The sequence below is a fragment of the Micromonospora sp. AMSO31t genome (genome assembly GCF_008868175.1).
GTDB lineage: Bacteria > Actinomycetota > Actinomycetes > Mycobacteriales > Micromonosporaceae > Micromonospora.
In genome coordinates, this window is record NZ_WBKT01000037.1 from 1 (window position 1) to 44,027 (window position 44,027).

The window sequence follows — 44,027 nt, forward strand, 5'->3', positions numbered from 1 at the left end:
CATCCCCGTCCTCCCCCGGCCCGACCCCGTCGAGCGGCACTCCGGGGCCGAGCAGCCCGGCGCCCAGCGGCTCCGCGTCCACCGACCCCGGGTCGCCACCGGCAAGCCCCACGGGTACGACGACGCCGGTCCCCTCCTGACGGCCGCCGCCGTGGACCGGCCAACGTGCTGCCGCGGCCCGGGGGGTCAGGATCGGCAGGGGAAGCTACTCTTCGCGCAGGTCACTCCGGTGTTGTACGCGTCGTTGAAGTGCGTGTAGTAGGCGTCGTAGAGCGGGTGCGTGCTGCCGCTCTCGGGGGCCATCTTGACGAAGATCTCGTCGTTCTCGTTCAGCGCGTCCTGCGTCCAGTTCTGCGAGCCGGTGTAGACGCGGTACTGGTACGCGCTGCCGTATCGGCCGTAGGCCGCGAAGAACTTGTCGTGCACCTTGTCCTTGCGGCGAATGGACACTCCGGCGTCGAGCAGTTGGTTGTAGACCGACTGGCTCATCGCGATCCCGCCGTCGGCGTTCGTACCGATGACCATCCAGACCTTGCACCCGGCGGCGCGGAACCGACTGACCAGGCTGACGATCTGCGGGCGTCCGGTGGTGACCGCCGCCATGCCGACGCGCAGCCGGCAGTCGGCGTCCGGGGTCAGGTCGTTGAGCCGGGTGGCGATGGTGTCGGTCTGCCCCGCTCCTTCGGGTGAGGCGTAGGCGTCGGCTGCGGTCGCCTGGTAGTAGCCCCGGCCGGACGCGGAGTCGTAGTAGTCGTTGCCGCTGTAGTGCCGCCGGTTCCACAGGTCGGTGAAGTTCGCGTTCAGGCCGGCGGCGAGCGCCGCGTCGCCGTAGACGGTGATGGCGTTGTTGAACGCGTCGGGGCCGGTGGCGTAGGTGAGGTTGCTCGACCCGAACCAGACGACGTTGCCGCGGGCGACGCCGTTCGGATCGGTGGTGCTGGAGAAGGTGACCAGCTTGGTGTGCATGTCCCCCGCGGCGCTGGTGCTGATGCAGCCGTGACCGCCGCTGCTGTTCAGGCAGAACTGGTGGCTGGCCAGCTGCTTGATCGTGATGATGGCCGGGTCCGTCGAGGTCGCGTTCTTGCCGTCGAGGACCACCAGCACGGTGACGCCGCGGGTCTGGGCCCGCACCAGCGCGTCGGCCACCGAGTCGACGCTGAGGGAGTGGATGGCCGCCCGGATCGTGGCCCCGGCCGGTGTGGCGTCGATGAGCCGTTGCAGCTCGGTGATGATGGTGTAGTCGCGCCCCGCGGTCGGGTTGCTGAAGTGCGCCCACACCGGGTAGCCAGCCAGGGTCGCCGATGCCGCGGACACCTCCGCCGGTGCTGCCGTGGCCGCCGGCACCCCGCCCGGCGACACCGCCAGCGCCCCCGTGAGCAGAGAACACACCAGCGTGCGACGGACCGCGGCACTCACCCGACTGATATTCATGGATAGGCATCGTTGGAGGAAACCTTCCGTAAGTCAATGCCTGTTGGCATGATTCTCCGCAGGCGCCCTTGCGTACGTCCAGATCGTGACGCCACGGAGGTGGATGATGGTCGGATCCAGCCGGCATGCGAGCCGCACCGCGCCCGCCCGGGTGCTCGCGTCGCTGTGTGCGGCCGTGGTCGCTGCGGCGGCCTTCGGATGGACCGCCCCCGCGGCGGAGGCGCGCGCCTCCCAGCGCCAGGACCTCCGGGCCTCCAGCGCATCTCTGTTCGCCGTCAACATCGATCCCAGCAACGAGGCGGCCTGGCCGCAGTCGCCGCCCTCCCGACTCGCGGACGAAGGATTCCGCGGGGTCCGGTTCGTGTCCCGGCAATGGATTCAGCCGCGTATCGACGAGCTGAAACAGGCTGGTCTCCAGGTCATGGCGGTGGTCACCGACGAGTCGGGCGGCTACGTGCCGTGGAACGCCGACTACCTCCAGATCGGCAACGAGCCGGACCTTCCCGGCACCTACCTGTCACCATCGGAGTACGCCGACACGTGGGTGCTGTACCGCAACACGTACCCGCAGTTCGCCGGCCGGTTCGTGATGGCCGGTCTGGCCTCGGGCGGGCAGAACGCCGTCAACTACGCCGCCGCGGTGTTCGCCGCGATCGGCGGCCGCGCTCCCCTGCCCGACCTCGTCGCCGTCCACCCGTACGCGAAGACCAGCGGGCAGGCCGCAGGCGACTTCGACCAGATGTGGAACGCCGTCGGTCGTCCGGTGGTCGCCACCGAGTGGCACAACGAGGACGACACCTGGAACTTCCAGTGCATGCTCGCCGGCCGGTCGAGCGTCTGGAACTCGGTCTTCTCCTACACCGACGCGATGGTCCCCGGTTTCGGGCTCCGCGACGGGGCCGGAAACCCGAAGCCCTTCTACTACTCCCTGCTGTCCGCTCCGGAGTCCTGCCGGTAGTCCTCGTTGAACGCCTTCGCCGTCCGCCGCCCTATTCGGGGCGCTCGGCGGCCAAGCCGGTACACCGCTGTGCGGTGGCGAGCTTGTCGAGGATGCGTTGCCTGCCAGCCCCGGTGGCCGGAACCGGCTGGCCGCTGGCGGAGACCGTCGCCGCAACGAAGCGGCGGTCCACCACCGCCCGGCCGCGCACGACCAGGTTGAGCACCCCGGAGTCCGTGCTGTGCGAATTGGCGTACCAGAGGAAGTTGCCCAGTCCGTAGTGCACGTAGGTCCGGCCCAGCCAGCCGTCGGCCAGCAGCGTGTGTGCGTGTGCACCGACCAGGATGTCGGCGCCGGCCTCGGACAGCCTTCGGGCGAACGTTTTCATCTCGCCGATCGGGCACGAATTGCCCTCGACGCCCCAGTGCATGAAGACGATGACCAGGTCGGCCCGCTCCCGCGCCGAACGCACCGCGGCGGTGGCCCGGGCGGGATCGAACGCCATCGCCACCCCTGATCGGGTGTCCGTCGCCCGCCACGACCCGGCCAGGTCGTGCACCTGTGACATGCCGAGCACCGCGATCCGCAGCCCTCGCACCGTGGTGAGCCAGGGCGCGTAGGCCGCGTCGGCGTCGCGGCCCGCGCCGAACACCGGGTACCGGGTCTCCGCCGCCGCGTCGAGGGTGTCGGTGAGCCCCTGCCGGCCGTAGTCGAGGATGTGATTGTTGGCGATCGACACGGCGTCGACCCCGGCCGCGCGCAGCGCCGCGAAGGCGGCCTTCGGGGCCCGGAAGTGGTACGTCTTCGGCTGCGGGGTGCCCCGGTCGGTCACCGCCGTCTCCAGGTTGACCAGCGTGACGTCGGCGTCGCGCAGCATCGGAGTGATCGGGCCGAAAGCCGTCTCCGGATCGTCGAGCAGGCGCAGGGTGCGGCCGGTGAAGTGGATGTCACCGGCGAAGGCCAACCGCACCTCGACCGGAGCGTTGGGCACCGGCGTCGTGGTGGCGGCCGGCGTCGGACCAAGCGTGGCCCCGCGCCAGACCGGCGCCGGGTCGGTCGATCCGGCGGCGCATCCGGCCAGCCCGACGCCGACCGCGACCGCCGTCAGCGCCGCCAGCCAGGAACGCGCCGTCCTGCGAATCACCGGCCGAGGGTACGCGCTCCGAGCGATGCCCGGTGACCCGGCGGCCACCACCACAGAACTCGACCACGACGCCCTGCTGGACGCCGTCAGGGCACGGAAACCCTCGCCGGATGCACGCTCGCGGTTCGGCAGCCGCTGCGCGCCTATTTGAGGGTCGCTGGCGCCTTGAGGTCGAGACGGGCCCGGGCTCGGGCCATACGAATGGCGGCGGTCAAGGTGGTGATGTCGTAGGCGCCGTAGTGGCGGCGGCCGTTGATGAAGAAGGTCGGGGTCCCGGACACTCCGCTGTTGTCGGCCGAGTCGATGTCGCTTTCGATGCGGCCGGCGTGGGCGTGACTTGTCAGATCGTCGTGGAAGCGTTCCTGATCAAGGCCGAGGTCGCCGGCGTATTTGAGCAGATCAATGATGTTCAGCTTGTCCTGGTGGTCGAGCAGCAGGTCGTGCATCTGCCAGAACCTGCCCTGAGCGGCCGCTGCTTCGGCCGCCTCGGCCGCCAGCCGGGCTTGCGGGTGCACGTCTTGCAGAGGCAGGTGACGCCACACGAAACGCAGGTCGGCGTGGCCCAGCAACTGCCGGACGGCTGGCTCGGCCTTCCCGCAGTACGGGCACTGGAAGTCGCCGTACTGCACCAGCGTCACCGACGCATCGGCTGGGCCGCGGACGTGGTCCTGCTTCTCGTCGACGTCCGGGATGAGGTCGATCAGCTCCGTCATGTCGCCGAAGAGCGCCCGGGTGCGCTTGTCCTTGGGCAACATGTTGGTGACGCGGAACGCGGTCCAGGTCAGCGCTGAGGACACGATCGCGGCGCTGAGCAGCCCGACTTTGGCCTCGGCCAGTTGGTCGCCGGCGAAGGCCAGGCTGGCGATCAGCAGCGACACCGTGAAGCTGACCCCGGCGATCGTGCCGCTGCCGAGCACGCCCGCCCAGCCCACGGCCGGACGGATGCGGCCGTGCGAGATCCAGGTGAGCCCGGCCGACGTGCCGATCACGGCGAGCGGCTTGCCGACGACATACCCGAGCAGTACGCCCCAGGTGACGGGCGACGCGAACGCCTGGGCCAGGAACGGACCGTCGATGCTGATGCCGGCGTTGGCCAGGCCGAACAGCGGCACGATCACGTAGCTGGACCAAGGGTGGTAGATGCGCTGAAGGCGGTCGTTGGGCGACAGCGTGTTCGCGAGGCCGAGCGAAGCCGTACGCGCGAGCTTGGGCGTCGGCTGCTCACGGAACGACCGGAACAGCCCGCTGACCTGCTCGAGCTCAGCGCGGCCGGGAGAGTAGGCGAACGCGGTCAACCCGATGGCCAGTCCGGCCACCACCGGGTCGACTCCGCTCACCAACAGCGCGCCCCACATCACGACGGCGACCGGCGCGTACGCCGAGCCACGTCGGACGCCGGCCGCGCGGATGGCCAGCATGACCGCGAACGCCGCTACGGCCACCACGATGGGCGTCATCTTGATGTCGTCGCTGTAGACGAGGGCGATGACGATGAGTGCGATCACGTCGTCGACCACGAACACGGTGAGCAGGAAGATCCGGACCTGGTCGGGCACGCCGCGGCCGAGCAGTGCCAGCAGGCCCAACGCGAGGGCCGTGTCGGTCGACATAGCCACGCCCCAGCCATGCGCGCCCGGCCCGCCGTGGTTGACCGCCAGGAAGATCAGCACCGGGATCAGCATGCCGATCACGCCGGCCACGGCGGGCAGCAGGAAACGTCGCCGGTCGCGTAGGTCGCCGAGGTCGGACTCGCGCCGCGTCTCAAGGCCGACGACCAGAAAGAACAGCGTCATCAAGCCGCTGTTGATCCAGGTGTGCAGGTCGCGGGAGAGCTCGAGGTGCCCGAGGCGTAGGGACAGTTGGGTACGCCAGACGGCCTCGTAGGAGCCGAGGTCGATGTTGGCCCAGAGCAGCGCGGCGACGATGGCGGCCACGAGCACGCCGGCGCTGCCGGACTCAGTCCGCACGAAGGCTCGCAGCGGTGCCGCCAGGTTCCGCTTCCAGATCGTTCGGCCGCTCATCTTGGTTTCGGTCACACGTCACCTTCCGGCGCGCTGGCCGGGCCAGCGCCTGATCTCAGCGCGGCCCGACGAACTGTGTCCTCACGCTCCATGCGAACTGGATCAGCAGGGTCACCGGGGACTTCTCGGCGATGTCATGCATCACCTTCAAGTCGTCGGGGTCAGGATCCTCGCTCAGCGTGATCGTGCGCTGCAGGTAGCGCTCCGCGCCTTCCTGCTGGGGTTCGTGGTAGTCGATCTCGACGTGATGTCACCGGCGGTGTCGTACTTGTAGTCGACGTACTGCCGCAGCGTCTGAGCAGTGCACGACGCGAGCGCCATCAACAGGTACTCCGTCGGCGTCGGGCCGTCGCCGAGCGCGCCGTTGTGCGGTTCATCGGCGACGAACGTGAAGCCGTGGGTGGTCAGGTCCGTGCGCCGGCGTTCGGTGGCCGGAAGGACAGCTCGGGCGGATGCGACGACACGATCCTGATTGGTTTCCATCAGCCGCGCCTTCCTGTGGATCCTGGTGGTGACGGTCCAGGTACACGGATCGAGCAGCAGCCGAGGCGCCGTCTGGGCGGGGGCTGCGGCCGGGCGTATCACCCCGCGACCGGGTACCTCCGCACGCTATCCTCCCCCGGACCTGATAGTCCAGTTAACGGCTCGCCGCCAGGGACCGCGCAGTCCTCGATAACCATTACCTGTTGGATGTTACGCTGCACCTAGGACCAAGGGCCCCCCGCTGGACCTGGTCAGCGCAAACCCGATGATGGACTCGTTAGTCCGTGAAGGCTAGGATTGCTGTCGTTCACGCATCAGGGCGGCGATCGTCGTCGCCTCCCCCGTCGCAGCGCCCGCGGCCCGGCCGGCGCCTGACCAGTCGACGCTCGTCGGGCGTGCTGAAGGGCCCATTGGCCGCCATCGATCTCCAGGCTGCTCGCACACGCCGTGACCAGCATGATCACGATGAAGAGGGCTCGATTAGCGGGTCGGCTCGCCGGACGGCTCCGAGAGGTACGACTTGATGTGTTCCAGCGCCATGTCCAGCGCAACTTCCATGGGTGCGACGTTGTGCGCGGCGTTCGCCAGCAAGTAGCCGCCCTGCAGAGCCGCCATCAGCCCTGTGGCCAACTTCTCCGGGTCTGCGTCCTGGCGCAGTGCACCGCTGTCCCGCATCCGGTGCAGACCATCACTGATCAGCTTTTCCCATGCCGCGAATGTCTCCAGCAGCATCGATCGAGCCTGCTCATCTTGATCGGACAGCTCGACCGCCATCGACCCGAGGCCGCACCCGTATCTGCCGTTGTTCAGCGAGTTGGCCTGGACCAGCGCGTTGCGCCACCGGACCAGTCCCGAGAACGATCGCAGTCGTTCGAGCCCTCCGCGCTCGCGCTGAAGCACCAGCGCGCCTCGATATTTGACCAACGCTCGCACGAGTTCCTGCTTGTCGGCGAAGTGGTGGTAAAGCTGGGACTTGCTGGTCTGGCTTGCCTCGCGGACGTCGTCAAGGGTCGTCGCGTTAACTCCGCGCACGAACATCAGCCGGTTCGCCGCCTCGAGGATCCGCTCTCGGGTCGCGATGCCCCGTTGACTGATCCTCCGCCGATTCGTCGGCGCAGCCACCTGCTCGTCGCTCATCGGTCAAGTGTATCCAGCGCGCCAGATGATCCCCTGGAAAATGGGACCTTGAAGTCCGTTCGGCACCATGCGGCATTCCCGTCATGGTTTATGGCGATCACGTACGCGGCCAGTTTGGCTGAACGGGCGACATCTCCGCGAGATCATCCACGGGGTGCGTCTTTCCCGGACTCTTCGGTCCTCGCCGTGCCGGCGCTACCGCTCAGGCCGCCGGCCCGGGTCGGCGCGCGGACCTCGGGGTCCGCGCGCCGGAGGTGTCAGGCGGTCGCCCGCTTCGGGAGCTTCCACCCGGGGCGGGGAAAGTGGCAGGTGTAACCGTTGGGGTAGGTCTGCAGGTAGTTCTGGTGCTCGGGCTCAGCCTCCCAGAAGTCGCCTGCCGGGGTGACCTCGGTGACGACCTTGCCGGGCCACAGGCCCGAGGCGTCGACGTCGGCGATCGTGTCCTCGGCGACCCGCTTCTGCTCGTCGCTGGTGTAGAAGATCGCCGAGCGGTAGCTGGTGCCGATGTCGTTGCCCTGGCGGTCCTTCGTCGAGGGGTCGTGGATCTGGAAGAAGAACTCAAGCAGCGCGCGGAAGTCGGTCTTCTCGGTGTCGTAGACGACCTCAATGGACTCGGCGTGGGTTCCGTGGTTGCGGTAGGTGGCGTTCGGGACGTCGCCGCCGCTGTAGCCGACGCGCGTGGAAACGATGCCGGGCTGGCGGCGGAACAGCTCCTCCATCCCCCAGAAGCAGCCGCCGGCGAGGATCGCCTTTTCGGTGGTCACGTCGTCTCCCTACTTGTCGTCGGTGTCGGTGTTGGTGTGTCACTCGTGAACAGGGTGCGGTATTCGCCGTACCCGGCGTTCTCCAGGTCGTCGAGGTGGATGAACCGCACTGACGCCGTGTTGATGCAGTAGCGCAGTCCAGCCCTGTCGCCGGGACCGTCGTCGAAGACGTGTCCGAGGTGGCTGTTCCCGTGCAGCGAGCGGGCCTCAGTCCGGATCATCCCGTGGCTTCCCGGTTCTTGTGGTACTGGGCCTGCTCGTGCACAGCTCTCCGTTCCCGGCCTTTCGGCGCGAAGTTGAGGAATCAGGGGAAACGTGCCCTATGTACCGGTTGCGTCCTCGTGGGGCCCCCGATGTCTGGACCAGATGGTCCGGGGACTGCACCCGGAAGCGGCTGGCCGGGTGCCCTAATCTGGCATATCACCTGGGCTGCATTGCTGCCACTGTAACATTCGCTCGGCCTCGTAACTGGACTTGACGGACCAGTTCGACCGCGACTAGGTTCGTGGCCGCCGGCTGGGAAGACGATCCTCCGCGTTCGTCGTGAGCGACACGCGCCCATCGATGCACCCGACGGGCCGGCGCTGTCCAGACCGGCCCGCTGCGTCCGGCAACCCCTGGCATCAGATGTCGAAACGGGCTCTCCCTGCCTGCAACCTCTGCGCCGAAGAGACAAATGACCGAGGAGACAGTTCCCATGAAAGCGATCGTGGTGACGGACCAGGCTGCGGGGATGGCCGGGATGAGGCTGGTCGAGCGGCCTGAGCCGGAACCGGCGCTGAACGACGTCGTTGTTCAGGTTCATGCGTCGGGGTTCACTCCGGGTGAGCTGACGTGGCCCTCGACCTGGACCGATCGACTTGGCCGGGACCGGACGCCGTCGATCCCTGGGCACGAGTTGGCCGGAGTGGTCAGCGCTCTCGGGTATGGCACGAGGGGACTGTCTGTGGGACAGCGGGTGTTCGGCCTCACCGACTGGAACCGCGACGGCACCCTGGCGGAGTACGCCGCCGTCGAGGCACGCAACCTCGCGCCGCTGCCCGGCGACGTCGACTTCACGGTGGGCGCGAGCCTGCCGATTTCAGGCCTGACCGCGTGGCAGGGACTGTTCGTGCACGGCCGCTTCCAGGCGGGGCAGAGCGTCCTCGTACATGGTGCGGCCGGTGGAGTCGGCTCGATGGTGACCCAGCTCGCCAAGGAGGCCGGCGCCTACGTCATCGGCACCGGACGTGCCGCCGACCGCCAGACCGCGCTCGACTTCGGCGCGCAGGAGTTCGTCGACCTCGACAACGACACCCTGGAAGACATCGCCGGCGTCGATCTGGTTTTTGACGTGATCGGTGGTGACATCCAGAAGCGTTCTGCGGGTCTGGTCCGGGCCGGCGGAACGCTGGTGACCATTGCTGGCCCGCCCGAAGCGCAGCCGGCGGACGGCCTGACGGTTGATTTCGTTGTCGAGGCCGATCGCGCGCAACTGGGTGAGGTCGTCCAGCGGATCAGGGATGGGCGGCTGCGGACGAACATCGGCACGGTCGCGGCCCTCGACGACGCCGTCGCCGCCTTCAACCCGACGGAGCGGGTCAAGGGAAAGACGATCGTCCGCGTTCGCTCGTAAGGAACCCAGGGCGAGGAGTACGTCGATGGCCTTCACCCGTCGACGACATGCGGCTGGGCGAGACGACTACTTCCACGACCCGGGAGCGATCTGATGACCATCAACGAAGGCGCACCCTCCATGACCGACGCTGCCGAGCCGACCCGCTACGCCTTCGCGTACCCGGCCGAGGCCGGATACCCCGATGAGAAGGGCACCCTCGACCAGGACCAGGCTGTCCTCGTCGACGAGGTGATCGGCGAGCCCCACGCCCGCGCGTTTGACCTGCACGTCGTCAACGACGAGAAACTCGGCATCTACGACGCCATCGTCGGGGACCGAGAGGTGGCCGGACTGACCTACAACGTCGCCGGAAACAACCGACTCGTGCTGCTGGCCACCTCGGTGATCCCCGAGTTCCGCAAACAGGGCATCGCCACCGAGCTGATCCGACGCGTCCTGGACGACGTGCGTGCGCAACGCAAGACGGTCACCACCAGGTGCCCGATCGTGCGCACCTTCATCGAGCACAACCCCGAGTACGCCGACCTCATCGACCGCGAGCACCCGGGAGCAACCCGGGGTCGCACCCACCTGCCCTGAGCCCCACCTGCCAACGACCTGGGTTGACCCCGCCTACCGGCGCAACCGGATGGCCACGATCATTCGGGTCCATCCGTGCGGGCGCGGACAGACGGGGACTGGTACTGAGAGAGGTAGTCAGATGAAAGCGATCGTGGGGACGGACCGGGCCGCCGGAACGGCGGGGATGTCGCTGGTGGAACGGCCCGAGCCGGACGCGGCGAGGCTCGCCAGCCTTGAGGGCGCGAACTACGGCGATGTCGTCGTTGCCGTTCATGCGTCGGGATTCACCGGGAATGAGCTGGAGTGGCCGTCGACCTGGATCGACCGCCTCGGCCGTGACCGGACGCCGTCGATCCCGGGCCACGAGGTGGCCGGGGTAGTCACCGCTCTCAGCTATGGAACAACGGGGTTGTCGGTGGGACAGCGGGTGTTCGGCCTGACGGACTGGACTCGCGACGGCACGCTGGCGGAATATGTCGTGGTCGAGGCGCGCAACCTTGCGCCGCTGCCGGGCGACGTTGACTTCACGGTGGGCGCCGGCGTCGCGATGGCGGGCCTGACCGCGTGGCAGGGGCTGTTCGATCACGGCCGCCTCCGGGAGGGGCAGAGCGTCCTGGTGCACGGCGCGGCCGGTGCAGTCGGTTCGATGGCGACGCAGCTCGCCCGTCAGGCCGGCGCCCACGTCATCGGCACCGGACGTGCCAGCGGCCGGCGGACCGCGGTCGACTTCGGCGCGCACGAGTTCGTCGACCTCGATGACGACACCCTGGAAGACGTCGGCGGAGTCGATCTGGTCTTCGATGTCATCGGCGGCGACATCCAGAAGCGGTCCGCGGGTCTGGTTCGAGACGGAGGAACACTGGTGACCGTCACCGGGCCGCCGGAGGCGCGGTCCGGTGACGGCCTGGCGATCGACTTCGTTGTCGTGTCCGACCGCGCCCAGCTGGGTGAGATCGCCCGGCGGGTCCGGGACGGACGCGTGCGAACGAACATCGGCACCGTGGCGGCCCTCGACGACGCCGTCGCCGCCCTCAACCCGACCGAGCGGACCAAGGGGAAGACGGTCATCCGCGTTCGTCCATGAGGACCCGGGGGCAGCGATCGAGCGCCTCCTGGATCAACGTCAGCTACGTGGTCGGGGTCGGACGACTCGTAGGGCACATCTCAGCGGACCGGTCGAGTGTCTGCGCGCACCCACCCGAAGCCTCCAGAGACTCTGGGGCCGGTTCAGACCAAGGACAAGGCACGTATCGATGCAACACACGGCACCAGTGATCAACCAAACTCGCCAGGGCGGGACGTTCCGGCTGGCCTTCTTATCCGCGGTGGTCGCCCTGGTGGCCACGTTTGCCGCGTCGGCCGCGCCGATCCCCCCGTTCAACGTCTACCGGGCTGAGGACGGGTTCACCAACGCCGGCATCTCGATGGCCGTCGTCACCACCGCCGTTGGCACGATCGCCGCACTGTTGGTGCTGGGGCGACTGTCCAATCATCTGGGCCGACGGCGCACCGCGATCGCCAGTCTCGGCCTGCTCCTGCTGGGCTGTCTGCTGCTGCTGAACGTGCACGACATCGACACCCTGCTGGCCGGCCGGCTACTGATGGGGGTCGGTACCGGCTTGGCCAGCAGCAGCCTCACCTCCTACATCGTCGACGCCGCACCCACCAGGCCGGAGTGGTTGGCCGCCGTCGCCTCCAGCCAGGGACCCATGCTCGGCCTCACCCTCGGTGCCATCGCCTCCGGCGCCCTGGTCCAGTTCGGTCCCTGGCCTCGCGACCTCATCTACCTGGTTTGCGCCGGTCTCCTCGTACTGTCCGCCGCACTCATCGTCATCAGCCCGGAAACCGCAACGCCGACGCCGGGCGCTTGGCGATCACTGTTACCGCGGGTCCGCGTATCGGCCCGGGTCAGGCATCTGCTCCCCGTCGCGGCAGCGGTGTTCCTGGCCACCTGGGCGACCGGGGCCTTCTACCAGGCCTTCGTGCCCGCGCTGGTCGAGGACCAGCTCCACACTCACAGCCCGCTCGTCCTCGGGCTGGTGTTCGCCGCCTACATGGCCCCCAGCGTTCTCGGCGCTCCCCTCGGCGGCCGTTTCACATCGGCGGCGGCCCAACGCCTCGGCATGATCATCTTCTTGGCCGGGTGGATCGGCAACATTACCGCGATCGCCATCGGCACACTGGCGTTGTTCATCGCCGCAACCATGGTCGCCGGCGCCGGTCAAGGCATCGCCATCAGCGCCGCCACCCGCGGCCTGCTGCACGACAGCACTCTGGCCGACCGGGCACCGATCTTCAGCGTTGTCTACGTCCTCTGCTACAGCGGCGCCGCCTTCCCCAGCCTCATCTCCGGGGAACTCTCGAACACCTTCGCGCTACCGCAGATCGTCCTCGGATACGGCGGACTTGCCATCGTCGCCGCCCTGCTCACTCTCCTCGCTGCACGCAACCCGCACATCGGCACGGCCAGGAACAGCCGCCATGGTGAGCTGGTCAAGGTGATCGACAGGAACACCTGATGACCAACTGGACAACCGACGGGCTCGGCTGGATCGGAAGCTCCCCCGTCTGGGCGCCATCGGGCCGACGCCGTCCGTGGCCTCAGCGCCCGCTGGTCGTGTCCCGCGTGGTGCGGGTGGCGATGAGGTCCGGCGCTGGCTCAGCTCTACAAAGGCGTAACCCGCCGTGGCCGAAGCGATGCCCCGATGTCGTTTGGTCTCGTGTGGCCTCGAGCTGCGGCGTAACGACACGTGGAAGGGTGAGCCGATGAGCAGTGAAGGACAGGCACTGGTAGCCGAGGAGCTGATCGACAGCCTCGATCATGGCCGCTTCGAGCTCTACCGCGACAGCAAGCTGGTCGGCTGGCTCTACTACACCCACCTGAAGCCCAACCGGTACGCCCTCCGGCACACCGAAGTCGAGTCCAGTCATCAACACCAGGGCGTGGCGGGCGCGATGGTGCGGCGGGTACTCGACGAGATCCGCTCCCGCGAGGGCACCATCACCGCGATCTGCCCCTTCGTGGTCGACTACCTCTCGCGAACGACCACCTATGCCGATCTGGTCGATGCCCGGCACCCCGGCTACTCGGATCGTGCTGCTGCCGAGTCGGCGCGGAGGAAGGCCGGCGGCTGAGACTACGGGCCCCGTGCCGGAGACCCGCGAGTCGCCGCAGTCAAGCATGGGTCGCTTTACGCTCCGAGCGCGCTGCCGAGAGGCTTACCGGTGGCGGGCGGCGTGCAGCGAATCGGCAGCCGTCAGGAGAGCGGCGCCGAGGAGCACCGTGTCCTTCAACACGAATTGCCCCAGCAGGGAAAGGCTCAAGATCCCCTGTCTTTCCTGCCGAGCCTCGGGCGTCGTGGCCAGGAAGCTGAGCGTGGTGAGGAACATCCCGACCGCCCCGAAGCTACCGATCGCCGACGCTCTGGGCGCAAGCGGCTTGGCGGCGATCAGAGAGCCCACGGTGATCTCCGCGACCCCGATGAGTCGGTTGAGCTTCTGGGCGCCCAACTTCTCGCGGAACCGCGAGAACAGCGGACTCGAGGTGACCAGGGGTTCGTCATTCTCGACCTCGTACTGCTTGAACTTGAGCGCACCGATCCACAAGATGTTCGTCGCCAGTGCGGAGCGCAGGACCGAGAGGCCTACGGATGCGAGGCCATCGGCCGAGGCGTGTCGTGTGCCCATCGCTCGCTCCTAGTCGCTGTGTCGACGGTCGGCGTGCTGGCGACCATTACCCGCTTGGACCCGCCACACGCACCGAGGGCGCGGCGCTTATCACCATGCTGACGTCCCACCGGGCAGGTGGAAGGCCAGATCTGTACAGGTCGGCCGCGACGGGTGATGTCAGGCACGGATGTCAGCTCGCCTCTGTGGCCGGCTTCATGCTCGCCTCGCATGCTCCCCGCCGGGGCAAACGGACCGAACCTATGGCTGCCGCCGGCTGGCGACGAACCCGACATGCTTGGCCTCGGCGGTCTCCGCCGGACGACCGCCGCGCGCTGCTGCCCCGGAGCCCCCGATTCAGCGCGCTTATGAGCCGAAGGGGCAAGGGTTACGGAAGTCCCACGGGCGCGCTGCCGAACCGCCAGATAATGCGGGAGACGGCCTGCGGCTCATCCCCAGGGGCGGCCGGCGGGCTGATCGACATGCGGTCGGGAGGGAGCAGCAGTCGGATGAGCACCATGCACGCCGTGAGAGCCCACACCAGAGGCGGGCCGGAGCAGCTCGTGTACGAGGAGACGCCGCGGCCTGAGCCGGGGCCTGGTGAGGTGTTGGTGGCCGTGAAGGCTGCTTCCATGACACCCACCGAGCTCACCTGGCCGCAGACGTGGACGCACAGCTCGGACGGGTCAGGACCTGAGCGCACTCCGATCATCCCGTCGCATGAGTTCTCCGGCGTCGTCGCGGCGTGCGGGGCGGGGGTGGAGAGCCCCGCCGAGGGGGAGGCCGTCTACGGGTTGATCCCTTTCACCCGCGATGGTGCGGCCGCCGAGTACGTCACCCTGCCCGCGACCGTCCTGGCGGCCAAACCCGCCAGCGTTGACCACGACCACGCCGCAGCGCTCCCACTGGCCGCGTTGAGTGCCTGGCAGGCCCTCGTCGACCACGCCGACCTGCAGGCCGGTCAGCACGTGCTGGTGCAGGGCGGCGCCGGCGGCGTGGGGATCTACGTGGTGCAACTCGCGGCCGGTCTCGGTGCTCGCGTCAGCGCCACGGCGGCGGCGGCCGACCTGGAATTCGTCAAAGGTCTGGGTGCCGAGCAGGTCATCGACTATGCGCACGACCGCTTCGAGGAGCACGTTCGCGACGTCGACGTGGTCGTTGATCTTGTTGGCGGAGCCACGCAGTCACGGTCCTGGTCGGTCCTGAAACCGGGCGGTGTGCTGGTCACCCTCGTCACCCCACCCGATGAGCAGGAAGCCGCCCGGCACGGCGTCCGCGGGGTGTACTTCATCGTCGAGGCCGACCAGAACGCGTTGCGTTCCATCGCCGAGCTCGTCGATAACGGCCGGTTGAGGCCGGTGCTGGACCGCGTGCTGCCCCTCAGTGAGACGCGCTCCGGTTACGAGGCGCTCGAGACGGCCAAACGCCGCGGGAAGATCGTCATCCACGTCGCTGACTAGTCGCTGCCGTCGGTGCCGCTGCGGGCACCTGCTGCCCGCTGTTCGTGGGGGCAGCGACGGGGTGATCGCCCGTTACCCTGCACGCTGCCTGATTCTCACCCCATCGGTACGTTTCCGGGCGCCCTGACCGGGTAGCACGGGCCATGCCTGGTCTGTCACTGGTGACGGTCGGCGCCAGCCTGGTGCCGGCCGATCCGGCACAGCTGCTGCCGGCGCGCGAGCAGATGGCCTTCACCCTCGGCTTCCACATCATCCTGGTGCCGTTCGGGGTGGCCTTCACCTTCCTGATGCTGATCGCGAACGCCCGCGGCATTCGCCGGAAGGACGAGACCGCGCTGCTGCTGGCCCGCCGCTGGTCGCAGGTGGCGGCGGTGCTGTTCGCCGTCGGCGCGGTGTCCGGGACGGTGCTGTCGTTCGAGCTCGGGCTGCTCTGGCCGCGACTGATGGGCACCTACGGCGCGGCGTTCGGCATCCCGTTCGCGATCGAGGGTCTCTTCTTCTTCCTGGAGGCGATCTTCGTCGCCATCTACGTCTTCGGGTGGCAGCGGATGCGGCCATGGCCGCACTTCTGGACCGGTGTGCCGGTGGTGCTGTCCGGGATCGGCGGCACGCTGTCGGTGGTCGCCGCGAACGCGTGGATGAACCAGCCGGGCGGATTCACCATGCGAGACGGCAAGATCGTGGAGGTCCGTCCGCTGGAGGTGATCTTCAACGGGGCGTTCGGGTTCGAGGCCATCCACATGTTGCTGGCCGCGTACATGGTCGCCGGGTTCGTCGTCGCCGGCGTGTACGCCGCCGGGATGCTGCGCGGCCGCCGCGACCGGTACCACCGGCTCGGCCTGGCGATACCGCTGACCGTCGCGGCTCTGGTCACCCCGCTGCAGATCGTCGTCGGCGACATCGCCGCGCGGGAGGTCTACCGGAACGAGCCGGCGAAGTTCGCCGCGATCGAGGCCGTCCCGACCACGGGCACCCACGTGCCGGAGGTGCTGGGCGGCTACTACGCGAACGGGAAGGTGCACGGCGGCATCAAGATTCCCTCGGGGGCGTCGCTGCTGTCCGGCTACTCGCCGTCCACCCGCATCCAGGGCCTGGACGCCATCCCCGCCGAGGTGCGACCACCGGACCGCCTGGTCGCGATCGTCCACCTGAGCTTCGACGTCATGGTCGGCATCGGCACGGCGCTGCTGGGCCTCTCCGCCTGGTACGCCCTGGCCTGGTGGCGCCGCCGCGACCTGCCGCGCAGCAGATGGTTCCTGCGGGCGACCGCGATCAGCGGCGTGCTCGCGGTGGTGGCGTTGGAGGCCGGCTGGGTGGTCACCGAGGTCGGCCGGCAGCCGTGGACGGTCGTCGGTCACCTCCTCACCCGGGACGCGGTCACCACGTCCGGCAATCTGTGGCTGTTCTTCGCCGCCACCGTCGCGCTGTACGTCGCGGTCGGCGCCACCACCGTGTACGTCCTGCGGCTGCTGCGCCGCCGTTGGCGCGACCAGGGCGGGGCGACCGAGACGGACGTGCCCTACGGCCCCTCTCGGTCCTCGCAGTCCGCGCCCGCGGGAGGGCAGGGGTGAGTACCTTCGCCGCCGTCGTGCTGTTCATCGGGGTCACCGCCTATGCCGTGCTCGGGGGCGCGGACTATGGCGCCGGGTTCTGGGATCTCACTGCCGGTGGCGCGCGACGTGGGCGAAACTCACGGCACCTGATCGACCAGACGTTGGCGCCGGTGTGGGAGGCCAACCACGTGTGGCTGATCTTCTGCCTGGTGATGCTCTGGACCGGCTTCCCGTCCGCGTTCGCCGCGATCATGACCACCCTCTACATTCCGCTGGGCCTCGCCGCCCTGGGCATCGTTGTCCGCGGCAGCGGGTTCGCGTTCCGGAAGGTGGTGGTGAAGACCGACCAGCAGCGGGCGACCGGGGCGGCGTTCGCCACCTCGTCGGTGATCACGCCGTTCTTCCTCGGCACGGTCGCCGGTGGCATCGCCTCCGGGCGCGTGCCCGCCGACGGGCACGGCGATCCCGTGACGAGCTGGGTCAACCCGACGTCGCTGCTCGGTGGGGTGCTCGCGGTCGGGGTGTGCGCGTTCGTCGCCGCGGTGTTCCTCACCGCCGAAGCCCGTACGCGCGCTGACGCCCGCCTGGAGGTCTGGTTCCGCCGGCGGGCCCAGGCCAGCGCCGTGGCGACCGGCGCCGTGGCGCTGGCGGGGATCGCCATCCTGCACGCCGACGCAGGACGCCTGTTCGACGGGCTGACCGGCCGCGGCCTGCCGTTGGTGCTGGTCTCCGCGGCATGCGGGCTGGCCAGTCTCGCACTGCTGCATCGGGCGGTGCCGCGGTTGCTGCAGGCGCTCGCCGTCGGCGCGGCCGGCACGGTGGTGGCCGGCTGGGGCGTCGCGCAGTACCCGTACCTGCTGGGCACCCACCTACGCATCGGCGAGGCCGCGGCTCCCGACGCCACCCTGGCATCGCTCACTCTCGTCGCCGCCGCGGCGCTCCTGCTCGTGGTGCCGGCCATGGCACTGCTGTTCGTCCTGCACCAGCGCGGTCGTCTGGACACCACCTGACTCAGTTCACGCCGGCGCCGTACCGGACGGCGGTACGAGACCGGGCGGCCACAGCCGGTGGTCCGGCGCCCAGGAGCGCCTCGACCACCTCAGGGATTGTCCTCGCCGACCATTTTGGGGCGGTGAAGGGGCACGTCGGTCACGTCACCGGCACGGTGGATCCACGCGTCGCAGGCGCAGGCAGGTTCCCAATCGTCTTCGGTTCCATCTGTCACCGCTCTTGGTTGGCCCGTGACGTGGTGCGGCCATCCCGGCCGCGCACCCCCGCGAATGAAGGTTCGGCAAAGGAGTATGGCCGAGACAGCCACCGCACTAGCGTGAGCGCTGACGGTAGTAGCGCGCGGCACACCGGCGACATATCGATGAAGCGCCGGGGTGTCGTGGATCGGGACGGGGTCGACTTCCATGGTAAAGAAGTTCATCAAAGAAGCGGTGTCGCGCAGCGCGGAGTCGGATGACGATCGACGGAAGCTCGCGTCGATGACGGACCCGACGAATTCCGCGGCGCAATCGCCGGACGGCTCGGGGCCGAGTGACGCGACGATCCTGAACTTCGCCCTCAACCTCGAATACCTCGAAGCCGAGTTCTACCTTCGCGCCACCACGGGGCAGGGACTGCCTGACGAGATGACCACCGGTACCGGCACCCGGGGTGAGGTGACCGGTGGGGGCATGGTCGACTTCAGCAACTCGGTAGTGCGCAAGTTCGCGCAGGAGATCGCCTCGGACGAGCGGCAGCATGTCGCTTTCCTGCGGTCCGCCCTCGGGGAGCACGCCGTCTCCCGTCCGGCGATCTCTCTTGACACGAGCTTCACCGCGGCGGCCGCAGCGGCCGGGCTCATCAAGTCGGGCGAGATGTTCGACCCGTACGCCAACGATCTCAACTTCCTCTTCGCGGCGTTCCTGTTCGAGGACGTCGGCGTCTCCGCTTTCAAAGGAGCGGCGCCGCTACTGTCCAACAAGACCTACCTGGACGCGGCCGCGGGCCTGCTCGCCACGGAGGCGTACCACGCCGGGATCGTCCGCTCCGCGCTCTATAACGAAGGCATGATCGACGAGGCCGTCTTCGCGGGCGTGCAGAAGCTCTCCGACGCCCGCAACAGTCTCGACGGACCGGTCGACGACGACCAGGGTATCGGCACCAGCACCGAGGCGAACCTCATTCCCACGGATGCCAACGGCATGGCCTACGGCCGCTCGGCCCAGTCGGTCCTGAATATCGTGTACCTCAACGCAGGCCCGGCGAACTCCGGCGGCTTCTATCCCTCCGGCCTCAACGGCGACATCGCGATGAGCGCCGGGGCCGCCAGCTGATCACCTGGCCATCCGGGTGAACCAGCCTGCGCGGTGCCGCCCTCGGGCCGGACAGCCCCGGTCAGTACACGACCTGCGCTGGTCGCTTGGGCGCACTTCGCCCGCGTGAACGCGGTCCCGGACCGGGCTGGAGCGGATGCTCCCCGGCCGGCTCGTCGGAGTGTCCAGGGACGCCGGTGGCAACGCGGCATCGCATTGAGCGTCGTGAGAGGGAGACAGTTCTGCAACCAACATGGCTCGTGGTGCTCTCGTGGGCCGTGCTCTCTGTGGGCCTTGCCAGCACCGCCATCATCCTTGTCGACCACTTTGTTCTTCGATATCGTCAGCCGGTCAAGGTCATGGAGATTGTCTGGCCGGCAACCGCCCTCTACTTCGGCCCAGCAGCCGTCCTGGCCTACCGGCAGTGGGGTAGACCCCAGTCTCCGCGGTGGCTGGAGCGGCACGGCACCCCGCCCAGGCGGCCGAGACTTGCTGTCACGATAATCGAGACCTTGCACTGTGCGACGCACTGCGTTCTGGGTGCCATCATTGCCACTATTGCCGTCTTCGGCTTCAGCCTCGAAATATTCGACAAAAGATTGTGGCCCGAGTTCATCGGCGACTTCGTCGCCGCAGTGGTGGTAGGCCTCTTGTTCCGCTACTTCACTCAGGCTGATGCGGGTGGCCGAAGAGCGTGGGCCGCGATGCGGAGATTCATCAGGGGAGATCTGCTGAGCGTGTCCGTCTTCGAGTTCGCCCTGTTGGGTTGGCTGGCGCTGATGGAGTTTATGGTTTTCCACGAGACGCTGCAGCCTAGCAGTCCGGTGTTCTGGCTCATTGTCCAGATTGGGTCGATCATCGGCTTCTTCGCCGCCTGGCCGCCGACCCTGTGGCTGATCCGCCGCGGCGCCAAAGCGGAACTGCTGGGCAAGCCGCAGTAGGTGGCGCTGCGCCAGCGCCCGTGGCGGGTGGGCGCCGAGGTATCGGATTCAGCAGGGGTGCTGCGCTGCTACCCGACGCGAGGAGCGGTACCACCAAAGGGGGCTTGAGCTCTGAGCGACGAGTTCGAGGTCGCCAGCAGGCAGACCGAACGGCTGCCAGCCTGCTCCGAAGACAGGGCCGGGTATCAACTCACACGGGAGGCGCCGTCGTGGGCATGGCACCCTCGGCGAGCTTGAGTCGCGTCCAGATGTTCATATTGATCACAACAGCCACGATCTCCAGGATCTCGTTCTCCGTGAAGTGCGTGGCCATCCTGTCGTGTGCCTCCTGGATCCGGTCGTTGACGGTGGTGTCGGCGGCTCGGGTCAACGCCTCGGCGTAGGCCAGCGCGGCTCGCTCCTCCTCGGTGAACAGATGCGTCTCCCACCACGCCGTGAGGGTCTCGACCTTGGACGGCGGGATGTCCGCGGTGCGGGCAGCGGCGTGGTGCACCAGAAGGCAGTAGCTGCAATTGTTGATCTGTGCGACGCGTAGCCGCAGAAGTTGGGCCAGGGCCTGTTCCACCTGGAGTGTGGCGGTATGGCCGAAAGCTGCGGCCCCGGCGTTTGCCAGAGCCATGAGTTGCTCGTTTGACGTGGCGTCCAGTCGGACGTTCTGGATCCTGGTATCCAAGAGATGACCTCCTGGAGGTCACAACGACAACACCGGTGGTCGGGACGTCGTGTGCCGCAGCCAGTGCATCTGCTGCACGTCCACCACGGCGAGTGTTCTCCGATGCGCACCCAGGTCGCTCGGCCGCAGGGCCAGCGCGCCGCCCCGGCGGCCGTCCGTGGCCTGGTCCCGGGTTCCGCCAGCCTCTCGGTGGTGTTGGTGCAACGATGCATGACGTGAGAACCCCGAAAACCGCTGCACCCGCTGTTGTCTCGCCGCTTGCCGGCGAGCCGATCAAGCGCGCCGATGCCGAACGACTCGCCGGAGTGCTGAAGGCCGTCGCCGACCCGGCCCGGCTGCGACTGCTCAGCCTGATCCAGTCCGCTCCCGAGGGTGAGGCATCCGTCAGTGACCTCACCACGCCGCTCGGTCTCTCCCAGCCGACCGTCAGCCATCACCTGCGGATCCTCACCGAGGCCGGGCTGCTCGAGCGCGAGAAGCGCGGTGTCTGGGCCTATTACCGCCTGGTGCCGTCCGCGATCGCGGCGATCGCCGAGCTGTTGACACCGCCTCGCAAGCAGGCGACCAGGAAGACCCGCTAAGCGCTACGGTGACGGCGCTGGCGCCGGCCCCGCTGGCATGGCGTCCGCTCTGGTCGTGGCCGGTTCGACCGCTGAAAAGATCTGGCAGCACTCACGCTTCGACAACCCACCGGTGAGCGGCGACCTCGGGGGCTGTGAGCGCGCGTACTCCAGGGGCGTCAGGAGCCGCAGGTGTTCAACACGCATTGCAGGGCGGACTCGACCTGGCCGCGGACTAGGCAGGCGCGGCCGGGGCGTACTCGGGCTCGCGGCCCTCGCTCGCAGCCGTGGCGTTGCCGCGGTCCGCCGTGGAACGCCGGACCACCAGCGCCAGCCCGGCGAGGATGGTGGCGCCCGCGGCCAGCTCCGTCGGACCGACGGGCTCGTCGAGCAGCAGCCACGCCGCGCTGAGGCCGAAGATCGGCACCAGGAGGCTGAACGGCGCCACCCGCGCGATCGAGTACCGGGCGATCAGCCGGTTCCAGATCCCGAAGCCGACGAGGGTCGACACGTACGCGACGTACGCCACGGCGAGCAGCCCGCGCCATGACAGGCCGGTGATCGCTTCCAGCACCGCCTGTGGGCCGTCGACCACGCCGGCCAGGCCGAGCAGCGGCAACGGCGGCACCAGGCTCGACCAGACCAGCAGCGAGAGCGGTCGGGTCTCGCCGCTGGCTCGCATGACCAGATTTGCCACGGCCCAGCTGGCCGCCGCGAACAGCGTCAGCACGAAGCCGATCACCGTGGCGTGGCCGCCGCTGTCGATCGCCAGCACGCCGATCCCGACCGATCCGACCAGTACGCCGGCCACCTGCGCCCGCCCCGGCCGCTCGCCCAGCACCGCCGCCGCCAGCAGTACCGACATCAGCGTCTGAGCCTGCAGCACCAGCGAGGCCAGACCGGCCGACATGCCAGCGGCGAGCGCCGTGAACAGCGCGCCGAACTTCAGGACGCCGAGCACCAGCCCGTAGGCGACCACGTAGCGGAGCCGGGCGGTGGGGCGCGGCACCAGGAAGACCAGCGGCAGGGCCGCCGCGACGAAGCGCAGCGCGGTCAGCACGAGCGGCGGCAGGTCGCGCAGGCCCATCTCGATGGCGACGAAGTTGATGCCCCAGATGGCGGCAACGAGCACGGCGAGAAGTCGGTGCGATGCTTTCATGCCGGCTACGCTGCCCGAGCGAACGCTTAAGGACCAGTTCAAAGTTCTTCATCGCTGCTGTAGCATGCCTACATGGACCTTGATGTTCGCCGGCTCCGCGTGCTGCATGAGGTCGCACTGCGCGGCAGCGTCACCGCCGCCGCCGCGGCGCTGCACGTGACCCCGTCGGCGGTCTCCCAGCAGCTCGTCCAGCTGTCCCGAGAGTCCGGGCACGAGTTGGTCGAGCGGGCCGGGCGCGGAATCGTGCTCACACCGGCGGGCGCGGTGCTGGCCAGCCACGCGAGGACCGTGTTGGGGGCGGTGGAACAGGCGGTGGCCGGGCTCGCGGCGATCCGTCACGGGGTCAGCGGCACGGTGCGGGTCGGCGCGTTCGCCTCCGCGGCCGGCGCGCTGGTGGCCCCCGCCGCCGCCCGGGCGCGGACGAAGCACCCGGAGCTGGACGTGCGGGTGGTCGAGGCCGAAGACCAGCAGAGCCGCCTCGACCTACGCTCCGGCACCCTGGACGTGGTGGTGCTGCAGGAGTACGACCACGTGCCCGCGCCGCTGGTCGACGACCTGGACCGGCACCCGGTCACCACCGACCCGATGCATCTGATAACCCCGGTCGGGTGGCGCCGTCACACCGGCCGGCTGAGCGAGCTACGCGATGTGCCATGGATCGCGAGCGCCGAGCACACGCCGTGCCTGCGGTCCACACTGCACGCCTGCCGGCTCGCCGGCTTCGAGCCGGACATCCGGCACCGTTCCGTCGACTTCGCGCTCACGCTGGACCTCGTCGCGGCCGGGCTGGGCGCCGCGCTGGTGCCGGAGCTGGCGCTGCGCCACGTGCCACCCGGGGTGCACGTGGAGCCGCTGGTCGAGCCGGTCACCGAGCGGCGCATCTTCGCGGTCACCCGCGCCCTCGGCGGCACGGCGCAACGGCCCGCCGTGGACGCCTTCCTGGCCGAGCTGAGCGGCCCGGCCGGGGCCCGGACCTGAGCCGAATGGTGTGGTGAGCCCGAATGTCATAACCACGTCCTACCGTGAGCCCATGGACTGGAAGATTGAACTCATCCCCGTTCCGGTGACCGATGTCGACCGGGCCAAGGCGTTCTACCAGAAGGTGGGCTTCAACGCCGACCACGATCACACGGTGCACGAGGGCCTGCGCTTCGTCCAGCTGACCCCACCCGGCTCCGCCTGCTCCATCGTGATCGGCCAGGGCATCACCGACAAGGCCCCCGGCACGCAGGAAATCCAGGTCGTGGTCGCCGACGCCGAGGCGGCGCGCCGGCAACTGCTCGACGCCGGCGTCGAGGCCAGCGAGGTCGACGTGCAGCCATGGGGCAACTTCGTCTACTTCGGCGACCCGGACGGCAACAAATGGTCGCTGCAGGCGATCGAGTCTCGCCCCAACGGCTGACCGACGGCCCTCAACAGTCCCTGGCAGTGCACTGGTTCGCGATGCCCCTGTCGCTTGATCATGACGGTCGGAGGATCGTGGAGTGGACGACCTGGCTCGTGGCGGATCCTTGAGCGCCGGGGGCCGGTCACCGGCTGGGCGCGGCTGTCAGTCAGTCACTGCCAGCACCACGTGTCCACTGTGCCGGGCGCGCTAGGCATGGAGGTCTACATCCTCGGTGACGACCTGCTGCACCCCGATGGGCCGAATCAATTCACCAGCGTGGCGGTTGCTACGTGAGCACCATCTGTCCGAGTTCCTGGGTGCATCGGGTGAGTCCGACGTAGAGGCCGTTCCAGCCGCGCGGTTCAGCGGCGATGCCCTGTGGGTCGATGAGTAGCGTCGCGTCCCATTCCAGTCCCTTGGACTGAGCCGCGGTGAGCACCGGCACATCGCTCAGCACGGCCAGGAGTTCGGCGATGCGGTCGGCGGGGGCGATGACGCCGACCGTACCGCCATGCCACCGTTGCTGCAGCTGTCGCACAGCGTGGGCGGCGGCGCCGGCAAGCTCGGCGGGCGTGATCGTGAGCACCCAGGGGGCGATACCGGAGGAGCGTACCGCCCGTGGTGGCGCGTTGTGGCTGCCAGCCTTTTGCAGGACGGGTTCGGTGAGGGCCATGACCTCACGCGGGGTCCGGTAGCAGATGGTCAGTTCCGCGGCGGCCCAGCGGTCTCCGAAAACAGCCTGCACCGCTTGTGCCCAGTTGGTGTGCCGATGTGCTGCCTCCGCCTGATCGATGTCGCCGACCGCGGTGATGGAGCGACTGGGACAACGCCGTAGGACCATCTGCCGCTGCATCTCGGACAACTCTTGCGCCTCGTCGATGACGACGTGGCCGTACACCCAGTCGCGCTGCCGGCGAGCATGGTCGGCGACGAACTCGCCCTGCGGTTGCGGGGCCCCGACCTCTCCTAGCAGGTCGGCCAGGGCGTCGAGCAGGGGGATGTCGCTCGATGCCCACGGTGCGGGCCCGGCCGAGACGGCGGTGATCTCCTCCGTGGACAACTGCGGGGCAAACCGGGCCAGCAGGGCGCGGTCGCTCAGAAGACCACACAGTAGGGTTTCGGCGTCGAGGGTGGGCCACCATGCCTCGATGAACCGAGCGATGGTGGCGTTCTCCGCAATACGATCGCGAAGGCCCTCTATTTCCTCCTCGGAGAGCAACCCGTCGACGTCACTGCCGGTGGGCCTCCTGCCGACATGGTGGTCATGCTGCATCCCCCGGTCGACGCGGGCGAGGATGTCCTCGAAGCCCTCCTCCATCTCGTTCATCAGCGCCTCGCGCTGCTCGACGACAGCGTCGGCAAGGAGGTGGTGCAGCTGCTCGGCGAACGCCGTACGGGCGCGGTGGTACGGGCGTCCCTGCACCGCCGAGGCGAGCGCCTGTGCCACTGTTTCGGCTGTGATGACGTAGAACTCGCCCTCCCAGCGCAGCTCCAGCTCACGGGGCCGCGGGAGCAGCGACGTGACGTAGTTTTCGAGCGCGGGTTGCCAGAGGGCGCGGCCCTTGATTTCGGCGAGAAGCCGGCTCTCGTCGCGGCCCACGCGGATCTCGGGCAGCAGAGTGTCACAGGTCGCCGAGACGACGGCGGTCTCACCGAGCGCGGGCAGCACCTGGGCGATGTACTGGAGGAACCGCGGCGAGGGGCCGAGGACCAGGACCGCTTGGTCGGCCATCTTCGGCTGGGCGAACAGCAGGTAGGCGACGCGGTGCAGGGCAACCACGGTCTTGCCCGTGCCGGGACCGCCCTGAACGATCAGCGGGCCGGTCGCCTCGGCCCGGATGATGTCATCCTGTTCGCGTTGCAGCGTGGCGATCGCCGTCGCCATACGACCGGTGCGCCGCGCATCCAGGGCGGCCAGTAGGGCGCCTTCACCGACGAGTTCCGCCGTTATGGTCCCGTCCAGTGGCTCGTCGTCCACGCCGACGACGGCCGATCCCGTCGTGCGTATGTGACGGCGCCGTGCCTGACCTTGTGGGTCGACAGCCGTCGCGGTGTAAAACGGCCGAGCTGCGGGAGCTCGCCAGTCCACCAGCAGCGGCTCACTGTCCTCGCCGTCGTTGCGCAGACCGACACGGCCTACGTGTCGCACGGTGCCATCAAGGCCGTCGAGGCGGCCGAAGACCAGCCCTTCCCGTGCTCGCCGTAGCTCCTCGTACTGCTGGCGGAGCATGCGCTGCCGCGCCCGTTCCAACGCGTCCAGGGGGTCTGACGAAAGCTCGGCCTGCAGGTGGTCGACAAGCCTGTCGCGCCGGGCCGTGGCCAGGTCGAGAAACTCTTGTTCCTCGGCGACCGCGGATCGGCGCGCGACGCCCTCTGCGGTAGAGGTTGGCGATTCGCCGTTTGGTGTCATTTCGCTGGCGCCAGCAGTGCCGTTGTTCAGAGCGAAATCCCGGCGCATTCGCAAATCCTCGTATTGGTGCTTTCCCTCGGCCCGGATGAGCCGCAGGCATTCCGGCGGCAAGCATAGAGTTGGTTTCCCCTCGTCGACCAGGAATCCTGTCAGCGGAGATGGGAATCTCAATGCCTTGCAGTTCGAAGCCGTTTGTGGCCTCAGAGCCAATTTGGTTAGTTGAACTTCGTTCGTCCTGGTGAGGCGGGTATTTCGCCCGGGGCCCCCGGCGAACGTGCACGGACCTCCTCAGTAGATGGTGCGGCGGCGATCACCGACGGGCTACCCCCGCGGCGACAGCGGCGACCAGCGCCCATACCGACAGCGAACGCCGTCGGATCACCCGCAGCTCATGCACCCAGGAGGCGAGGAGCGATGGCGGCGCCGATCTGCCGAGAAGATGGTCAGAATCTGGGTCCGAGTGCGGACCGGGCGTCATCCCGGAGTCCCCCGCGGTCACGGCCCCTTCTACGGGCAGGGTGTGCCCGCGCAGACGTCGACGACCTTGCCGGTGAGCAGGAACACCGCCTTCTGTCGCTGGGCCCCGGCCTGAGCGCGCGGGAACTCGTGCGGATCCTCCCCGTACTCCGGCCCGGCTGGGGCGAGGTTCGTCGGCGGTGGCGCGTACGCCGTGCCGCTGTTCCAGATCACGATCGCCGACCCCGCGTACGGGTACCTGCGGATCGGCGCGATGCCCCAGTACGGCCGCACGTCCGCCGACCAGCCGTCGGCGAGCGCGGGCGTGTGGATGCGGGCGCCGATCGTGCGCGCCTGCACCTCGGCCGCGGCGGGCGAGACCTGGTGGTCGCCGAAGGCCACGTGCATCAGCCCCTGGTGCGCCGGGGTGCCCGGCAGCGGGCGGTCGGTCATGTGCTGGGCGTACCCGTTGGCCTCGGAGCGGTCCCACAGCATCTGGAGCAGCGCGAGGATCAGCTGCTGGTCGACCTTGTCCGGGTAGGAGCCGTCCATGACCTGCTGGAACGGGGCGAAGTCCACGCTCCGTTGCAGCAGCGTCGAGTAGTTCATGGCCGGCACGCCGAGCACCGACCGGGTCCAGTCCTGGGCGATGGCGGTGAGCGCGCCGCCGTTGATGCCGCCCTGGCTGTTGCCGTCGTAGTGCAGCCCGCCGGCCACGTTGATCAGCGGCCGCGCGGCGGCGTCCCGGAACGCCGGGTGGGCGGCGAACCCGCCCGGGTGGATCATCGCGCGGCCCAGGAAGAGGAAGTTCAGGAAGCTCTGCTGCAACCGGTCCACCACGGCGGGGAAGGCACTCAGGTCGGTGAAGGCGCCGGCCACGTAGGGGACGTCGGCCGCGGCCATGCCGATCCAACTGGTCGCGCAGAAGCTGAAGTCGTACGTGTTCGACATCGTCTTGACGTTGCCGGCGTTGATCTCGGTGGGCCGGCCGAGCAGGCCGTGGCCGTAGAGCGAGAGGTGCGCCGGTTTCGCGGCGGACACGCTGCGCGGGATGTTGCAGACGAAGTCCGCCGCCACCGTCGCGCCGGACGGCGTGGGCAGGGCGTTCGGTGCGGGTGGCGTACCGTCGCCGCCAGCCGGTCCGTAGTGCAGCCGGGAACCGGGCCCGCCGTCGCCGGTCAGGTAGGACGGTACGTCGATGGTCCCGGTCACCTGCCGGGCGATCAGCGGCTCCTGCTCCGGCGGGTAGTCGGTCACCTGGGTGATGGTGAACGACGGTGCGGCCCGGCGGAGGGCGGCGAACGCGCTGTCGCGGACCGCCAGCATCCGCCCGGTCAGCCCGTGCCGGCTGGCCACCGTGAAGTCCCAGGCCAGGTAGAGGCTGTGCCGCTTGACGCCGGTCCGGCTCAGGTCGGCGAGGATCCGCTTCATCTGCGCGGCGCGACCGTCCCGGTGGCGGAGGCCGGCACCGGTTACGTACGCGCGGAACGCCTTCGGCGCCGGGATCGTCGCCCCCGCGCCGTCGCGCATGCCGCGCAGGCCCACGACGTACCGGGTGCCCTCGGTCAGCGCGACCGCCGGCCGGATGATCAGCAGTTGCCGGTCGGGCTGGCCGGCGGCGTGCGCGTCCAGCTCGGCCCAGTACGGGGCGCGCTCGCCGGTCCGGGCGTTGAGCAGCACGATCGGCGCGTCCGGTGCCAGCGAGCGGCCGATGTCGGTGACCGGCGGGATACCGGTCGCCGCGGCGTCGAGGCCGGGCACGCGCACCAGGATCGGCGAGCCGGGGCTGAACCCGTCCTGCCGGTTCCACTCCGCCGGGTCGATCGGCGCCCCCTGGACGTTGGCGGGCATCGCCGAGGTCGCGATCCGCACCCGCTTGCCGGTGGGGCTGGTCCGGTCCGGCACGGTGAAGTAGTCGTTCGGGAACGGCAGCAGGCAGGCCGTCGGGTCGATGGGGTCGCACGTCCGGTCTCCGGCCGGCGGCGGAGTCGCGGCCGGCGCCGCGGCGGCGGCGGTGCCGAGCAGCATGGTGCCCGCGGTCACCAGCACGGACACGGCGAGACGGAGCCGTCGGAGTGTGGTCACGCGCTCCTCCTTCGACACTGGACGGTGCGTCGACGTGGCGGTCGACGGGTGGTGCTTCTTCCTACGCTCGTGAATCGATCTCGGCAAGGTCCCGGTGACCGGGCACCGACCGCTCCGGAATCGCCGACCGGGCCTCCCGCCGACGTTCGACCTGTTCGCCGCCGATGCCGACGACGACCGGCATGACCGTCGCCCGCTACCATCCGGCCGCCCGAGGGATGGCGCGCGGCGGGAGTTGCGAGGGTGTCCGGTCTCACCGCGGCGTGGCCCGGCGGGCCACGCAACCGGCCGGTAACCTTGATCGAGTACAGACTGTACCCATATGTCCGTCAGCGGAGGGGTGCCCATGTCCGATCACATCGACCTCGCTCGCCTGCGGGAGGTGCTCGACGGGCCGCGGGCCGACGTCCGCAACGCGCTCCGGGACCACCTCGACGCGCGCTTCCTCCCGGTCTACGGCGAGACCGGCGACCAGGCCCGTGCGCGGATCACCCGGTTGCTCACCGAACTCCCCACCGAGCTGGGGATCGCAGCGGCCTTCCCGACCGAGTACGGCGGCAGGAACGACGTGGGAGGCTCGATCGTCGCCACCGAGATGCTGGCGCAGGTCGACCTGTCGCTGATGGTCAAGGCGGGCGTGCAGTGGGGCCTGTTCGGCGGCGCGGTCAGCGCCCTCGGCACGAAACGGCACCACGACGCGTACCTGCGGGAGATCATCTCCGGCAGGATCTTCGGTTGCTTCGCGATGACCGAGACCGGTCACGGCTCCGACGTCCAGCAACTGCGCACCACCTGCACGTACGACCCGCACACGCAGACCTTCGACCTGCACACCCCGCACGAGGCCGCCCGCAAGGACTACATCGGCAACGCGGCGCGCGACGGGCGGATGGCGGTGGTCTTCGCACAGCTGGTCACCAACGGGCGGCGGCACGGTGTCCACGCGTGGCTGGTCCCGATCCGCGACGCGCAGGGCAACCCCCTGCCCGGCGTGACCATCGGCGACGCGGGCGCCAAGGCCGGCCTGCTCGGCGTGGACAACGGGCGGCTCAGCTTCGACCACGTGACGGTGCCGCGGGACATGCTGCTGGACCGGTACGGTCAGGTCGCGCCGGACGGGACGTACTCCAGCCCGATCGAGAACGACTCCCGCCGCTTCTTCACCATGCTCGGCACCCTGGTGCGCGGCCGGGTGAGCGTCGGCGGCGCCGCGTCGGCGGCCACCAAGTCGGCGCTGGCCATCGCCGTGCGCTACGGCGACATCCGCCGGCAGTTCGGCACGCCCGACGCGGATCGGGAGGTGCTGCTCAACGACTACCTGGCCCACCAGCGCAAGCTGCTGCCCGCCCTGGCCACCACGTACGCGTTGCACTTCGCCCAGACCGAGCTGGTCGCCGCGCTGCATGAGGTCCAGGGCGGCGACGGCCCGGTCGACGAGCACCGGCAGCGGGAGCTGGAGTCCCGGGCCGCCGGCCTCAAGGCCGCGCAGACCTGGCACGCGACCCGCACCATCCAGATGTGCCGCGAGGCGTGCGGCGGCGCCGGCTACCTGGCCGAGAACCGGCTACCCAGCCTCAAGGCCGACACCGACGTCTTCACCACGTTCGAGGGCGACAACACGGTGCTGCTGCAACTCGTGGCCAAGGGCCTGCTCACCGGTTACCGTGACGCGTTCGGTTCGCTGGACGGCTGGGGGCGCGCCTCCTTCGTCGCCGAACACGTCCGCGAGCTGGTGCTCGAACGCACCGCCGCCCGGTCGCTCATCGAGCGGCTGATCAGCGCCGTGCCCGGTCGGGACGAGGAGGTCGCCGTCACCGACCGCGGCTGGCAGCTCAAGGTCTTCGAGGACCGCGAGCGGCACCTGCTCGACGGCGCGGTCCGCCGCCTCCGCAACGGCGCGGCCACGAAGAAGGATCACCCCTTCGACATCTTCAACGACGTCCAGGACCACGTCCTCGCCGTCGCGGCCGCGCACATCGACCGGGTCACCCTGGAGGCGTTCGTCGCCGGCATCGAGGACACCGCCGACCCGGCGGTCCGGGCGCTGCTCTCCCGGGTCTGTGACCTGTACGCGCTCAGCGTCATCGAGGCCAACAAGGGCTGGCTGCTGGAGCACGGCCGGCTCACGCCGGCCCGCTCGAAGGCGGTCACCGGAGTCGTTAACGGCCTGCTCAAGGAGCTGCGCCCGCACCTGCGGACGCTGGTGGACGGGTTCGGCATCCCGGACGCGTGGCTGCACTGCGCCATCCTGCGCGAGGAACCTCTCCGGCAGGAGACGATGGCCGCCCACGACGCCGCCGGCGATCCGCAGACCGTCGGGGCGTGACGGGTGCCCCGACCGGTGTTCCGGCGGCCCGGCGATCCCGCTGACCGTTGATCCGCGTCTGCCCAGGCGGGCACGCCGGTCAGGCGTCAGCCATCGATGCCCGGGCGAACAGGCGCGGCAGCGAGTCGGCGGCGCGGATCGCGACAGCGACCTGCGTCAACTGCGGGTAGCCGCCGCCGACCGCCCGGATGAGGGCGTCCGCAGCAGCGTGGTTGCCGAGGTAACACTCGGCGATGGCCGCCAGGAGGAACGCGACGTGGCACAGGTCTGGCAGGTCGACACCCGCCCGGATGTCGAGTAGCAGCGACCGCGCCTGCTCCGGCCGCTGGTTGAGCAGGTGCGCCAGGCTCATGGCGACACGAGCGGACAACTGGTGCGGCTGCGCGTGGAAGGCGAGCTGGGCCAGTTCCGAGATCTCCACGACCTCTCGGTGTGCGACTGGTGCACCGGTCACCACCGCGTCGTACAGGTACCACAACCCGAACTGGACGGTCAGCACCTGCCCGATCGCGGCGGCGGCCACGGGATCGGTGCTGTCGGCGCGGGCCAGCGCCGCGAGCGCCTCGGCGTCGGCGATGAGATCCGCCGCCGACTGGCCGTGCCCCGTGCTCCAGCGCCGCTGGAAGGCGGCGAGCGCGAGTAGCGGGTCGTTGCCGTCGGGAACAGGATCTCCGAGGCGATGGTCCCCTCGGGCCATCGCTCGCAACGTCCGGCTGACCTCCTCCTGGTAGTAGCCCGCCCGTAGCGCAGCGCGGGTGGCCGTCGGCGCCGACAGCCAGCGGAGCAGGTTCCGGCCGTCACTGCGGGGTGACGTGCCGGGAACGAGATTGACCACCCCGAGCAGCGTCCCGACGAGCGCCGCGCCGAGCAGTACGACGCGGGTCAACGCCGTGCTCGTCAACGCCGCTGCGGCACCGAGCACCGTCGCGGCGCACAGGTTCGCCATCGGGCCACCGAGGTAGAACAGCACCATCCGCAGCGGCAACGCGGTCGCCGTCGGCGTCGGCCGGACCCACACTTCGCTCCGCCAGCCCGTGAAAGGTGCGATACGGACCGCGATGACCGGCAGGCGCAGCAGCTTCGCCACGACGAGGTGCCCGCACTCGTGCAGGACGACGTGCACCCACAACGACACGCAGGTGAGCCCGACGGCGGCGATCGCACCCGCCACGGACTCGGTGACGAACAGCGCGAACGCCACCGCCTCCAGCACCAGGAGGACGCACGCGACGACGAGCCGTCGGCGGGAGGAGATCACCGGAGGATGGTACGGCGGGACAAGGCGTGCGGTCCGGCCCGTAGCAGCGGGTGAAGGGGTTAAATGGCTTGCACCTGTGCCGGGCCGAGCGTTGGCTGCTCGTCATGTCCTCCCCCACACCGATCTTCGTCGCGGGTACGGGTCGTTCGGGCACCTCGCGGATCGCCGACATCATCGGTGAACATCCGCTGATCCATCGGATTCCCATGGAGACCCACTTCCTCGTCGACCCGGGTGGCCTGCGGGACCTGGCCGACGCGCTCACCGTTCGGTACGACCCCACCGTCGGTGAGGACGCCCTGCACCGGCTCAGCGACTTCCTCACCGTACGAGTGCCCGGCCGGCGCGACGATCGCGGCAAGACCGTCCCCGAACTCGTCGGCGAGCAGCGCTACCGGGACGCGGTGCAACAGCTCTGGCCGCAATTGATCGCGTACACCTTCGAAGAGCCTGCGCCCGCGGAAGGTTTCGGGAACGCCGACCGACCCGCCGGGCCGTTCGCGCCGCCGAGCCGCCGGCGGGCAGTCCCCAGGTATTTCAGCGACCGGAGCGAACTGCTCGGCATCTTGCGGGGCCTGATCGACACTCTGTTCGGCGGAGCAGCCGCCGACGCGGGCAAGCCGACCTGGTGCGAGAAGACACCGTTCAACCTGCTGTGCATGGACTTCCTCTGGGAGCTGGTCCCCGAGGCGACCATCGTGCACATCAAGCGTCACCCGGTCTCGGTGCTCGCCTCCCACCTGGCCCAGCCCTGGGCGCCGCCCACCGTCGACGGCGCGCTCGCCTACCTCAAGCCCATCTACCACCGATGGCTCACCTGGAAGAACACGGTCGACCTGACGGGCAGGCGATACATCGAGGTGAAAGCGGAAGATCTCGCAGCCGACTGGCCCGGGCAGCGCAAGGCACTGTTCGAACGGCTCGACGTCGACGACTTCGCCACCCCCTCGACGTTTCAGTCGCACAAGCTTGCGAACCGCAACAACCAGTTCGACGACGACACCCGCGAGTTCGTCAAGGAGTCGCTGGGCAAGATCATCCCGGCCATGGGATATGAGTGACGACTCCGGCTCTTCACCTTGACCACGCCGCGCCCGTGCGCACCCGACCTACGTAGGGTCGAGGGGTGGCACGAGTGTTGGTGACGGGCATGTCGGGGGCGGGAAAGACCACGCTGCTGACCGAGCTGTCCCGCCGCGGCTACGACACCATCGACACCGACTATGACGGTTGGAGCTTGCCGGACGGCGAGTGGGACGAACCACGGATGACAGCCCTGCTCGCAGACCGGCCCGAGGTCGTCGTATCGGGGACGGTGGCGAACCAGGGCCGCTTCTACGACCGTTTCGACCACGTGGTCCTGCTGAGTGCACCACTCGGCGTCCTGCTCGATCGGGTCACGGCGCGATCGACCAATCCGTACGGGAAGACCGCCGAGCATCGCGCCGAGATCGCGCGCTACGTGCGCGAGGTGGAGCCGTTGCTCCGGCGCGGCGCCACGTGTGAACTCGACGGCCAACGTCCAGTGGGAGAGCTGGCCGACATCATCGAGCAGTTGCTCGGTGCGGCACCCTGAACTGCCCGGCGGCGCCTGACCGGCTCTGGCCACCCGCGTCTGAACCCAGCCCGGAGCGGAGCCGGTAGTGGAGCATGTCGGCGTGCTTCGTTTACGCTCCGCGGATAACCGGGCAGCCGTCCACCGATTGGCGTGGGACCATCACGCTGTGCCTGGGTTGATCGTGCGGGACATGACGAGGAACGAGTTCGAGGAGTGGCGTGCGCGTACCATCCGGGCATACGCCGACGAGCAGGTAGCAGCCGGAAACTGGTCCGCGGACGAGGCCCTCAAGTTGGCCACCAAGGCACACGAGGTCCTGTTGCCGGATGGCTTTGCGACTGCCGGAATGCTGTTCCTGCGGGCCATGCTCCCCGACGACAGCTATGTCGGCGTGTTATGGCTGGGCCTGACGCATCCGCGCGGTGCGCCCGACTGCGCGTTCATCTACGACATCGAGATCGATGAGGCGTACCGCGGGGCCGGCTACGGACGCGCACTCCTCGCTGCTGCGGAGGACTCGGTGCGATCTCGTGGCGTGGGCCGCCTGGAGCTCAACGTCTTCCGCGACAACGCCCGGGCGATCCGGCTGTATGAGACGTCCGGCTATCGCGTCGTGACACAACAGATGCGCAAGTCACTCACCTGCCCACGAGTCTGAACTGCTGCCCCCGCGGGGCCCCGGCATGACTCCAATGCCGCTGGTCGTCGTCTGGAGCCGGCGCGGCAAGCGTCTCTGGACGCCGCATTAGCATCGATGCGGCGGGCGGGCGGGCCACTGCCCGACCCGAAGGGGGCCAGTGGCGGTGAGACGGATATGGCTTCGGCGGTGGGCCGGGGCGCCCGGGTGGGTTCGGGTTGTCGTGATCGCCGCCGCCTGCGTCCTCGCGTACGGAGGGATCGTGCACCTGGGCGATCTGCTCGGTGTTCGGCCGGGTGGTACAAGGCCATCCACCCCCGTCTGGCTGATGGTGTACTTCACCTCGCTCACCGTGTTCGACCCGCTCGCGGCGCTGTTGCTGGCGATGCGCCGGATCGAAGGGCTGCTGCTCGGCTGTGCCTTGCTCGCCAGCGACGCGGCGGCGAACGGGTATGCCAACTACGTGCTGGACACCACGCCGGGGATCACGCCCGGCCGGATCGGGCAGGCGGTGGTCACGGCGCTCGCGGTCGCCCTGATCGCGGCGGCGCCCAAGGCCGCGCCCTGGCTGCATTCGCCGGGATGCGCCGGCTAGTGCATGACCATGAATGTTGGAGGGGTCGAGGTCAGGGTGCGCGGTGGTGGGCTGTCCCTCCATAGAGGTACGGCTCGCTCCATCCTCATCTGCCCGCGACGAGGGCATCGGCGTGCGATCGACGGTCTAGCATCGAGCGGTGGACCCGTCTCTTGACACCTTGCCGAAGATCGGCGCGCCGGCGACGCGGGCGCTGAACGCCGCCGGCTACAGCGCGCTACGCCAGCTCGCGGGTGTGCCGCGCGCAGAGCTGGCCAGGTTGCACGGCATGGGTCCGAAGGCACTGAACATCATCGAGGCCGCCCTCGAACAGCACAATCTGCGGCTCACCTGACGCCGGCCGGACGCGCCACGTGGAACCGCCGAGACGCACAACTGCGGCGAGGGGCGCGACCGGCTACTGGCCGACCGTTTCGGGGCCCACGCCTGAACCAAGCCGGTAGTGGAGCAGGTCGGCAGCATGGGGCAGTCGGATCGGCGGTGTGGCGTCGCGCATGGCAATCAGCCCGAGTATCAGTCCGCGGCGGATCGCGGCATCGATCGCGGACCGCACGTCCGGGTCGAGTGACTCCCAGGTGGCCGCCGCCGAGCAGGCCCAGCAGAGGTGGCCGCGGCGTTCCTGCTTGTCGACCAACCCTCGTCGACCACACTCCGGGCACCGAGAGTCAAACATGGTCACGTGGCCCAGGCAGTGCTGCTCGCGGGCGGAGCGGTAGGCGCGCGCGACCGTGGACGATGACCGTTGCGCCACGGCGCATGCAGTAGGCGGTGGTCAGGCCCGTCCAGGTGTCCACCTCGACATTGGCCCAGGCGGTCGGCATGGCGTCCCGTACACGTGCGGCCCTGGTCGCGGCCTAGGCGGTCGGCTGCTTGTCGGGGTTCACCGCCAGCAGCACGATGATCCGGTCGAAGAGCACCCGGGCACGGGCCACCAGGTCGTGGTGCCCCGGGGTGAACGGATCGAAGGTGCCGGGATAGACCGCCAAGGCACCCTGTGCTGGCACCACTCCACGATCCGGCGTAGCGGTCACCGCGACTCCAATCAACAGGCCACGGCCTTGTCGTCACCGTCGACCACCGCCGGCATCCTAATCTGCCGCCGACCGATCGCTACCCACCGCGAGGGACCCTCGAAAGGCCCGATCATGGCGATGCAGGGCGATGGACCTCTGGACCGCTCGGCGATGCGGCTGTCCGTGCTTCATCGCGACGAAACAGCCGGTCAGGATCGGGCACAGAACGAAGCAACGCCGCCAAGACGCCATCCACGAGGGGGAGGCCGCCCAGCTCGCCGATCCCGACCCATGCGATGTCGTCATGCTCGTCAGGTGCACGGTTGGTCGGAGAGCCAACCCAGTCTCCGATCTGCCAGACGCCCACCTGAACGGCGTCCTCACCGACGCTGGCATGCACGACGCCCAACCGTGAAGCGGACTCCGCCACGATGTGAACACCGAGCTCCTCGTGCATCTCACGCGCGAGGGCTTGTAGTTCCGACTCACCCGCTTCGACCTGCCCCCCGGGCAGATCCCAGACGTCTGGGAAGGCCCGCTTGGTCGGCCTGCGGTGCACTAGCAGGACCGCGCCGTTCTCAACGAGCGCGCCTGTGACGACGACATGCATGGCGGGAGTAGAGCACAGGGATGGGACAGGCTCGCTCCAGCCGAAGGGCTGATCCGCCGCTGACCGGGAGTTCTGAGGGCGTTACGAGAGGTGCGTGCAGCGACGAGCCGGTCCTCCCCCAGGCGAGTGGGCGCACCTGGCTCAGCCCGGTGAGCCCTCAGTACGGTTCGAGCGTGATCTCCTGCCCCACCGACAGCCCGCTGCTTTTCCTCGATGTTGACGGCCCGCTGATCCCCTTCAAGGCCCGGCCTCTGGACCGTGCCGTGGCGCAGCCGTTCGACGATCGTGGCAACCCTCTGCTCGATCGCCTCGACCCGGAGGACGGGCCGAGGCTGCTGGCACTGGGGTGCGAGTTGGTCTGGGCGACGACGTGGATGGCGGAGGCGAACGAGGTCATCTCGCCGCGGCTCGGGCTTCCGGACCTGCCGGTCGTCGAATGGCCGGACGACGACGAGGATCCGGCGCGCGGCCTGCACTGGAAGACCGTGTTCCTCACCCGGTGGGCGGGTGCCCGTCCGTTCGTCTGGTTCGACGACGAAACAACTGATGCCGACCGGCGATGGCTGGCGGCACAGCACCAGGCTCCGACGCTGCTGCGACGTGTGGACCCCTACGTGGGCCTGACCGGGGCGGATTTCGCCGCGGTCCGTCGATGGCTCAGGCAGCTCGGCGACGGCGCGTGATCGCCCGCACCCTCATGCCGAGCCGTGTCACCTGTCCCGGTGCACGGGCACGGTCGGTCGACAGGTGGCAAGGCTGACCGCCGCACGTCAGCCCGGCCGGGCCGTTCCGGCGGCCCGGCGACGGGCGAGCCAGCCGGCCAGCGCGAGCAGCACCAGCGCCTCCGCGACCAGGATCGCCACGGCCCACCCGCCGCCGGTCCAGCGGGCCAGCGTGACGTACCAGTAGCGCACGAGCAGCGTGACCAGCGTGACGGCGAACACCAGCGAGGCCAGCCCGTAGAGGGCGTACGCCGCCCGGTCCCGGGGCCGGTAGCCGCGTACCGCCACCGGGCCGCGGCGGAGCAGCCGGCCCCAGAAGCGGTAGCTGTCGGTCCGCAGGTCGGCGAGGTTCAAGGCGTGGCTGAGCATGTAGTAGCCGTCGAGCCGCAGGAACGGCACCAGGTTGAGCGCGGCGGTCGCGGTGCCGAACAGCAGCATGGTGCCGGCCAGGTCGTGCAGCGCCCCGGGACCGCCCCAGATCCAGAGCGCCGCGAACGGCACGAGGGCCAGCATGCTCACGAACACCCCGGCGAAGGCGGTGGCGACCCGCCGGCGCGCGGTGAACAGCACGATGTCGTCGACCTTGCAGTACGGGGCCAGCATGGGAAAGCGCCACATGACGCCGATCTCGGTGTCCCTTCCGCCGAAGTGCCGGCAGGTCAGGCCGTGCGCGCACTCGTGCAGGAAGACAATCAACCAGGTGATCACCACCGAGGCCAGGATCGCGACCAGGGGCCGGTCGCCCCGGGCGACGACGTCGACCAGCGCCGGCAGGTGCAGGGCCACGTACCCGGCGAGCGCCAGCACCACGAGCAGCGCCGGCAGCACGAACCACCAGGTGAACAGCGGGGCCAGTCGGGGCAGCAGCCGGTCGAAGAACCGGTCCGGGTCGTAGAGCGGCCACCGTGCCGACAGGGGGCCCCGCCGGCTGCGGGCCGCGCCCTCGGCGGCGGTGTCGGTGAGCCGGGCGAGGGCCGCCGGGTCGGTGGCGCCGTCGAGGAGTTGCCGCTGGTGCAGCATGCCGAAGAGCTGCTGCCAGTTCTCCGGCCCGAGCCGCTTTCCGAAGGTGGCCGCGTAGTCGGTGGCCAGGTCGTCCAGGGTGCGGGTGCCGTCCATCCGGGACAGCAGGAAGTGCTCGCGCGGCCCGACGCGGTAGAACCAGCCGGTCTCCGGGTCCTTGACGTGGTGGACCAGCTTCTCCCCTCGCCACTGGCCGGGACCGAGCACGACCTCGGCCCGCAGGCGGGGCCGGGTCCAGGTGGCGTCCGTCGTGGTCATCGTGGGCCGGCCGGGGCGAGGTCGTCGAGCAGGGCGGTCCGCAGCACGTACGAGAGGTAGATCTCGTCGAGGATGCTCACGCCGAGCCGGTTGTTGGTCATGTGCACGTAGGAGCTGAGCAGGATGGGCAGGGCGGCGTCCAGGTCACGGACCCCGGTGGGCTCGGCGCCGCCGCGCTGGAACACGAGGTCGCCCCGTTCGGTGGCGGCCACCACCCGGTCGCGCAGTTCCCGGCAGTGCGCCGACCAGCGGCCCTCGACGCCGCCGGGCCGGACGTCGGCGTGCTCCCGGGCGCCCGCGCGGATCTGGGCGAGGCGGTCGCGCAGCGCGGCGTCCATGCGGCGGTAGCTGTTGTCGAAGCTGGCGTGGTAGTCGTCGCTCGGCTCGGAGTAGGAGACCTCCCAGAACCGGCGGTACTCGTCGAGGAACCCGGCGATCCGCTCGTCGTCGGTGAGGAAGACCGCGCACATCATCATGGTGAGCTGGGCGGACAGCCCGAGCAGCACCGGGCGCACGTGCACGTTGGTGGTGGCCAGCAGGTCCAGCACCACGTCGCTGGAGTGCTCGAAGTGCCACTCGGCCAGCTCCATCCCGGCCGGCCCGCCGTAGCGGCCGTACTCCCGCTCGTAGGGGATGTGGTGCCAGCTGTTGTTGGCTCGCATCGGCATGACGCCGTCGGGGCCGTACTCCTCGTCCCAGCGCTCCCGGCCGTACTCGGCCAGGAACATCTGCTTGTACAGGTCGCCCAGGCCCTCGCTGTCCACCTCGTAGAGCGCGGGGCGGCGGCGCAGGAACGCCGCGATGGCCTCGTCCACCCGCGCCTTCACCACCGCCGGGTCGGCGCCGGGCGCGGGCAGCACCCGCAGCCGTACGTGCGGCCCCTCCATCCAGTACTTGATGAAGAAGTACCGGCTGATGAGCCCCTCGGTTCGCAGCTCGTCGACCAGCGGCCGGACCCCCTCGACCAGCATGGGGTTGGCGTTGCTGGCGTAGAAGACGTGGACGCTGAGCCAGTCGTGCTCGACCGGGGAGGGAAAGGGCGTCATCGGTCATCCACCTTTCCGGCGCGGACGCCGTTGAGTTCCACGGTCAGTTCGGTGACGTGGGTGCCGCCGGGGCCGCGGAGCACCTGCTCGTCGCGGTCCGGCAGCATCTCGGTGAGCACCAGGCGGCTGCCCGCCCCCCGCCCGGTCGCCTCCAGCAGTTGCAGGCAGAAGTGGCTGTCGAAGTCGACGTAGAGCGGCTTGTGGTCGGGCCGGCCGCCCGGCTGCGCGGCGGGCTGGCCGCCGTCGGCGGCCGGGGTGAGCCGGGTGCCCTCGGGGGTGGCGAAGACCCGGCGGGGCAGGTTGTTGTCGCGGCGCCAGCGCTGCCAGCGCAGGAACCAGTCGGCGTCGCTCTGCTCCGGGGTGCGCGGCGGCGGCAGGTGGTCCGGGTGCAGCTTCCACATGCGGCGTTGCAGCACGAGGTCGCCGTGCACGATGCGGGGGTAGCCGGCGATGCCGTGCCCGGGCAGCGGCACGGTGGTGCCGGCCCACAGGTCGGGCTGGGCCATGCCCAGGTAGGCGAAGGTGAGCAGCACCTGCTGCACCTCGGGCAGCGCCATGGGCAGCAGGAAGCCCAGGTAGACCGGGATGACCTCGGCGTCGAGCCGGCGCGAGCGCAGCAGCAGCCGGTCGGTGACCGGGTCGTGTTCGACGCTGAGGTCGTCCATGTGGATCTGCTCGGCGGCCGGCCGGAAGCTGACCTCCCCCGGGCAGACCAGCTCGTACGGGGTGACCGCCGGGTGCAGGTTGAGGTTGGTGGCGTCGTACCCGCCCTTCAGCTCGGCGAGCACGGCGCCGGGCGGCGCCAGCCGGGCCAGCTCGGCGCGGAGCGTGCCGGCGAGGTCCTGGTTGGCGAAGAGGTGGGCGAAGCGGGAGAACAGCAGGGTCATGCCGGAGTAGATCCGGTTGACCACCACCCGGTGGCGGTCGCCCTGGTCGGCGATCTGGAGGAAGAACGACCGGGGGTCGAGCGTGCCGAGGGTCTCGGGCACCATGGCGGCCACGTCGGTCATGACGTCGTCGTCCAGGCGCAGTTCCTCGGCGCCGGCCGGCAGCCGGTCGTACGCCTCGTTCATCCGCCGGGCGATCTCGACGCGGGCGTCGTCGAGTGCGGTGATCTCGTCCTGCTTGAACCAGTTCTCCTGCCGCACGTAGGTGTTGTCGGCGTCGAAGGCCCGGCGGCGCATCATCCGCCCGCTGTAGTGCTCGAAGAAGTCCTGCTGGAACTCGTGGGCGAAGGTGAGCAGGTCGTCGCAGCGCCCGCCGGCGCCGTAGCGGGCCCGGAAGAAGCCCTTGGTGGCCAGCCGGCGGGGCAGGTTGATGTCGAACACGGGCATGATGCGGGCCAGCGCCCGCAGGCCGGGCAGGACGTCGCGTTCCCAGCGGGTCCGGTCGGCGGTGACCGGCCGGCCGGTGCGCAGCGTGGCGTCCTCGTAGAGCAGGGTCCGCGGGGCGGGCACGTCGGCGCGGCCGAGGTCGGTGTGGGCGGCGACGAGTTCGCGCCGGATGTCGGCGAGTACCCGGCGGCGGCCCGCCACGTCGTGATCGGGGTAGCCGGTGGCGAGGCGGTTGGCGGTTCCCACCCGCTCGGCGAGCCGGTCGGCCCAGTCGCGGCCGATCTCCCCGAGCGCCCGCCGGTAGCCCTCGACCGGGTCGTCGGCGTGGATGTCCAGGTGCAGGTTCGGCACCACGAGCAGGCCCACCCGCAGCAGGTGGTGCAGGTACTGCGCGATCTCCGCGGCGGGCCGGTCGTCGGTGGTGAGCTCGTCGACCAGGTCGGCGAGGCGCCGGACCCGGCCGCGGTCGAGCGCGGCCAGGATGTCGTGCAGCACCCGGCCGGTGGGCAGCACGAACAGCGACTCGTGGATCGACTCGAGGGTGATGGCGGCCTCGCCGTCCTCGGAGCTGGTGCGGCGGCGGCGCAGGTAGCGCAGCCGGCCGCGCTCGATGCGCCAGCCGGTGGTGAGGGCCACCGGCAGGTCCGCGCGCAGCGTCTCGTCGGCGAGGACGACGGCCGAGAGCCGGCCCAGCGCGGCCAGGTTGAGCCGGGCCGCGCCCCGCTTCGCGTCGCCGGTGTGGTCGACCGCCGGCTCGACGTCGAGCAGCGAACCGGCGCTCGGGGCGAAGGTGCCGACGTTGACGGTGGTGAGCCGGCTGAACGGGCTGGTCTTGCAGGCGGTGCGGAACGCGTACTCGAGCAGGGACCGTTCCACCCGGCGGGCCCGCTTGCCGAGGCGGCCGGGCGCGGCCAGGTAGGTGGGCAGGTACTGGTCGAGCGACGGCGAGGCGAGCAGGATGCCGCCGCGCAGGTCCGGGTCGTCGGCCAGCTCGCGCAGCACGTCCCGGCGCTGCGCCAGCTCCGCGGCCAGCACCGCCGCGCCGTCGGCCAGCTCCCGGCGGTACGCCGCGAAGGTGTCCAGCCAGGCGGCCAGCATCCGGTGCGTGTCGGCGCCCAGTTCCGCCGCCGGCCAGGCGTCGGCGTCGGCGGGGTCGGGCCGGCGCAGGTTCCACACGTCGCGGCGGAGCCGGATGAGCCGCCGCCGCAGCCGGTCGTCGGCGAGGTTGCGAGCCACCGCCTCCTGGAGCGCGTCGGCCAGCGGCGGGCCGGTCGCCCGGAGCCGGTCCTCCAGGTCCAGTGCGCGGCGGGCCCAGGCGGCGCTGCGGTCGAAGGCGAGCCGGTCGGCGACCTCCAGCGGCAGGCCGGCGGTGCGCAGCATGAACACCTCCGGCATCCGCCAGGACACCTCGGCGGCCGCTGGTGCGGGCAGGGACACCGTCACGGGTCTCTCCTTCGTCGACGTGTGGGGGTCAGAGCCGGTGGACGAGATCGGCGGTGCCGTCCGGGTGCCGCCCGAGCAGCAGGAACAACACGGTCCGTTCGTCGGTGCCGGACCGGCCGAGGGCGTCGTCCATGGCGACGTTGTCGAAGCCCAGCACCGCGCCGCAGCCGATCCGCTGGGCGGTGGCCGCGCAGTAGCCGCGCTGGGCGACCGCGCCGATCTCGGCATTCAGCAGCCGGTAGCCGCGCGGGCCGACGGCGTCGAGCACCGCGTCCAGCCGGCCGGAGATGGCCAGCACGGCGCCGACCTGCCCCATCGTGTAGTTGGTGAGGAAGTACTGCTGTTGCAGGAAGGCGGACATGCCGCCGTCGGGTTCGGCCGCGGCGGGCAGCAGCGCGTGCTGCCGGGGGCAGTAGCCGTAGGTGCCGGCCGTGAGGCCGTCGACGTGGTTCGCGAACACCCACAGGCGGGTCAGCGCCGGCGCGTCCGGGGGCAGCCCGGCGTCGGCCGGGTGGTGCCGGCCGGCGGCGGCGAAGGCGAGGGTGGTGCCCAGTTCGGCTGCGGTCAGGTCGGGCGGCCGGCGGAACCGGCCGAAGCTGCTGGACCGGGTGGCGAGGACCGTCGACAGGGGACTCTCCAGCCGGTCCAGCAGCGGCGCGGGCAGGGCCACGGGCTCGCCGGGCAGGTCCCGGGGCGCGGCCGCGGCCAGGGCCTGCGGCGCGGGGACGGCCGGGGCCGCCGCCGCCCGGTGCACTGCGGTCACCGCGGGGAACTCCCGCAGCCGGCGGGACCGTTCGAACGCCGGGTACCGGACCCGGACGTCGGGGCTCTGCCCGGCCGGTCCGGCCGGCTCGGCGCCGGCCCAGGTCAGGGGTACGACGGCGAAGGCGCTCTCCCGGTCGCCGTCGAGGCCGAGCAGCCGGTCCACCGGCGCCGGGTCGAAACCGAGCAGCCGGGGCAGGGGTACGCCGAGGGCGCGCGCCAGCAGGTCCCAGGAGCCGAGCAGGGCGCCGAGGTCCTGGGTGACCACGTGGTAGCAGAAGCTGTTGTATTTGAACGAGTTCTTCCAGAACCGGATGGTCGCCACCAGGAAGCTGTCCGCCTCGCCCGCCTGTTCGCCGACCGCGGCGCGGACCCGGTCGCCGGCGTCACCGAGCAGCAGCCGTTCCAGCACGTGCGGGCCGGTGCCGTAGTGGTAGACCCCCGGCAGCAGCGGCGCGGAGCCGCCGGCCACCAGGTAGAGCTCCACCGGGTACATGCCGCCGCCCGAGGCGGTGCCGCGCCCCCAGACGGCGTGCTCGAAGTGGGCCCGCTTGGCCAGGTCCTGGTTCCAGTTCACGGTGAGCCGCCGGTCCAGCACCCCGTACGACAGGCGCAGCAGCGCCGACAGGGCGGGCAGCGACCAGCCTCCGGTCGGCGGCAGGCCGTCCCCGGTGAACAGGTCCCGCAGGGTGGGCA

Annotated in this window: 39 protein-coding genes and 2 pseudogenes; 21 read left to right on the forward strand and 20 right to left on the reverse strand. The window is 69.9% G+C overall.

Annotated features, from left to right (window positions below; all coding sequences use genetic code 11):
• Positions 1 to 186: 186 nt before the first annotated feature.
• Positions 187 to 1,416 (reverse strand): phosphatidylserine/phosphatidylglycerophosphate/cardiolipin synthase family protein, encoded by a 1,230-nt coding sequence (locus F8274_RS11410; RefSeq protein ID WP_225853725.1) that lies wholly within the window; start codon positions 1,414 to 1,416, stop codon positions 187 to 189.
• Between the two features lie 118 nt (positions 1,417 to 1,534).
• On the opposite strand from F8274_RS11410, the gene F8274_RS11415 reads away from it, so the two are divergent.
• Positions 1,535 to 2,389: a glycosyl hydrolase gene (locus F8274_RS11415; protein WP_151462272.1), complete on the forward strand. Its 855-nt coding sequence runs from the start codon at positions 1,535 to 1,537 to the stop codon at positions 2,387 to 2,389.
• Positions 2,390 to 2,420: 31 nt separating this feature from the next.
• On the opposite strand, the gene F8274_RS11420 is transcribed toward F8274_RS11415, so the two are convergent.
• The 6 genes and pseudogenes from F8274_RS11420 to F8274_RS11445 form a co-directional block, all read right to left on the reverse strand.
• The gene (locus F8274_RS11420) at positions 2,421 to 3,512 is read right to left on the reverse strand and encodes a CapA family protein (RefSeq protein WP_192579789.1); all 1,092 of its coding nucleotides are present in this window, start codon (positions 3,510 to 3,512) and stop codon (positions 2,421 to 2,423) included.
• A gap of 150 nt (positions 3,513 to 3,662) precedes the next feature.
• Positions 3,663 to 5,533 (reverse strand): annotated as a pseudogene (gene nhaA / locus F8274_RS11425) (Na+/H+ antiporter NhaA); the annotation flags it as partial.
• A gap of 174 nt (positions 5,534 to 5,707) precedes the next feature.
• Entirely contained in the window at positions 5,708 to 6,016 is a 309-nt protein-coding gene (locus F8274_RS11430) for an OsmC family protein (protein WP_225853727.1), read from the reverse strand.
• Positions 6,017 to 6,496: 480 nt separating this feature from the next.
• Positions 6,497 to 7,153 (reverse strand): TetR/AcrR family transcriptional regulator, encoded by a 657-nt coding sequence (locus F8274_RS11435; RefSeq protein ID WP_151462274.1) that lies wholly within the window; start codon positions 7,151 to 7,153, stop codon positions 6,497 to 6,499.
• Positions 7,154 to 7,410: 257 nt separating this feature from the next.
• On the reverse strand, positions 7,411 to 7,917 hold the full coding sequence (gene msrA, locus F8274_RS11440) for a peptide-methionine (S)-S-oxide reductase MsrA (protein WP_151462275.1): 507 nt from the start codon (positions 7,915 to 7,917) through the stop codon (positions 7,411 to 7,413).
• Positions 7,914 to 8,147: pseudogene (locus F8274_RS11445) on the reverse strand (peptide-methionine (R)-S-oxide reductase); the annotation flags it as partial. The gene msrA and the pseudogene F8274_RS11445, both read right to left, overlap by 4 nt.
• A gap of 467 nt (positions 8,148 to 8,614) precedes the next feature.
• Here F8274_RS11445 and F8274_RS11450 point away from each other — a divergent pair.
• From F8274_RS11450 to F8274_RS11470, 5 genes are all read left to right on the forward strand, one after another.
• Positions 8,615 to 9,532, forward strand: coding sequence for an NADP-dependent oxidoreductase (locus F8274_RS11450; protein ID WP_151462277.1), 918 nt, complete (start codon positions 8,615 to 8,617; stop codon positions 9,530 to 9,532).
• Positions 9,533 to 9,625: 93 nt separating this feature from the next.
• Complete coding sequence (locus tag F8274_RS11455; protein ID WP_151462278.1) at positions 9,626 to 10,114, forward strand: GNAT family N-acetyltransferase; 489 nt, start codon at positions 9,626 to 9,628, stop codon at positions 10,112 to 10,114.
• Between the two features lie 121 nt (positions 10,115 to 10,235).
• Positions 10,236 to 11,180, forward strand: a complete 945-nt coding sequence (locus F8274_RS11460; protein WP_151462279.1) for an NADP-dependent oxidoreductase — start codon at positions 10,236 to 10,238, stop codon at positions 11,178 to 11,180.
• Positions 11,181 to 11,367: 187 nt separating this feature from the next.
• The gene (locus F8274_RS11465; RefSeq protein ID WP_225853728.1) at positions 11,368 to 12,615 is read left to right on the forward strand and encodes an MFS transporter; all 1,248 of its coding nucleotides are present in this window, start codon (positions 11,368 to 11,370) and stop codon (positions 12,613 to 12,615) included.
• Between the two features lie 247 nt (positions 12,616 to 12,862).
• Complete coding sequence (locus tag F8274_RS11470; protein ID WP_192579790.1) at positions 12,863 to 13,231, forward strand: GNAT family N-acetyltransferase; 369 nt, start codon at positions 12,863 to 12,865, stop codon at positions 13,229 to 13,231.
• A gap of 84 nt (positions 13,232 to 13,315) precedes the next feature.
• Here F8274_RS11470 and F8274_RS11475 read toward each other — a convergent pair whose 3' ends face one another.
• Positions 13,316 to 13,783: a YkgB family protein gene (locus tag F8274_RS11475; protein ID WP_151462282.1), complete on the reverse strand. Its 468-nt coding sequence runs from the start codon at positions 13,781 to 13,783 to the stop codon at positions 13,316 to 13,318.
• Between the two features lie 488 nt (positions 13,784 to 14,271).
• Here F8274_RS11475 and F8274_RS11480 point away from each other — a divergent pair, with 488 nt between their 5' ends.
• From F8274_RS11480 to F8274_RS11505, 5 genes are all read left to right on the forward strand, one after another.
• The gene (locus F8274_RS11480; protein WP_225853729.1) at positions 14,272 to 15,222 is read left to right on the forward strand and encodes an NADP-dependent oxidoreductase; all 951 of its coding nucleotides are present in this window, start codon (positions 14,272 to 14,274) and stop codon (positions 15,220 to 15,222) included.
• A 143-nt stretch (positions 15,223 to 15,365) separates the two neighbouring features.
• Positions 15,366 to 16,793: a cytochrome ubiquinol oxidase subunit I gene (locus F8274_RS11485; RefSeq protein WP_151462283.1), complete on the forward strand. Its 1,428-nt coding sequence runs from the start codon at positions 15,366 to 15,368 to the stop codon at positions 16,791 to 16,793.
• On the forward strand, positions 16,790 to 17,785 hold the full coding sequence (locus F8274_RS11490) for a cytochrome d ubiquinol oxidase subunit II (protein ID WP_151462284.1): 996 nt from the start codon (positions 16,790 to 16,792) through the stop codon (positions 17,783 to 17,785). The genes F8274_RS11485 and F8274_RS11490 overlap by 4 nt, the downstream gene beginning before the upstream one ends.
• Positions 17,786 to 18,190: 405 nt before the next feature.
• On the forward strand, positions 18,191 to 19,099 hold the full coding sequence (locus F8274_RS11495) for a ferritin-like domain-containing protein (protein WP_151462285.1): 909 nt from the start codon (positions 18,191 to 18,193) through the stop codon (positions 19,097 to 19,099).
• A gap of 176 nt (positions 19,100 to 19,275) precedes the next feature.
• Positions 19,276 to 20,019, forward strand: a complete 744-nt coding sequence (locus F8274_RS11505; RefSeq protein WP_192579791.1) for a DUF4396 domain-containing protein — start codon at positions 19,276 to 19,278, stop codon at positions 20,017 to 20,019.
• Positions 20,020 to 20,209: 190 nt separating this feature from the next.
• Here F8274_RS11505 and F8274_RS11510 read toward each other — a convergent pair whose 3' ends face one another.
• Positions 20,210 to 20,638 (reverse strand): carboxymuconolactone decarboxylase family protein, encoded by a 429-nt coding sequence (locus F8274_RS11510; RefSeq protein WP_151462287.1) that lies wholly within the window; start codon positions 20,636 to 20,638, stop codon positions 20,210 to 20,212.
• A gap of 260 nt (positions 20,639 to 20,898) precedes the next feature.
• Between F8274_RS11510 and F8274_RS11515 the strand changes: the two genes are divergently transcribed.
• The gene (locus tag F8274_RS11515) at positions 20,899 to 21,273 is read left to right on the forward strand and encodes a helix-turn-helix transcriptional regulator (protein WP_151462288.1); all 375 of its coding nucleotides are present in this window, start codon (positions 20,899 to 20,901) and stop codon (positions 21,271 to 21,273) included.
• A gap of 214 nt (positions 21,274 to 21,487) precedes the next feature.
• Here the strand turns inward: F8274_RS11515 and F8274_RS11520 are convergent, their stop codons facing one another.
• Positions 21,488 to 22,411, reverse strand: coding sequence for an EamA family transporter (locus F8274_RS11520; protein WP_151462289.1), 924 nt, complete (start codon positions 22,409 to 22,411; stop codon positions 21,488 to 21,490).
• Between the two features lie 72 nt (positions 22,412 to 22,483).
• Between F8274_RS11520 and F8274_RS11525 the strand changes: the two genes are divergently transcribed.
• Positions 22,484 to 23,389: a LysR family transcriptional regulator gene (locus F8274_RS11525; protein ID WP_151462290.1), complete on the forward strand. Its 906-nt coding sequence runs from the start codon at positions 22,484 to 22,486 to the stop codon at positions 23,387 to 23,389.
• 52 nt (positions 23,390 to 23,441) lie between these two features.
• Positions 23,442 to 23,813, forward strand: a complete 372-nt coding sequence (locus F8274_RS11530) for a VOC family protein (RefSeq protein ID WP_151462291.1) — start codon at positions 23,442 to 23,444, stop codon at positions 23,811 to 23,813.
• 271 nt (positions 23,814 to 24,084) lie between these two features.
• Here F8274_RS11530 and F8274_RS11535 read toward each other — a convergent pair whose 3' ends face one another.
• Both F8274_RS11535 and F8274_RS11540 read right to left on the reverse strand, forming a co-directional pair.
• Positions 24,085 to 26,256: an AAA family ATPase gene (locus F8274_RS11535; protein ID WP_151462292.1), complete on the reverse strand. Its 2,172-nt coding sequence runs from the start codon at positions 26,254 to 26,256 to the stop codon at positions 24,085 to 24,087.
• Between the two features lie 459 nt (positions 26,257 to 26,715).
• Positions 26,716 to 28,749: a hypothetical protein gene (locus F8274_RS11540; RefSeq protein WP_151462293.1), complete on the reverse strand. Its 2,034-nt coding sequence runs from the start codon at positions 28,747 to 28,749 to the stop codon at positions 26,716 to 26,718.
• 346 nt (positions 28,750 to 29,095) lie between these two features.
• On the opposite strand from F8274_RS11540, the gene F8274_RS11545 reads away from it, so the two are divergent.
• Complete coding sequence (locus F8274_RS11545) at positions 29,096 to 31,075, forward strand: acyl-CoA dehydrogenase (protein WP_151462294.1); 1,980 nt, start codon at positions 29,096 to 29,098, stop codon at positions 31,073 to 31,075.
• Between the two features lie 79 nt (positions 31,076 to 31,154).
• On the opposite strand, the gene F8274_RS11550 is transcribed toward F8274_RS11545, so the two are convergent.
• Positions 31,155 to 32,333, reverse strand: a complete 1,179-nt coding sequence (locus tag F8274_RS11550) for a hypothetical protein (RefSeq protein WP_225853730.1) — start codon at positions 32,331 to 32,333, stop codon at positions 31,155 to 31,157.
• 104 nt (positions 32,334 to 32,437) lie between these two features.
• Between F8274_RS11550 and F8274_RS11555 the strand changes: the two genes are divergently transcribed.
• The 5 genes from F8274_RS11555 (at position 32,438) to F8274_RS11575 (ending at position 35,457) form a co-directional block, all read left to right on the forward strand.
• A complete protein-coding gene (locus F8274_RS11555) occupies positions 32,438 to 33,394 on the forward strand; it encodes a sulfotransferase (protein ID WP_225853731.1) in 957 nt (318 codons plus the stop codon).
• Between the two features lie 65 nt (positions 33,395 to 33,459).
• On the forward strand, positions 33,460 to 33,909 hold the full coding sequence (locus F8274_RS11560) for an AAA family ATPase (RefSeq protein ID WP_151462295.1): 450 nt from the start codon (positions 33,460 to 33,462) through the stop codon (positions 33,907 to 33,909).
• 172 nt (positions 33,910 to 34,081) lie between these two features.
• Positions 34,082 to 34,549, forward strand: coding sequence for an N-acetyltransferase (locus tag F8274_RS11565; protein ID WP_225853732.1), 468 nt, complete (start codon positions 34,082 to 34,084; stop codon positions 34,547 to 34,549).
• 202 nt (positions 34,550 to 34,751) lie between these two features.
• A complete protein-coding gene (locus tag F8274_RS11570; RefSeq protein WP_225853733.1) occupies positions 34,752 to 35,123 on the forward strand; it encodes a hypothetical protein in 372 nt (123 codons plus the stop codon).
• A 139-nt stretch (positions 35,124 to 35,262) separates the two neighbouring features.
• Complete coding sequence (locus F8274_RS11575) at positions 35,263 to 35,457, forward strand: DNA-binding protein (RefSeq protein WP_151462297.1); 195 nt, start codon at positions 35,263 to 35,265, stop codon at positions 35,455 to 35,457.
• A gap of 63 nt (positions 35,458 to 35,520) precedes the next feature.
• Here the strand turns inward: F8274_RS11575 and F8274_RS11580 are convergent, their stop codons facing one another.
• From F8274_RS11580 to F8274_RS11590, 3 genes are all read right to left on the reverse strand, one after another.
• Complete coding sequence (locus tag F8274_RS11580; RefSeq protein ID WP_151462298.1) at positions 35,521 to 35,757, reverse strand: hypothetical protein; 237 nt, start codon at positions 35,755 to 35,757, stop codon at positions 35,521 to 35,523.
• Positions 35,758 to 35,977: 220 nt separating this feature from the next.
• Positions 35,978 to 36,127, reverse strand: a complete 150-nt coding sequence (locus tag F8274_RS31900; RefSeq protein WP_225853734.1) for an adenylyltransferase/cytidyltransferase family protein — start codon at positions 36,125 to 36,127, stop codon at positions 35,978 to 35,980.
• A 139-nt stretch (positions 36,128 to 36,266) separates the two neighbouring features.
• Entirely contained in the window at positions 36,267 to 36,746 is a 480-nt protein-coding gene (locus F8274_RS11590; protein ID WP_151462299.1) for an NUDIX domain-containing protein, read from the reverse strand.
• A gap of 176 nt (positions 36,747 to 36,922) precedes the next feature.
• On the opposite strand from F8274_RS11590, the gene F8274_RS11595 reads away from it, so the two are divergent.
• Complete coding sequence (locus F8274_RS11595; RefSeq protein WP_151462310.1) at positions 36,923 to 37,429, forward strand: HAD domain-containing protein; 507 nt, start codon at positions 36,923 to 36,925, stop codon at positions 37,427 to 37,429.
• Positions 37,430 to 37,516: 87 nt separating this feature from the next.
• Here F8274_RS11595 and F8274_RS11600 read toward each other — a convergent pair whose 3' ends face one another.
• From F8274_RS11600 to F8274_RS11615, 4 genes are all read right to left on the reverse strand, one after another.
• Entirely contained in the window at positions 37,517 to 38,746 is a 1,230-nt protein-coding gene (locus F8274_RS11600) for a M50 family metallopeptidase (protein ID WP_151462300.1), read from the reverse strand.
• Entirely contained in the window at positions 38,743 to 39,792 is a 1,050-nt protein-coding gene (locus F8274_RS11605; RefSeq protein ID WP_151462301.1) for a thiopeptide-type bacteriocin biosynthesis protein, read from the reverse strand. Before F8274_RS11605 ends, F8274_RS11600 begins: the two co-directional genes overlap by 4 nt.
• Positions 39,789 to 42,569, reverse strand: coding sequence for a lantibiotic dehydratase (locus F8274_RS11610; protein WP_151462302.1), 2,781 nt, complete (start codon positions 42,567 to 42,569; stop codon positions 39,789 to 39,791). The genes F8274_RS11605 and F8274_RS11610 overlap by 4 nt, the downstream gene beginning before the upstream one ends.
• 28 nt (positions 42,570 to 42,597) lie before the next feature.
• A partial coding sequence (locus tag F8274_RS11615) for a SagB family peptide dehydrogenase (RefSeq protein ID WP_151462303.1) occupies positions 42,598 to 44,027 on the reverse strand: 1,430 nt, incomplete at its 5' end.

Coding starts and splice junctions, on each gene's coding strand:
- F8274_RS11415 (WP_151462272.1), top strand. CDS start 1,535: ATGATGGTCGGATCCAGCCGGCATGCGAGCCGCACCGCGCCCGCCCGG.
- F8274_RS11430 (WP_225853727.1), bottom strand. CDS start 6,016: ATGGAAACCAATCAGGATCGTGTCGTCGCATCCGCCCGAGCTGTCCTT.
- F8274_RS11435 (WP_151462274.1), bottom strand. CDS start 7,153: ATGAGCGACGAGCAGGTGGCTGCGCCGACGAATCGGCGGAGGATCAGT.
- F8274_RS11450 (WP_151462277.1), top strand. CDS start 8,615: ATGAAAGCGATCGTGGTGACGGACCAGGCTGCGGGGATGGCCGGGATG.
- F8274_RS11455 (WP_151462278.1), top strand. CDS start 9,626: ATGACCATCAACGAAGGCGCACCCTCCATGACCGACGCTGCCGAGCCG.
- F8274_RS11460 (WP_151462279.1), top strand. CDS start 10,236: ATGAAAGCGATCGTGGGGACGGACCGGGCCGCCGGAACGGCGGGGATG.
- F8274_RS11470 (WP_192579790.1), top strand. CDS start 12,863: ATGAGCAGTGAAGGACAGGCACTGGTAGCCGAGGAGCTGATCGACAGC.
- F8274_RS11475 (WP_151462282.1), bottom strand. CDS start 13,783: ATGGGCACACGACACGCCTCGGCCGATGGCCTCGCATCCGTAGGCCTC.
- F8274_RS11480 (WP_225853729.1), top strand. CDS start 14,272: ATGAGCACCATGCACGCCGTGAGAGCCCACACCAGAGGCGGGCCGGAG.
- F8274_RS11485 (WP_151462283.1), top strand. CDS start 15,366: ATGCCTGGTCTGTCACTGGTGACGGTCGGCGCCAGCCTGGTGCCGGCC.
- F8274_RS11495 (WP_151462285.1), top strand. CDS start 18,191: ATGGTAAAGAAGTTCATCAAAGAAGCGGTGTCGCGCAGCGCGGAGTCG.
- F8274_RS11510 (WP_151462287.1), bottom strand. CDS start 20,638: ATGGCTCTGGCAAACGCCGGGGCCGCAGCTTTCGGCCATACCGCCACA.
- F8274_RS11515 (WP_151462288.1), top strand. CDS start 20,899: ATGCATGACGTGAGAACCCCGAAAACCGCTGCACCCGCTGTTGTCTCG.
- F8274_RS11520 (WP_151462289.1), bottom strand. CDS start 22,411: ATGAAAGCATCGCACCGACTTCTCGCCGTGCTCGTTGCCGCCATCTGG.
- F8274_RS11525 (WP_151462290.1), top strand. CDS start 22,484: ATGGACCTTGATGTTCGCCGGCTCCGCGTGCTGCATGAGGTCGCACTG.
- F8274_RS11530 (WP_151462291.1), top strand. CDS start 23,442: ATGGACTGGAAGATTGAACTCATCCCCGTTCCGGTGACCGATGTCGAC.
- F8274_RS11535 (WP_151462292.1), bottom strand. CDS start 26,256: ATGCGCCGGGATTTCGCTCTGAACAACGGCACTGCTGGCGCCAGCGAA.
- F8274_RS11545 (WP_151462294.1), top strand. CDS start 29,096: ATGTCCGATCACATCGACCTCGCTCGCCTGCGGGAGGTGCTCGACGGG.
- F8274_RS11555 (WP_225853731.1), top strand. CDS start 32,438: ATGTCCTCCCCCACACCGATCTTCGTCGCGGGTACGGGTCGTTCGGGC.
- F8274_RS11565 (WP_225853732.1), top strand. CDS start 34,082: ATGACGAGGAACGAGTTCGAGGAGTGGCGTGCGCGTACCATCCGGGCA.
- F8274_RS11590 (WP_151462299.1), bottom strand. CDS start 36,746: ATGCATGTCGTCGTCACAGGCGCGCTCGTTGAGAACGGCGCGGTCCTG.
- F8274_RS11600 (WP_151462300.1), bottom strand. CDS start 38,746: ATGACCACGACGGACGCCACCTGGACCCGGCCCCGCCTGCGGGCCGAG.
- F8274_RS11605 (WP_151462301.1), bottom strand. CDS start 39,792: ATGACGCCCTTTCCCTCCCCGGTCGAGCACGACTGGCTCAGCGTCCAC.